Annotated in this window: 52 protein-coding genes (2 of these 52 running past the window's edge); 31 read left to right on the plus strand and 21 right to left on the minus strand. The window is 74.7% G+C overall.

The window, feature by feature from the left end; genetic code table 11:
• Window positions 1–444, plus strand: the 3' portion of a protein-coding gene (locus tag AC4MBH_RS11900; RefSeq protein WP_491795081.1) for an imine reductase family protein. The gene continues 483 nt to the left of window position 1, outside the view; the window shows 444 of its 927 coding nt (coding positions 484–927); the start codon falls outside the window, past its left edge; it ends in the stop codon at window positions 442–444.
• Window positions 445–472: 28 nt separating this feature from the next.
• Here AC4MBH_RS11900 and msrA read toward each other — a convergent pair whose 3' ends face one another.
• A complete protein-coding gene (msrA, locus tag AC4MBH_RS11905) occupies window positions 473–1,123 on the minus strand; it encodes a peptide-methionine (S)-S-oxide reductase MsrA (RefSeq protein WP_491795082.1) in 651 nt (216 codons plus the stop codon).
• A gap of 141 nt (window positions 1,124–1,264) precedes the next feature.
• Between msrA and AC4MBH_RS11910 the strand changes: the two genes are divergently transcribed.
• The 12 genes from AC4MBH_RS11910 to AC4MBH_RS11965 all read left to right on the plus strand — a co-directional run bounded on the left by AC4MBH_RS11910 (window position 1,265) and on the right by AC4MBH_RS11965 (window position 22,153).
• Complete coding sequence (locus tag AC4MBH_RS11910; RefSeq protein ID WP_491795083.1) at window positions 1,265–2,428, plus strand: cystathionine gamma-synthase; 1,164 nt, start codon at window positions 1,265–1,267, stop codon at window positions 2,426–2,428.
• Window positions 2,421–3,740, plus strand: a complete 1,320-nt coding sequence (locus AC4MBH_RS11915) for a glutamate mutase L (RefSeq protein ID WP_491795084.1) — start codon at window positions 2,421–2,423, stop codon at window positions 3,738–3,740. Before AC4MBH_RS11910 ends, AC4MBH_RS11915 begins: the two co-directional genes overlap by 8 nt.
• Complete coding sequence (locus AC4MBH_RS11920; RefSeq protein ID WP_491795085.1) at window positions 3,737–5,131, plus strand: AI-2E family transporter; 1,395 nt, start codon at window positions 3,737–3,739, stop codon at window positions 5,129–5,131. Before AC4MBH_RS11915 ends, AC4MBH_RS11920 begins: the two co-directional genes overlap by 4 nt.
• Entirely contained in the window at window positions 5,118–6,332 is a 1,215-nt protein-coding gene (gene ilvA, locus AC4MBH_RS11925; protein WP_491795086.1) for a threonine ammonia-lyase, read from the plus strand. The genes AC4MBH_RS11920 and ilvA overlap by 14 nt, the downstream gene beginning before the upstream one ends.
• Entirely contained in the window at window positions 6,329–8,284 is a 1,956-nt protein-coding gene (locus AC4MBH_RS11930) for a DUF4132 domain-containing protein (protein WP_491795087.1), read from the plus strand. The genes ilvA and AC4MBH_RS11930 overlap by 4 nt, the downstream gene beginning before the upstream one ends.
• Before the next feature lie 83 nt (window positions 8,285–8,367).
• A complete protein-coding gene (locus AC4MBH_RS11935) occupies window positions 8,368–12,018 on the plus strand; it encodes a DUF4132 domain-containing protein (RefSeq protein ID WP_491795088.1) in 3,651 nt (1,216 codons plus the stop codon).
• On the plus strand, window positions 12,018–14,312 hold the full coding sequence (locus AC4MBH_RS11940; protein ID WP_491795089.1) for a hypothetical protein: 2,295 nt from the start codon (window positions 12,018–12,020) through the stop codon (window positions 14,310–14,312). The genes AC4MBH_RS11935 and AC4MBH_RS11940 overlap by 1 nt, the downstream gene beginning before the upstream one ends.
• Window positions 14,261–15,385 carry a DUF4132 domain-containing protein gene (locus AC4MBH_RS11945; protein WP_491795090.1) on the plus strand — a complete coding sequence of 375 codons (1,125 nt, stop codon included), beginning with the start codon at window positions 14,261–14,263 and terminating at the stop codon, window positions 15,383–15,385. Before AC4MBH_RS11940 ends, AC4MBH_RS11945 begins: the two co-directional genes overlap by 52 nt.
• A 9-nt stretch (window positions 15,386–15,394) precedes the next feature.
• Entirely contained in the window at window positions 15,395–16,513 is a 1,119-nt protein-coding gene (locus tag AC4MBH_RS11950) for an ATP-binding protein (protein WP_491795091.1), read from the plus strand.
• Window positions 16,513–19,008, plus strand: a complete 2,496-nt coding sequence (locus AC4MBH_RS11955; protein WP_491795092.1) for a DUF5682 family protein — start codon at window positions 16,513–16,515, stop codon at window positions 19,006–19,008. The genes AC4MBH_RS11950 and AC4MBH_RS11955 overlap by 1 nt, the downstream gene beginning before the upstream one ends.
• Window positions 19,005–20,144, plus strand: a complete 1,140-nt coding sequence (locus AC4MBH_RS11960) for a VWA domain-containing protein (RefSeq protein WP_491795093.1) — start codon at window positions 19,005–19,007, stop codon at window positions 20,142–20,144. Before AC4MBH_RS11955 ends, AC4MBH_RS11960 begins: the two co-directional genes overlap by 4 nt.
• Entirely contained in the window at window positions 20,141–22,153 is a 2,013-nt protein-coding gene (locus AC4MBH_RS11965) for a YehQ C-terminal OB-fold domain-containing protein (protein ID WP_491795094.1), read from the plus strand. The genes AC4MBH_RS11960 and AC4MBH_RS11965 overlap by 4 nt, the downstream gene beginning before the upstream one ends.
• 114 nt (window positions 22,154–22,267) lie before the next feature.
• Here AC4MBH_RS11965 and greA read toward each other — a convergent pair whose 3' ends face one another.
• Both greA and AC4MBH_RS11975 read right to left on the minus strand, forming a co-directional pair.
• Window positions 22,268–22,771 (minus strand): transcription elongation factor GreA, encoded by a 504-nt coding sequence (greA, locus tag AC4MBH_RS11970; RefSeq protein WP_491795095.1) that lies wholly within the window; start codon window positions 22,769–22,771, stop codon window positions 22,268–22,270.
• A gap of 107 nt (window positions 22,772–22,878) precedes the next feature.
• Complete coding sequence (locus tag AC4MBH_RS11975) at window positions 22,879–23,280, minus strand: DUF4307 domain-containing protein (protein WP_491795096.1); 402 nt, start codon at window positions 23,278–23,280, stop codon at window positions 22,879–22,881.
• A gap of 23 nt (window positions 23,281–23,303) precedes the next feature.
• On the opposite strand from AC4MBH_RS11975, the gene mca reads away from it, so the two are divergent.
• From mca to AC4MBH_RS11995, 4 genes are all read left to right on the plus strand, one after another.
• Window positions 23,304–24,218: a mycothiol conjugate amidase Mca gene (gene mca, locus AC4MBH_RS11980; RefSeq protein ID WP_491795097.1), complete on the plus strand. Its 915-nt coding sequence runs from the start codon at window positions 23,304–23,306 to the stop codon at window positions 24,216–24,218.
• Window positions 24,215–24,502, plus strand: a complete 288-nt coding sequence (locus AC4MBH_RS11985; protein ID WP_491795098.1) for a hypothetical protein — start codon at window positions 24,215–24,217, stop codon at window positions 24,500–24,502. The genes mca and AC4MBH_RS11985 overlap by 4 nt, the downstream gene beginning before the upstream one ends.
• Before the next feature lie 63 nt (window positions 24,503–24,565).
• Window positions 24,566–26,164: a GMC family oxidoreductase gene (locus tag AC4MBH_RS11990; protein ID WP_491795099.1), complete on the plus strand. Its 1,599-nt coding sequence runs from the start codon at window positions 24,566–24,568 to the stop codon at window positions 26,162–26,164.
• The gene (locus AC4MBH_RS11995) at window positions 26,161–27,690 is read left to right on the plus strand and encodes an aldehyde dehydrogenase family protein (protein ID WP_491795100.1); all 1,530 of its coding nucleotides are present in this window, start codon (window positions 26,161–26,163) and stop codon (window positions 27,688–27,690) included. The genes AC4MBH_RS11990 and AC4MBH_RS11995 overlap by 4 nt, the downstream gene beginning before the upstream one ends.
• A 15-nt stretch (window positions 27,691–27,705) precedes the next feature.
• Here the strand turns inward: AC4MBH_RS11995 and AC4MBH_RS12000 are convergent, their stop codons facing one another.
• From AC4MBH_RS12000 to AC4MBH_RS12020, 5 genes are all read right to left on the minus strand, one after another.
• Window positions 27,706–28,083, minus strand: a complete 378-nt coding sequence (locus tag AC4MBH_RS12000; RefSeq protein ID WP_491795101.1) for a thioredoxin family protein — start codon at window positions 28,081–28,083, stop codon at window positions 27,706–27,708.
• Window positions 28,084–28,122: 39 nt separating this feature from the next.
• Window positions 28,123–28,638: a hypothetical protein gene (locus AC4MBH_RS12005; RefSeq protein WP_491795102.1), complete on the minus strand. Its 516-nt coding sequence runs from the start codon at window positions 28,636–28,638 to the stop codon at window positions 28,123–28,125.
• On the minus strand, window positions 28,635–29,123 hold the full coding sequence (locus AC4MBH_RS12010; RefSeq protein ID WP_491795103.1) for a sigma-70 family RNA polymerase sigma factor: 489 nt from the start codon (window positions 29,121–29,123) through the stop codon (window positions 28,635–28,637). The genes AC4MBH_RS12005 and AC4MBH_RS12010 overlap by 4 nt, the downstream gene beginning before the upstream one ends.
• A 63-nt stretch (window positions 29,124–29,186) precedes the next feature.
• Window positions 29,187–29,930 (minus strand): PAQR family membrane homeostasis protein TrhA, encoded by a 744-nt coding sequence (gene trhA, locus AC4MBH_RS12015; RefSeq protein WP_491795104.1) that lies wholly within the window; start codon window positions 29,928–29,930, stop codon window positions 29,187–29,189.
• Window positions 29,931–30,010: 80 nt separating this feature from the next.
• Window positions 30,011–30,928 (minus strand): AIM24 family protein, encoded by a 918-nt coding sequence (locus AC4MBH_RS12020; protein ID WP_491795105.1) that lies wholly within the window; start codon window positions 30,926–30,928, stop codon window positions 30,011–30,013.
• 55 nt (window positions 30,929–30,983) lie between these two features.
• Between AC4MBH_RS12020 and AC4MBH_RS12025 the strand changes: the two genes are divergently transcribed.
• The 3 genes from AC4MBH_RS12025 (at window position 30,984) to AC4MBH_RS12035 (ending at window position 34,309) form a co-directional block, all read left to right on the plus strand.
• Window positions 30,984–31,769: an isoprenyl transferase gene (locus AC4MBH_RS12025; RefSeq protein ID WP_491795107.1), complete on the plus strand. Its 786-nt coding sequence runs from the start codon at window positions 30,984–30,986 to the stop codon at window positions 31,767–31,769.
• Window positions 31,770–32,067: 298 nt separating this feature from the next.
• The gene (gene phoH2, locus AC4MBH_RS12030; RefSeq protein WP_491795108.1) at window positions 32,068–33,369 is read left to right on the plus strand and encodes an RNA 5'-3' helicase PhoH2; all 1,302 of its coding nucleotides are present in this window, start codon (window positions 32,068–32,070) and stop codon (window positions 33,367–33,369) included.
• A gap of 226 nt (window positions 33,370–33,595) precedes the next feature.
• On the plus strand, window positions 33,596–34,309 hold the full coding sequence (locus AC4MBH_RS12035; protein WP_491795109.1) for an aggregation-promoting factor C-terminal-like domain-containing protein: 714 nt from the start codon (window positions 33,596–33,598) through the stop codon (window positions 34,307–34,309).
• Window positions 34,310–34,933: 624 nt separating this feature from the next.
• On the opposite strand, the gene AC4MBH_RS12040 is transcribed toward AC4MBH_RS12035, so the two are convergent.
• On the minus strand, window positions 34,934–35,380 hold the full coding sequence (locus AC4MBH_RS12040) for a hypothetical protein (RefSeq protein WP_491795111.1): 447 nt from the start codon (window positions 35,378–35,380) through the stop codon (window positions 34,934–34,936).
• Between the two features lie 149 nt (window positions 35,381–35,529).
• Between AC4MBH_RS12040 and AC4MBH_RS12045 the strand changes: the two genes are divergently transcribed.
• The 4 genes from AC4MBH_RS12045 to AC4MBH_RS12060 all read left to right on the plus strand — a co-directional run bounded on the left by AC4MBH_RS12045 (window position 35,530) and on the right by AC4MBH_RS12060 (window position 38,794).
• Window positions 35,530–36,078, plus strand: coding sequence for a YciI family protein (locus AC4MBH_RS12045; RefSeq protein WP_491795112.1), 549 nt, complete (start codon window positions 35,530–35,532; stop codon window positions 36,076–36,078).
• 211 nt (window positions 36,079–36,289) lie between these two features.
• Window positions 36,290–36,844, plus strand: a complete 555-nt coding sequence (locus tag AC4MBH_RS12050) for a putative glycolipid-binding domain-containing protein (RefSeq protein WP_491795113.1) — start codon at window positions 36,290–36,292, stop codon at window positions 36,842–36,844.
• A gap of 401 nt (window positions 36,845–37,245) precedes the next feature.
• Entirely contained in the window at window positions 37,246–37,932 is a 687-nt protein-coding gene (locus AC4MBH_RS12055) for a GAF domain-containing protein (RefSeq protein WP_491795114.1), read from the plus strand.
• Window positions 37,933–38,101: 169 nt separating this feature from the next.
• Window positions 38,102–38,794 carry a LuxR C-terminal-related transcriptional regulator gene (locus AC4MBH_RS12060; protein WP_491795115.1) on the plus strand — a complete coding sequence of 231 codons (693 nt, stop codon included), beginning with the start codon at window positions 38,102–38,104 and terminating at the stop codon, window positions 38,792–38,794.
• Between the two features lie 35 nt (window positions 38,795–38,829).
• Here AC4MBH_RS12060 and AC4MBH_RS12065 read toward each other — a convergent pair whose 3' ends face one another.
• The gene (locus AC4MBH_RS12065; RefSeq protein ID WP_491795116.1) at window positions 38,830–39,549 is read right to left on the minus strand and encodes a helix-turn-helix domain-containing protein; all 720 of its coding nucleotides are present in this window, start codon (window positions 39,547–39,549) and stop codon (window positions 38,830–38,832) included.
• 183 nt (window positions 39,550–39,732) lie between these two features.
• Here AC4MBH_RS12065 and AC4MBH_RS12070 point away from each other — a divergent pair, with 183 nt between their 5' ends.
• Window positions 39,733–41,817, plus strand: coding sequence for a hypothetical protein (locus tag AC4MBH_RS12070; protein ID WP_491795117.1), 2,085 nt, complete (start codon window positions 39,733–39,735; stop codon window positions 41,815–41,817).
• Here AC4MBH_RS12070 and AC4MBH_RS12075 read toward each other — a convergent pair.
• Together AC4MBH_RS12075 and AC4MBH_RS12080 are read right to left on the minus strand one after the other, a co-directional pair.
• The gene (locus AC4MBH_RS12075) at window positions 41,766–43,256 is read right to left on the minus strand and encodes a hypothetical protein (protein ID WP_491795118.1); all 1,491 of its coding nucleotides are present in this window, start codon (window positions 43,254–43,256) and stop codon (window positions 41,766–41,768) included. The genes AC4MBH_RS12070 and AC4MBH_RS12075 overlap by 52 nt on opposite strands.
• A 167-nt stretch (window positions 43,257–43,423) precedes the next feature.
• Window positions 43,424–44,140, minus strand: a complete 717-nt coding sequence (locus AC4MBH_RS12080) for a GAF and ANTAR domain-containing protein (RefSeq protein WP_491795119.1) — start codon at window positions 44,138–44,140, stop codon at window positions 43,424–43,426.
• A gap of 284 nt (window positions 44,141–44,424) precedes the next feature.
• Between AC4MBH_RS12080 and AC4MBH_RS12085 the strand changes: the two genes are divergently transcribed.
• Complete coding sequence (locus AC4MBH_RS12085) at window positions 44,425–45,186, plus strand: AfsR/SARP family transcriptional regulator (RefSeq protein WP_491795120.1); 762 nt, start codon at window positions 44,425–44,427, stop codon at window positions 45,184–45,186.
• 61 nt (window positions 45,187–45,247) lie between these two features.
• On the opposite strand, the gene AC4MBH_RS12090 is transcribed toward AC4MBH_RS12085, so the two are convergent.
• The 3 genes from AC4MBH_RS12090 to AC4MBH_RS12100 are packed head-to-tail and all read right to left on the minus strand — an operon-like array spanning window position 45,248 to window position 47,918.
• On the minus strand, window positions 45,248–45,838 hold the full coding sequence (locus tag AC4MBH_RS12090; protein WP_491795121.1) for a class I SAM-dependent methyltransferase: 591 nt from the start codon (window positions 45,836–45,838) through the stop codon (window positions 45,248–45,250).
• Window positions 45,835–46,539 carry a class I SAM-dependent methyltransferase gene (locus AC4MBH_RS12095; protein ID WP_491795122.1) on the minus strand — a complete coding sequence of 235 codons (705 nt, stop codon included), beginning with the start codon at window positions 46,537–46,539 and terminating at the stop codon, window positions 45,835–45,837. Before AC4MBH_RS12095 ends, AC4MBH_RS12090 begins: the two co-directional genes overlap by 4 nt.
• Entirely contained in the window at window positions 46,536–47,918 is a 1,383-nt protein-coding gene (locus AC4MBH_RS12100) for a class II fumarate hydratase (protein ID WP_491795123.1), read from the minus strand. Before AC4MBH_RS12100 ends, AC4MBH_RS12095 begins: the two co-directional genes overlap by 4 nt.
• A gap of 60 nt (window positions 47,919–47,978) precedes the next feature.
• On the opposite strand from AC4MBH_RS12100, the gene AC4MBH_RS12105 reads away from it, so the two are divergent.
• Both AC4MBH_RS12105 and AC4MBH_RS12110 read left to right on the plus strand, forming a co-directional pair.
• A complete protein-coding gene (locus AC4MBH_RS12105; RefSeq protein WP_491795124.1) occupies window positions 47,979–48,335 on the plus strand; it encodes an ArsR/SmtB family transcription factor in 357 nt (118 codons plus the stop codon).
• Window positions 48,332–48,904, plus strand: coding sequence for an SRPBCC domain-containing protein (locus tag AC4MBH_RS12110; protein ID WP_491795125.1), 573 nt, complete (start codon window positions 48,332–48,334; stop codon window positions 48,902–48,904). Before AC4MBH_RS12105 ends, AC4MBH_RS12110 begins: the two co-directional genes overlap by 4 nt.
• Before the next feature lie 20 nt (window positions 48,905–48,924).
• On the opposite strand, the gene AC4MBH_RS12115 is transcribed toward AC4MBH_RS12110, so the two are convergent.
• Window positions 48,925–49,689, minus strand: coding sequence for an SGNH/GDSL hydrolase family protein (locus tag AC4MBH_RS12115; protein ID WP_491795126.1), 765 nt, complete (start codon window positions 49,687–49,689; stop codon window positions 48,925–48,927).
• Window positions 49,690–49,732: 43 nt separating this feature from the next.
• Between AC4MBH_RS12115 and AC4MBH_RS12120 the strand changes: the two genes are divergently transcribed.
• Window positions 49,733–50,320 carry a hypothetical protein gene (locus AC4MBH_RS12120; protein WP_491795127.1) on the plus strand — a complete coding sequence of 196 codons (588 nt, stop codon included), beginning with the start codon at window positions 49,733–49,735 and terminating at the stop codon, window positions 50,318–50,320.
• Here the strand turns inward: AC4MBH_RS12120 and AC4MBH_RS12125 are convergent.
• Window positions 50,287–50,985, minus strand: coding sequence for a spermidine synthase (locus tag AC4MBH_RS12125; RefSeq protein WP_491795128.1), 699 nt, complete (start codon window positions 50,983–50,985; stop codon window positions 50,287–50,289). The two genes, AC4MBH_RS12120 and AC4MBH_RS12125, sit on opposite strands and share 34 nt — an antisense overlap.
• 102 nt (window positions 50,986–51,087) lie before the next feature.
• Entirely contained in the window at window positions 51,088–53,334 is a 2,247-nt protein-coding gene (locus tag AC4MBH_RS12130; protein WP_491795129.1) for an LLM class flavin-dependent oxidoreductase, read from the minus strand.
• Between the two features lie 63 nt (window positions 53,335–53,397).
• Between AC4MBH_RS12130 and AC4MBH_RS12135 the strand changes: the two genes are divergently transcribed.
• Window positions 53,398–53,742, plus strand: coding sequence for a winged helix-turn-helix transcriptional regulator (locus AC4MBH_RS12135; RefSeq protein WP_491795130.1), 345 nt, complete (start codon window positions 53,398–53,400; stop codon window positions 53,740–53,742).
• A gap of 48 nt (window positions 53,743–53,790) precedes the next feature.
• On the opposite strand, the gene AC4MBH_RS12140 is transcribed toward AC4MBH_RS12135, so the two are convergent.
• On the minus strand, window positions 53,791–54,159 hold the full coding sequence (locus AC4MBH_RS12140) for a TFIIB-type zinc ribbon-containing protein (protein WP_491795131.1): 369 nt from the start codon (window positions 54,157–54,159) through the stop codon (window positions 53,791–53,793).
• A 922-nt stretch (window positions 54,160–55,081) separates the two neighbouring features.
• Here AC4MBH_RS12140 and AC4MBH_RS12145 point away from each other — a divergent pair.
• Window positions 55,082–55,258 carry a hypothetical protein gene (locus AC4MBH_RS12145; protein WP_491795132.1) on the plus strand — a complete coding sequence of 59 codons (177 nt, stop codon included), beginning with the start codon at window positions 55,082–55,084 and terminating at the stop codon, window positions 55,256–55,258.
• Between the two features lie 13 nt (window positions 55,259–55,271).
• Here AC4MBH_RS12145 and AC4MBH_RS12150 read toward each other — a convergent pair whose 3' ends face one another.
• On the minus strand, window positions 55,272–55,673 hold the full coding sequence (locus AC4MBH_RS12150; protein ID WP_491795133.1) for a hypothetical protein: 402 nt from the start codon (window positions 55,671–55,673) through the stop codon (window positions 55,272–55,274).
• A gap of 20 nt (window positions 55,674–55,693) precedes the next feature.
• Window positions 55,694–56,427: the final stretch of a fumarate hydratase gene (locus AC4MBH_RS12155; RefSeq protein ID WP_491795297.1), read on the minus strand. The gene runs 973 nt beyond the window's last position; only the last 734 of its 1,707 coding nucleotides appear in the window; its start codon lies off the right edge, out of view; the stop codon is at window positions 55,694–55,696.

The raw sequence follows: 56,427 nt of genomic DNA on the forward strand, positions 1-56,427 counted from the left end.
GGCGGGGCGACCGACCCGACCGGGACCGACCACGCCGTCCCGCCCGCCCTCGACCTGGCGATGCTCGACGTCTACTTCGCCGGCATGTACGCCTTCCTGCACGCCGGCGCGCTCGCCTCGGCCCACGGGATCTCCCCGAGCCGCTTCCTGCCCTACGCCGAGGGCATCGTCGCGACCCTGGGCGGCTCGCTCGCCGGCCTCACCACGGCGGTCGAGCGGCGCACGTGGGACGGCGGCGAGGCGCGCCTCGACATGTGCCTGGCCTTCCTCGACCACATCGTCGCCACCAGCAGCCAGGCCGGGATCGCCCCGGGGCTGGCCCAACAGGTGCGCGACGCCTCGGCGCGCGCGCTGTCACGGGTGCCCGGCAGCACCGACTGGGACGTCGTCGCCGAGGACTTCGGACCCCGGGGAGCGGTCGGGCCGGGGCACCACCAGGCGTGAGAAGGTGCCGAGCCCCGACCGCCCAGGCTCAGTCCGTCTCGGGGAACGCGACGCCCGTGTTGGCGTGGCAGCGGTAGCCGTTCGGGTTCTTCGCCAGGTACTGCTGGTGCAGGTCCTCGGCGTAGTAGTACGGCGTCTCGGCGGCGGGGCGGACCTCGGTGGTGATCTCGTCGAGACCGCGGCGGGCGAGCTCGTCGCCGTAGACCTTGGTCAGGTCGCGAGCGGTCTGCTCCTGCTCGGGCGTGGTCCAGTAGATCGCCGAGCGGTACTGCGTGCCGACGTCGTTGCCCTGCCGCATGCCCTGGGTGGGGTCGTGGACCTCGAAGAACGTCTTGACCAGGTCGGCGTAGGAGACGACCGCGGGGTCGAAGACGATGCGCACGGCCTCGGTGTGGCCGGTGCGGCCGCTGCACACCTCCTCGTACGACGGGTGGGTGGTGAAACCGCCGGCGTAGCCGACCGACGTCGACCAGACGCCCGGCTTCTGCCAGTAGATCTCCTCGGCACCCCAGAAGCAGCCCAGGCCGAAGACGGCGACCTCGTGACCCTCGGGCACCTCGTCGGTGACGACGGGGGTGCCGAGCACGAGGTGGGTGTCGCGGCGCTGGAACGGGTCGGACGCGCGGCCCGGGAGGGCGGCGTCGGGGGAGATCATCTCGGACTTGCGGGTGAAGAACACAGTCGCCTCCTGGCGGGCTGGGGAGTGGCACCCCGTACAACCACGACGGTAGACGCTTCGTTCCAGCCACCCCGCACGAAGAGGTGACGGGGAGGTGACAGCGGGGGCGGAGGGTCCGCGGGGCGCGGCTACCCTCGAACGGTGAGCGAGCAGGTGAGCCCCCAGAAGTCCGGTTTCGAGACGCGTGCGATCCACGCCGGCTACGAGCCCGACCCGACCACCGGTGCCGTGATCCCCCCGATCTACGCCACCTCCACCTACAAGCAGGACGGCGTGGGCGGCCTGCGCGGCGGCTACGAGTACAGCCGCTCGGCCAACCCCACCCGCACCGCGCTCGAGGGGGCGCTCGCGGCGGTGGAGGAGGGCGAGCGGGCCTTCACGTTCGCCTCCGGCCTGGCCGCCGAGGACACGCTGGTGCGGGCCACCTGCCGCCCGGGCGACCACGTCGTGCTGCCCGACGACGCCTACGGCGGGACGTTCCGGCTCTTCGACAAGGTCGAGCAGGCGTGGGGCATCGAGCACACCCCGGCCGCGGTGACCGACGTCGACGCGGTCCGGGCCGCGATCCAGCCCGGCCGCACCAGGCTGGTCTGGCTCGAGACGCCGACCAACCCGCTGCTCAACATCGGCGACATCGAGGCGCTCGCCGCCGTCGCCCACGACGCCGGCACGCGCCTGGTCGTCGACAACACCTTCGCCTCGCCCTACCTGCAGCAGCCGCTCACCCTCGGCGCCGACGTCGTCGTGCACTCGACCACCAAGTACGTCGGCGGGCACTCCGACGTCGTCGGCGGTGCCCTCGTCGTGCGCGACCTCGACCTGGCCGAGCAGCTCACCTTCCACCAGAACGCCATCGGCGCCGTGCCCGGTCCGTTCGACTCCTTCCTCACCCACCGCGGGCTCAAGACGCTGGCGGTGCGGATGGAGCGGCACTGCGACAACGCTGAGGCCGTCGTGGAGTTCCTGGCCGGGCACCCCGCGGTCACGCAGGTGATCTACCCCGGTCTGCCCGAGCACCCGGGCCACGCCGTGGCCTCCCGCCAGATGAAGCGGTACGGCGGCATGGTCGCGTTCCGGGTGGCCGGCGGCGAGGCGCAGGCGCTCGCCGTGTGCGAGCGGACGTCGATCTTCACCCTCGCGGAGTCGCTCGGCGGCATCGAGTCGCTGATCGAGCACCCCGGACGGATGACCCACGCCAGCGTCGCCGGCACCGAGCTCGAGGTGCCCGCCGACCTGGTGCGGCTCTCGGTGGGCATCGAGACCGCCTCGGACCTGATCGCCGACCTGGACCGCGCACTTGGGTGAGCGGCGGGTCTGCGTCGACGTCGGCTCGACGTACACCAAGGCGACCCTCGTCGACCTCGACGCCGCGCAGGTCGTCGGACACGCGGAGCACCGCACGACCGTCGACACCGACGTCCTCGACGGTGTCGACGCGTGCGTCGCCGCGCTGGGGGCCGAGGGTGTCCCGGTGCTGGCCTGCTCGAGCGCCGGCGGGGGCCTGCGCATCGCCGTGGTCGGCAACGAGGAGCTGGTCACCGCCGAGGCCGGACGCCGGGTGGCGCTCTCCAGCGGCGGCAAGGTGGTCGCCGTCGTGGCAGCCGCGGGTGAGACCGGCCTCGGCCTCGACGACCTGGCCGAGCCCGACGTCGTGCTGCTCACCGGCGGCACCGACGGCGGCAACGACGAGGTGATCCTGGCCGCGGCCCGCGGGCTGGTCGCCTGCGGCTGGCGGGGGCCGGTCGTCGTCGCCGGCAACGCCGACGCCGCCGAGGAGGTGACGGCCGTGCTGGCCGGCCTGCCCGTGGTGGTGGCCGGCAACGTCGTCCCGCAGATCGGCGTGCTGCACCCCGACAGCGCCCGGTCGGCGATCCGCGAGGTCTTCCTCGCCCACGTGATCGGCGGCAAGGGCCTGAGCCGGCGCGGCGGGTTCGTCGAGATGGTGCGCGGCGCGACCCCCGACGTCGTCCTCACCGGCGTGGAGGTGCTGGCCCGCGAGCACGGCCAGGACGTCGTGGTCGTCGACGTCGGCGGCGCCACCACCGACGTGCACTCGGTCGTCGAGCTCGACCCCGAGGACGCCGGCCTGGCGCGCGACGTCGTGGCCCCCACCGCCGTCACCCGGACCGTCGAGGGTGACCTCGGCATGCGCTGGTCGGCGCTCACGACCGTCGAGTCCGCCGAGCGACCCGAGCTCGAGGCGGCCGCGCGAGCCCGCGCCGAGCAGCCGTCGTACCTGCCGACGACCGACGGCGACCGCGACGACGACGAGGCGATCGCCCGGGCGGCCACCGGACTGGCGCTGCGGCGCCACGCCGGGCGGTCCCGGGTCGTGGTGGGACCCGAGGGCCGCGTCGTCGAGCGCTCCGGCACCGACCTGCGCGAGGTGGGCCTGGTGGTGGCCTCGGGCGGCGTGCTGCGACACGGCCGGCCCGGGGTCGCCGAGCGGGTGCTCGCCGACAGCCTCGGGGTGGTGCCGGGGGGCTGGCAGCTGCCCGAGCGGGCGCGGGTGGTGGTCGACCGCGACTACGTGCTGGCCGCCGTCGGGCTGCTGGCCGCGGCACACCCCGACGTGGCGTGCCGCCTGGCGAGGTCGCTGCTTAGGCTGACCGCGTGACCCCACCAGAGCGCGAGGCGGCCGAGACCGGCCCGGAGCAGGTCGCCGAGCGCGCAGCCGAGCACGAGCGCCGTCGGCTCGGCCGGCGCCACCGGTCGCCCCGCGACGAGGAGGACCGCACGACCGAGCGCGAGCACGAGGAGCGGGTGCTCGCCCGGATCGCGGCGCAGTGGGCCCAGATGCGCGAGGAGCGCCGGCACGAGACGGTCCCGCTGCCGCCCTCGCGCTACGCCTCCGACGCGACGCCCGCGGGCTCGCACTCCTCGGTCCCGGCAGGCGTCGAGCTCGCCGCCGCCTGGGGCTGGCGGCTGCTGGTCATCTGCGCCGCCGGCTACGTGCTGCTCTACCTGGTCTCCTTCTTCGCCCTGATCACCCTGCCGATCGCGATCTCGCTGCTCATCGCCGCGCTGACCAGTCCCGGGGTGCAGGGGATGCGCAGCGTCGGGTTCCCCCGCAGCGTCGCGGCGATCGTCGTGGTGGTGGGGCTGCTCGGCTTCGTCGGGCTGCTGCTGACCTTTGCCGGGCAGCAGGTCGCCAGCGGCGCGCAGGACCTGGCCGACTCGACGGTCCAGGGTCTCGACGAGGTCCGCGAGTGGCTCAAGACCGGTCCCCTCCACGCCAGTGACGGACAGATCAACGACTACATCGAGCAGGCGCAGGAGGCCATCACCTCGCGGACCTCCTCGACCGACTGGTTCAGCCAGGCCACCTCGGTCGGCAGCGCGCTGGGCCACGTCCTGGCGTCGTTCTTCATCGTGCTGTTCGCGACGTACTTCTTCCTCGCCGACGGCGACCGGATCTGGTCGTGGATCGTGCGCCTGGCCCCGCGCTCCGCGCGCGCCCGGGTCGACAGCTCGGGCCGGGTGGCCTGGATCTCGCTGGTGCAGTTCGTGCGGGCCACGGTGATCGTGGCCGCCGTCGACGCGATCGGCATCATGATCGGCGCCGCGATCCTGCAGGTGCCGTTCGTGCTGGCCATCGGCGTGCTGGTCTTCCTCGGCGCCTTCATCCCGATGATCGGCGCCACCATCGCCGGCAGCGTCGCCGTGCTGGTCGCGCTCGTCGACCAGGGCCCGATCACCGCCCTGATCATGCTGGCCGTGGTGGTCGGCGTGCAGCAGGTCGAGGGCCAGGTGCTGCAGCCGTTCCTGATGGGTCGCTGGGTCTCGGTGCACCCGCTCGGCGTGATCCTCGCGATCGCGGGCGGCGTCCTCGTCGCCGGCATCGCGGGCGCGCTGGTCGCCGTCCCGCTGGTCGCCGCGGTCAACGCGGTCGCCCAGCACCTCGCCGCCCACACCGAGCCCGGGGCCGACCCGGAGGAGGAGCTGGCCGAGGACTACGCGGAACGCGAGGAGACCGCGCCCGTCGGGGACGTCGATGACCCCGCCTGAGCAGGTCGGCCTGCGCGAGATCCAGGCGGCCCGCGCCCTGCTGGACGGGGTCACCATCACGACCCCGATGGAGGAGTCGCGCTGGCTGTCGGCGCTCATCGGCGGCCCGGTGTGGCTGAAGTGCGAGAACCTCCAGCGCACCGGCTCGTTCAAGGCCCGCGGCGCCTACGTGCGGATCGCGCGGCTCTCCGACGCCGAGCGCGCCCGCGGCGTCGTGGCCGCCTCGGCCGGCAACCACGCCCAGGGTGTCGCCCTCGCCGCCCAGCGGCTCGGCATCAAGGCCACGGTCTTCATGCCCGAGGGTGCGCCGATCCCCAAGGAGAACGCGACCCGGGGCTACGGCGCCGACGTGGTCTTCGAGGGCGGCTACCTCGAGGACTGCCTGGGCGCGGCGCGCCGCTTCTCCGAGGAGACCGGCGCCGTGCTGATCCACCCCTTCGACCACGTCGACGTGATGGCCGGGCAGGGCACGGTCGGCCTGGAGATCCTCGAGCAGGTGCCCGACGTCGAGACCGTGGTCGTGCCGACCGGGGGAGGCGGCCTGCTCGCCGGGGTCGCGGTGGCGATCAAGGCGCTGCGGCCCGAGGTGAGCGTGATCGGGGTGCAGGCCAAGGGCGCCGCCGCCTACCCGGGCTCGCTGCAGAGCGGCGCCCCCGTGCCGCTGACCTCGATGAAGACCATGGCCGACGGCATCGCGGTCGGGATGCCCGGCGAGCTCACCTTCGCCGCGGTCCGCGACCACGTCGACGAGGTCGTCACGGTCTCCGAGGACGCGATGTCGCGGGCGCTGCTGGCCCTGGTCGAGCGGGCCAAGATGGTCGTCGAGCCCGCCGGCGCGGCGGCCGTCGCCGCGCTGCTCGCCGACCCCGCGGCGTACCGCACGCCGGCGGTGGCGGTGCTCTCCGGCGGCAACATCGACCCGATCCTGCTCGGCAAGGTGATCCAGCACGGCATGGCCGCGGCGGGGCGCTACCTCAACCTGCAGGTCGTCATCCCCGACGCGCCCGGCGGGCTGGCCCGGCTGCTCGGCGAGGTCGGCGGCACCGGCGCCAACGTGCTCGAGGTCTCCCACGAGCGCATCTCGCCGTCGCTGTCGCTCGACGAGGTCGACGTGCACCTGCAGCTCGAGACGCGGGGCGCGCCGCACGCCGAGCTGGTGCTGGCCCGGCTGCGTGAGCGGGGCTACCGGGTGCTGGAGTGACGCCGTTCGGCCTGCGCGCCAAGGACCCCGCGGTCCGGGCGACCCAGCTGTTGCACGATCCCCGCCGGCCCGGGTCGGGCGACGTCTCCTGGCTCGCCCAGCACGCCGAGGTCGTGCTCGCGGTCTACGACACCCAGCCGTCGGGGTACGGGCACCCGCGGCGCCGGCTGTTCGCCCTCCTGAGCCTGCTCGACCCGCTGCCCGACCCGGTCGTGGCGTGGTCGTGGGAGCGCGCCCTCGGCGTCCGCACCGGCGACCGGGCCGAGGCCCAGACGCTGCTCGCCGCCCACCCCGACCGTCCGGCCCGGTGCCGTACGGCGCTCGGTCACCGCTCGGCGTCGGTGCGCGCCGCCGCGGCCGGGTGGCTCGCCACGACCCCGGTCCCCGACGACGAGGACGTCGTGGCCGCCCTCGCGGACGCCGCGCGCACCGAGGCCGACGAGTCGGCCCTCGGCGCGGTGCTCGACGCGCTCGTCGCCCACGGGCACCGGGCGGTCGACCACGTCGACCTCGACGCCCTCGACCGGGCCGCCGAGAAGTCCGCGGCCAAGCCGCTGCCGGCCTCGCTCGCCTGGCTCGACCCGACCATGCTGCCGCGGCCGCGGTGGACCGGCACCGGGGTCGAGGTGCCGGCCGCGACCGTGCGGTCGTGGGTCCAGCAGGCCGTCAAGGCCAAGGCCGTCGAGCCCGGCGCACTGCTGCGGGCCGTCGTCGGCGAGGTCGAGACCGACGACCGCCGCGCGCTGGCCGACGCGCTGCTGCACCAGTGGCTGGCCGCCGGGGCACCCACCGCCGCCCGCGGCGTCCTGGGCGTGGTGTCTCTCGGCGCGGGCGAGGCGGCCGCCGTGCTGGCCGCCGACTTCGTGCGCACGCGGGCCAAGCAGGCCGGCACTCAGGCGCAGGCGCTGGTCGGGCTGCTCGCCCGGATCGACAGCCCGGTCGCTGTCCAGGCGCTGGTCGAGGCCGCCGACGGGTCGGGCTCCGCGAGCGTGCGCAGGGTCGCCGCGGCCGAGGTGGACGCGCTGGCCCAGCGCCGCGGCTGGACCGTCGAGCAGGTCGGCGACCGCGGCGCGCCCACCGCCGGCTTCGACGCCGCCGGACGCCTGCTCCTCGACTACGGACCGCGCCGGTTCACCGCCGTCCTGCAACCCGACCTCAAGGTCCTCGTGGTCGCCGACGACGGCGGCAAGCCGCGCACGTCGCTGCCACCGGCCCGCGCCACCGACGACGCCGAGCTGGTCGCCGCGGCTCGCGCCACGCTCGCCGCGGCCAAGAAGACCGTCGCCGCCACCGCCAGGACGCAGGCCGGGCGGCTGCGCCAGGCGATGGCGGTGCAGCGGGCGTGGACGGTCGCGGGCTGGCGTTCCGACGTCGCCGGCCACCCGGTGCTGGGCCGGCTGGCGACCGGCCTGGTGTGGCGGTGCGACCACGTCACCTTCCGGCCGCTCGACGACGGCACGCTGACCGACGCCGACGACGAGCCGGTCGACCTCGCCGCCCTCGGTGACGACGCGAGCGTGACCCTGGCCCACGACGCGCTCCTCGACCCCGCGACGGCCGAGGCCTGGCGCACGCACCTGGCCGACTACGAGGTCTCGGTGCCGTTCGCCCAGCTCGAGGGGGCGCTGCCGCCGGTCGACCCGCAGACCACCGGGCTGACCGACGTCGCCGGCACCACCACCAGCGCCGGCGCGCTGCACCGGCTGGCCGAGCGGGCCGGTTTCCGGCGGATCGTCGACGGGGGAGTGGTCGCCGCGTACGCCCGCGACCTGCCCGACGACGTCGGTGCCGTGCTCGAGGTCCGCGGCGGCGCCTGGGTCGGCGACTGGGCCGCCGAGGTCGAGCTCGGACCCCTGCTGCTCGCCGGTCCCGAGGGCCCGGTCACCCTGGGGTCCCTGCCGCCGGTGCTGCTCGCCGAGCTCCGGCGCGACCTCCGCTCGCTCGGGGGCTGAGCGCCACCGACGTGTCGCCGTCCGCCGTTACGCTTCGCCGCGGCGGCTCGGTCGGGCCGTCGCGGACCACGACGGGCGGTGCCATGGCGTTCTTCCACCGGACTCGGGATGGCAGCGTCCCGCGCGACCTCGCCGAGGCCGTCGTCGCCGTCCTCGCGGGCCTCGACGACGCCCGCGGCACGCTGGCGGCCTACGTGCTCCGCGGTGCCGCACCCGCGGCCCTGGCCCGGGTCAACGGGGACTTCTGGGCCCAGCAACTCGGCGGGCACCCCGGCGAGCAGCCCGGCGGCGACGCAGCCGGGCGGCGGCTGCTCCAGGGGTTCGCCGACGCCGACCCCGCCGTGATGCACCGGTGGGCGCGGGTGCTTGAGGCCGCCCAGACCGGCGCCCACCAGACCCGCTGGGGCGCCGGCATGCCCCCCGTCGGGGGCCTGGAGTGGCCCGAGCTGGTGCTGCGCCACGCCAAGGCGGTCGTGCCGGCCCCGGAGCCGCTGCCGTTCTCGCTCGCCGACCTCGCCCGCGTGCTCGAGCTCGACGGCGCCGGGCCGCGCGACCTCCTCGTCGCCGCTCTCGAGGTCATCCCGACCTACTCCTGGCAGGACGACGGTGGCCGTCCCGCCTTGACCCGGCTGCCCGGCTTCGGCGACCTGCTGCTCGAGCACCGCGACCGGGTCACCGACCCGGCGACCGGCGGACCCGCCGACCGGCGCGAGCAGGTCCTCGGGCTGCTCGACGCGCTCGACCCGACCGGGCTCGCCACTTTCGCCGAGGTCGTCGTCCTCGGCGCCACCGCCAACGCCCACGACGTACGCCGCCGAGCCGGCGTCCTGCTCGACCGGCTCGCGGCGGCCGACCCCGGGCTGGTGCGAGCGACCCTGCGCACGGTCGCCACCACCGCCAAGCCGGAGCAGCGCGGCCGGGCGCTGCAGCTGCTGCGCGACCGCGCCGCCGACGCCGCCGACGACGCCGCGCTCCGCTGGGTCGAGGACACCGCAGCCGCCGACCGGGCCGGCAGCGTGCGCGCCCTGGTCGACACCTGGTGGGCCGCCGCGACGGCGCCGCCGACCGCCGATGCGCTCGACCTGCCGCCGCTGCTCGAGGTCGACTGGGCCGTGACGCGCGCCGACGCCGACGCGGCCGCCGCGGCGGTGGTCGCCGACATCGTCGAGGCCACGACCATGTTCAATCAGCAGGCGGCGCAGTGGTCCGCCCACGCCGCCGCGCACGGCGTTCCCCACCACAGCGCAGACCGTCGGCGACCGCTCCCCGACCGGCGGCTGGCGGAGCAGCTGAGCGACCTCCTGCGCGGCCCCGCACCCGTCACCGCGGCGGCCGAGAGCATCGACACACGCCACGAGAACGTCCTCGTCGGACCCATCAGAGGGATGGCCGCGCGGCTCGGACCCGCCGGCACCGTCCAGCTGCTGCGCGCGTGCGGCCTCCTCCGCCACTATCGGTGGGTCGAGGTCATCGAGACCCTGCACCGAGCCAGCGGCACCCCCGACCTGTCCACCCTGCAGCAGCTGCTCGACGGCGTCGGGGTCGACGGCTTCACACTGGTGTGGACCGCCTACGCCAACACCTGGGCACCGCTCGGCCGCGACTGGCCCACCGACGACGTCTGGCCGTTCGTCGCGCGCAACCTCGACGCGGTGCTGCGCGAGAGCCGGCCCCGCCCGCTGGACTGGAGCCACGACGGCGCCGCCTTCTTCGAGGCCGTGGCCACCTTCCCCACGCCGCCGGCGCGGGTGGTCGACGAGCTCTACACGATCGCGCTCGGCACCCACAGCAGCCGGCGCGGCCTGGCGCAGGACGCCCTTGCGCGTGACCCGGCCCGCGTCGACCGGGCCGCGGTCGCCCTCGGCGACGGTCGCGGCGAGGTGCGCGGGGCCGCGGCCCGGTGGCTGGCGCGGATCGCCGACCGGTCGGCGCTGCCCGCCCTGCGGGCCGCCTGGGAGAAGGAGAAGCTCGACGTCGTCCGCGGTCACCTGCTCGACGCCCTCGAGGCGCTGGGCGAGAGGGTGGCCGACTACCTCGACCTCGAGGCGTCCGTCGCCCGGGCCGAGACGTTCGTCGCCAAAGGTCTGCCGGCCCCCCTCGCGTGGCTCGCCTGGGACGCCGTTCCCGAGGTGACCTGGGCCGGCTCGCGGGCGCCGGCGCCCGCCGTCCTCGTGCAGTGGCTCGTCGGGTCCGCGGTCAAGGCGCGGTCACCCGAGCCCAACGCCGTCCTGCGCCGCTACGCCGAGCTGATCGACCCCGACGACCGGCGCCGCCTCGGCGCGCACCTGCTCGCCGCCTGGATCGCCGAGGACACCCGACCCGTGCCCCTCGCGGAGGCTGAGCAGCGCGCCCGTGCCGAGGCAGCCTCCCTCGTCCAGTGGTCGGCGTCCGACCCGCAGTCGCCCTTCCACGGCAAGTCCCACGCCGAGGTCGCCGCGATGCTCCTGCCGGGGTTCGCCCGGCAGCCCGCGGGCTCCGCCACGGCGAGCAAGGGGCTGCTCGCCGTCGTCGCCGCCACGGCGGGCCGCGACGTGGTCGCGCCCGCAGAGCGCTACCTCAAGGAGTGGTACGGCCAGCGCCCGGCGCAGGGCAAGGCGCTGATCGCGATGCTGGCGTGGGTCGACGACCCGGCGGCCACCCAGCTCGTGCTCTCGGTGGGCTCGCGCTTCCGCACCAGGTCGTTCCAGGTCGAGGCCACCCGGCAGGCCGAGGCGCTCGCCGAGCGCCGCGGGTGGAGCGTCGCCGAGCTGGCTGACCGCACCATCCCCACCGCGGGGTTCGACGCCTCCGGCGCGCTCGAGCTGTCCTACGGCCCACGCCACTTCACCGGGCGGCTGCTGCCCGACCTGTCCGTCGTCCTCCTCGACGCCGACGGCAAGCAGCTCAAGGCGCTCCCCGCGCCGCGCCAGGGCGACGACGCCGAGCGTGCAGCAGAGGCAAAGAAGGCCTTCGCCGCGGCCAGGCGCGACGTCAAGGCCATCGCCAAGCAGCAGGCCGAGCGGCTCTACGAGGCGTTGTGCACCGAGCGCAGCTGGCCGGCCGACGACTGGCGCCGCTACCTGGCCGAGCACCCGGTCGTCGGACCCGCCGTGCGCCGGCTCGTGTGGGTCGCGGTCGACCCCGAGGGCCCAGGCACGGCGCTGCTGACCTTCCGTCCCCTCGACGACGGCAGCCTCACCGGCGTCGACGACGCCGAGGTGACGTTGGCCCCGCACCACCGGGTCTGCCTCGCCCATGACAGCCTGCTGCCGGCCGACGACGTACGCCGGTGGACCGAGCACCTGGCCGACTACGAGGTCGACCCGCTGTTCCAGCAGCTCGGCAAGGGCACCTACGACCTGCCGCCCGAGCGCCGCGGCGAGCGCGAGGTCGCCGACCTCGAGGGCCACCTCCTGTCGGCATTCGCGCTGCGCGGCCGCGCCCTCAGGCTCGGCTACACGCGTGGACCCGCCGAGGACGGCGGCTGGTTCTCCTCCTACCGCAAGCGGTTCCCCACGCTCGGGCTGGTCGCCGAGGTCGGCTTCACCGGCAACGTCCTGCCCGAGGAGGACCGCACGGTCGCGCTGACCCGGCTCGGCTTTGGTCGCGAGCTGCCCGGCGACCGCGGTGAGGTCCCCGTCGCCCTCGGCGAGGTCCCGGCCGTGCTGCTCTCCGAGATGGTCGGCGACCTGCGGCTCCTCGCCGCCGACGGCACCGGGCACGACCCCGACTGGCGCGACAAGGTGGAGTACTGATGCCCGGGACCGGCGCGATCGAGGTCCCCGCCGAGTGGCAGCCCGCCCTCGGCGCCGTCCGGTCGCGGTACGACGCCGCGTCCCCGGGTCTCGGCGGCGCCTACGTCTCGTTCCTGCTCACCGGCACCCCGGTCGACACCCCGGGGCGGGTGCCGGGCTTCGGGGGTGGGTTCTCCACGCACGACTTCGCCGAGGGCAACGGGGCCACCGGCCGCGTGCGGTGGGCCGCCCCGGTGCGCGACCCCGGCGCCGTCCACCCGCTCTTCTGGTACCGGTGGGGCCTGCTGCGGGCGACGTACTGGAGGGGGTGGGGCTGGACCCGCAACCTCCCGCCGCTGCCCTTCTGGGTGCCGTGCCTCGTCGCCGACCTCGCCCGGCCCGGTCCCGACCACCAGCACCTCGAGTGGGACGTCGTCGCGGCGGCGGTGGCCGCGGGCGGCGTCGCCGAGGCCGACCTCGTCGGCGCGCTGGTCGACCCGCGGCTGGACGACCACCACGACGCTGCCCGTCCCGTGCGCCGCCTGCCCGGGTGGGGCACCGCGCTCACGCGTCACGTCGCCGTCGTGGTCGGGAGGCTCACCTCGGGCTCGGCGCGGCAGCAAGCCGCAGGCCTCCGGGTGCTCGAGTCGCTGACCCCCACCGAGCTCGCCGCCTTCAGCGACTTCCTCGCCGAGGCCGCCACCGGGAGCAGCGTGGTCGTCCGCAAGACCGCCCGACCCCTGGCGACCTCGCTGGGGAGCGCGCTCCGCAGGCAGCTCCGGGTCCTCGCCCTCGACCCCGCCGCCGCCCGGCGGCGCGAAGCGCTGGCCCTGCTGGTGCAGGGCGACGACGACGACCGCGCCTGGGCGCGCAGCACCGCAGCGGCCGACCGCGCCGCCGGCATCCGCGCGCTCGCCGAGGAGTGGGCTCCGGCTGCGACCGCCGCCGACGACGACGACGCTGTGACTCTGCCCGAGCCCGCGTGGTCCGTGCCGGTCGACGCTGCCCTCGAGGCCACCCTGGTCGACCTCGACGCCCTGGTCGTCCGCATCGCCCGGTACGCCGACGGGCGCCAGGTCCGGGTCGCCTCCGGCGACGGGCTCGCCGCCCTGCCCGCCGCCCTCAGGTCGCTGCTGGCCGACCCCGCGCCGCCCTCGGCGCCGCTGCTGCTCCTCGAGCCGGCGGTGCGCCACTCCAGCCTCGACCACGACGTCGTCACGGTGCTCGGCCGCACACCCCCCACCGCCGCCCTCCAGCTCCTCGCGGCGCTCGGCCTGCTCCAGGCGTCTCGCGTCGAGCACGCCGAGCTCGACCGGGAGCACCGCGTCGGGCAGCTGCTCGAGCTGCTGCACACGCGGAGCGGACGGCCGACGCTGCTCGAGGCGGAGGCGCTTCTCGCCGGACTGGCCGAGGGGGGTGTCGAGGCCGCCGGCGCGATCCTGCGGCACGAGGTCACCCACGCCTGGGTCGGCCCCCGGCTGGCCGCCGACTGGCCCGACGGCGACGTCCTGCCCTGGGCCCGACGTCACTGCGCCGCTCTCCTCGATGAGCACGACCGAGGCGGCTACGGCCACGAGCCCGCGCGCCTGCTCGAGCTGCTCGGCGCACTCGACCCGCTCCCACCGGTCGCGGTCGCCTGGCTCTACGACCGGGCCCTGGGGGCCGCCGTCGGCGACCGTGCCGCCGCCCAGCGCGTCCTCGACCAGCACCCCAAGCGCACCGCCCGCTGCCGTGCGGGGCTCGTCGCGCGCACCGCCGCAGCCCGCGCCGTGGCCGCCGGCTGGCTCGCCCGGCGGCCCGACCCCGAGGCCCTGCCCGACCTCGATCGGGCCGTGCGCGACGAGGCCGACGACGTCGCCCGCGGCGCGATGCTCGACGCCCTCGAGGCCCTGGGGCGCCCGGTCGGCGCCTCGACCGTCGCGCGATCGACGAGCGCGCCGCCGCCGGGTCGGGCGCCGCCCCACCCGCGGCGCTGCGCTGGCTCGACCGCTCGGCGCTCCCACCCGTCCGTCGAGCCTCCGGCGACACCCTGCCCGAGCCGACCACCTGGTGGCTGCTCGTCCAGGCCGTCCGCGGCGGGTCGCCCGAGCCCGGCGCCCTGCTGCGCTCCGTCGTTACCGACCTCGACCCCGACGACCGTCGCCGCCTCGGGGAGGCGTTGCTGGCCGCCTACCTCGACGCCGACAAGGCCGCCGCCAAGGGCCTGCTCGCGGTGGTGGCCGTCTGCGGGGGTCCGACGGTGGTGGCCGCAGCGGCCGCCTTCGTGCGGCGTCACCATGGCCAGAAGGCCGTCCAGAGCAAGGCCCTGCTCCTGATGCTGGCTCACGTCGACCACCCCACGGCCCTCGAGGCCCTGGCCGCGACCGCCTCGCGGTTCCCGGCGCCGAGCATCGAGCGGGCCGCGCGCGGGCACCTCGAGGAGGTCGCCCGGCGCCGGGGCTGGACCCTCGACCAGCTCGGCGACCGAACGACGCCTCGCCACGGGTTCGACCCTGACGGCCGGATGACGCTGTCCTACCGCGACCGTGCCTTCATCGCCGTGCTGATGCCCGACCTCGGCATCGCCCTGACCGGCCCCGACGGTGCGGCGGTGGCCGGCCTCCCGGCCGGCCGGGTCGGTGAGGACGCCGAGGTGGTCGCGGCCGCCAAGGCCCGGCTCGCCGCCACGCGCAAGGGCCTGCGGTCGACGGTGGCGCTGCAGGAGCGACGGCTGGCCCACGCGCTCGCCGTCCAGCGGTCGTGGTCCGGCGGCGACTGGTGGCGTGACGTCGCGGGCCACCCGGTGCTGGCCCGGCTGGCGAGCCGGCTCGTGTGGTCGGCACAGGGCGGTGCGGGACGTCGTACCTTCCGCCTGCTCGACGACCGCACCGCAACCGACGCCGCCGACGACCCCGTCCCGGTCGCCGACGACGACGTCGTCACCCTCGCCCACGCTGTGCTCCTCGACGCCGACGAGGTCGTCGCCTGGCAGCACCACCTGGCCGACCACGAGGTGCCGGTCCTGCTCGACCAGCTGAGCCCGCCGCCCCCGCTCGACGCCGCGCGGTGGGACGGCGACGTCCTCGACGACGCCGCGGGGGTGCGGCTACCGGTCCGCACGCTCGACGGTGCGGCCACCGCGCGGGGCTTCCGCCGCGGGCCGGTCGGCGACGGCGCCATCGTCGACGACTACGTCAAGCGCTACCCCGAGGTCGGGGTCGAGGTCTCGCTCGAGCTGGTCGACGGCTTCCAGGTCGACGTCGGCGGTGGCGAGGTCGAGCTCGGACAGGCCCGTCTGGTCCGCGACGGCCGCCCCGCCCGGCTGGCGGACCTGTCCCCGGTGCTGCTGGCCGTGCTGCGAGGCGAGCTCCTGCTCGTCGCGGCTGCCGGTGTCGGACCGTCGGCCTAGGGTTCCGGCATGAGCCTGACCGAACCGATCGCCCCCGACGCGCGCGACGCCCTGCGCGCGCCGGCCGAGACGACGTACGCCGCGGAGCTGGCGGCGCTGGTGGCGGCCGACGACGGGCCGCGCCCCGAGGGCTGGCGGCTGACCCCGCGGGCGGTCCGCGCCTTCGTGCTCGGTGACGCCGCGCTCGGCGTGACCCGCAAGTTCTACGGCGACGACGCCCTCGTCGACCGGTGCGTGGTCACCTTGATGAGCAACCGCGGGCTGCTGCTCGTGGGCGAGCCCGGCACCGCCAAGTCGATGCTGTCCGAGCTGCTCGCGGCGGCGGTCTCGGGCGACTCCACCTGCACCGTGCAGGGCTCCTCGGGCACCACCCAGGACCAGATCACCTACTCCTGGAACTACGCGCTGCTGCTCGCCGAGGGCCCCTCGCCGCGCGCCCTGGTGCGCGGGCCGATGTACCACGCGCTGACCGAGGGCAAGGTCTGTCGCTTCGAGGAGGTCACCCGGGTGCAGCCCGAGATCCAGGACGTCCTGATCGGCCTGCTCTCCGACAAGGTGCTGCACGTCCCCGAGCTCGTCGGGTCCGACGCGGTGGTGTTCGCCGCCCGCGGCTTCAACGTGCTGGCCACCGCCAACCTGCGCGACCGCGGCGTCCACGAGATGTCGAGCGCGCTCAAGCGGCGGTTCAACTTCGAGACCGTGCGGCCCATCCGTGACCGGGCGCTCGAGGCGCGGCTGATCGCCGAGCAGACCGGCGCCCTCCTCGACCGCGCCGACGTCGACACCCGCCTCGACGCCGACGTCGTCGACCTGCTCGTCACGGCGTTCCACGACCTGCGCGAGGGCGTCACCGCCGACGGCGTGGTGGTCGAGAAGCCCACCGCGATCATGAGCTCGGCCGAGGCGGTCGCCGTCGGCTACGCCGCCGCCCTCGACGCCCACTACTTCGGCGACGGCGCCGTCGGCGGCGAGCACGTCGCTCGCCAGCTGATCGGCACCGTGCTCAAGGACAACCCCGACGACGGCACCAAGCTCCAGCACTACTTCGACGTCGTGGTCAAGCCGCGCGCCCGGCGCGACCGGCGCTGGAAGGGCGTGCTGTCCACGCGGGGTGAGCTCGACCGCTGATGACCGCCGACCTCCCGGGCGCCGACGCGCTCCCGACCGGCGACGACGTACGCCGCCTGGCCGAGCGGCTGGTCGGCGACGACGTCGTCGTGGTGCCGGTGCGCCACCACAGCCCGGCGTGCGCCCGGGCCGTGGCGGCGGCGTTCGAGCGGTTCCGGCCCTCGGTCGTGCTGGTGGAGGGCCCCCGCAGCCTCGACCCGCTGGTGCCGCTGCTGTGCCACGAGGAGGCGGCCTACCCGCTCGCGGTCTACACCTGGCTGCGCCCCACCGGCACGCCCACCCAGCGGGCGAAGGTCCCGCCGGCACAGGGTGCCTACTACCCGATGTGCGACTACTCGCCCGAGCTGGTGGCCGTCCGCCTCGGGCACGCCGCCGGGGTGCCGGTGCGGTTCTGCGACCTCGAGCTGGCCGAGCAGGAGGTCGCGTCGGCGGTCCACCACGACGGCGCGGGCGAGCACGCCGACCACGCCGACCACGAGCGCTCGCTGCTCGACGAGAGCGTCTTCCGGCTCAGCGACACCCTCCAGCTGCTCGCCCAGCGGCTCGGCTGCGCCGACACCGAGGACCTCTGGGAGCTGCTGTTCGAGGCCGACGACCCGGACCTCGAGGTACACGTCGCCCGGATGACCGCCTACTGCCTGCTCGCCCGGGGCGACCGCACCACCGCCGAGCTCGACCGCGACGCGACCACCGCCCGCGAGGCCGAGATGACCCACCACGTGCGCGAGGCCGTCGCGGCCCGCGCCCCGGGTGACGGGCCGGTGCTGGTCGTGGTGGGCGGCTTCCACGCGGTGGCGCTGCCCGACCTCCTGGCCGCGCCGCCGCCGCGACCGGTGCTGCCCGTGCCGCACGCCGAGACGGGCGCGGCGCTGATCCGCTACGACGACCCGCGGCTCGAGCGGGTCAACGGCTACGCCTCCGGCATGACCGCCCCGGCGTGGCACCGCCGCGTCTGGGAACGCCGCCGCGACGGCCGGCCGGCCGCCGACGCGCACGCCGAGGCCGTCCTCGACGTGCTGCTCGACGTCGCCGCCACGCTCCGCACCCGGCACCGCACCCCGGTGCCGACGCCGTCCCTGGCCGCCGCGCACCAGCAGGCGCTCCTGCTCGCGCAGCTGCGCCGCCGTCCCGCGCCCCTGCGCAGCGACCTGGTCGACGCGGTCACCAGCTGCCTGGTCAAGGGCGACGCCGACGCCGAGGGCGCGCTGGTGCGCCGGGTCACGGCCCAGGTGCTCACCGGCGACCGGATCGGCCGGGTGCCGCCGGGCGCCGGCACGCCGCCGCTCGTGCACGACACCCTCCAGCGGCTGCGCGAGCTGCGGATCTCCGTCGACGGCCACGAGCCGTCCACCACCCACCTCGATCTCTACCGCAGCCCGGCGCACCGTCGTACCAGCCGGGTGCTGCACGGGCTGCGGCTGCTCGCCGTGCCGTTCGCCACCCACGTCGCCGGGCCCGACTTCGTCCGCGGCACCGGCCTGGCCCGGATGCGGGAGCAGTGGGAGTGCCTGTGGAGCCCGGCTTCGGAGGGCGCGCTGGTCGAGGCCTCCCACCTCGGCTCCACCCTGCCCGAGGCGGTCGCCTCGGCGTTCGCGCGGCGCCTCGGCGGGGCCACCGACGACGGCCGGGTGCCCAGCAGCGTGGAGGCCGCCTCGCTGCTCGCGCACGCCGCCGTCCTGGGCCTGCACCCCCAGGCCCGGCGCGTCGTCGGCGTGGTCCGCGACGCGCTGGCCGCCGAGCCGGCGTTCCCCGACGCCGTCGCCGCCACCGGCGGCCTCGCGCTGCTGGTCGAGGGCCGCGAGCCGCTCGAGGCCGGCCGGCTCACCGCGCTGCCCGACCTGGTGGCGGCCGGCTACGCCCGCTCGCTCTACCTCGCCCGCGACCTGCAGGGCGAGGAGTGCCCGCCGCCCGACGCGGCGACCGCGCTGTCGCGGCTGCGCGAGCTGCTGGCCTCACCGGCCGGTGCCGACCTCGACCCCGAGCCGTTCTGGTCGGTGGTCGAGCGGCTGCGCCGCGAGCACGACGCGGCGTTCGTGCGGGGCGCGGCCGCCGGGCTCGCGTCGTCAGCGGGCCGGCTCGCCGACGCCGACCTGGCGCGCGACGTCGCCGGCCACCTCGCGGGCAGCATGCCGGCCGACCAGGCCGTCGGGTTCCTGGCCGGGCTGCTGGCCACCGCGCGCGAGGCGGTGTGGCAGGAGGCCGGCGTCGTCCCCGCCCTCGACGACCGGCTCGCGGAGTGGGAGGAGTCGACCTTCCTCGCCCACCTGCCCGAGCTGCGGCTGGCGTTCAGCTCCCTCACCCCGCGCGAGACCGACCGGGTCGCCGCCCTGGTCGCGCAGCACCGCGGGCTCGCCGGCGGCGCCCAGGGGCTCGGTCCGCTGCTCCAGCGGGGGGTCGACGAGGCCGCGGTCGCCACCCACCTGCAGGCCTCCGCGGCCGTCGCCGAGCTGCTGCGCGCCGAGGGACTGGGCGACTGGCTGGGGGAGCGGGTGTGACCACCGACCGCTGGCGGCTCGTCCTGGGCCGCTACTCCGACCAGCAGCTCCCGCCGCCGACCTCGGACGAGCAGGAGCGCCGCGAGCAGGCGCTCGACTACCTCTACGGCCGCGAGTACGCCGGCCGCGGAGCGCGCGACGGCGCCGCCGACGCCGACACCGGCCCCGAGCTGGTGCCGGGCGGCCTCGGCGCCTCGGCCCCCTCGGTCGTCGACTGGCTCGGCGAGGTGCGCGAGCTGTTCCCGGTCGAGACCGTCGAGGTGGTCGAGAAGCACGCGCTCGACCGCTACGGGCTCACCGACCTGGTCCGCGACCCGGAGGTGCTGGCCCGGCTGGAGCCGAGCCAGGAGCTGCTCGCCACCCTGCTCTCGCTCAAGGGCCAGCTCGACCCGCGCGTGCTGGGCGAGGTACGCCGCATCGTGCGCCGGGTCGTCGACGACCTGCGCCGCCGCCTCGAGACCGAGGTCCGCCGCTCCTTCGCCGGTCGGCTCAACCAGCACCGTCACTCGCCGGTGCCGGTCGACGCGGCGTTCGACCCCCGCGGCACCGTGCGCGCCAACCTCGCCAACTGGGACGCCGAGCGGCAGCAGATCGTGGTCTCGGCGCCGAAGTTCTTCGAGCGCAACACCCGCCGCATCCCGTGGGAGATCGTGCTGGTCGTCGACCAGTCCGGCAGCATGGTCGGCTCGGTGATCCACTCCGCGGTGATGGCCGGCATCCTGGCGGGGCTGCCGTCGTTCCGGCTGCGGCTGGTGGTCTTCGACACCAGCGTCGTCGACCTCACCGACCTGGCCGGCGATCCGGTCGAGCTGCTGATGTCGGTCCAGCTCGGCGGCGGCACCGACATCGCCCAGGCCGTCCGCTACGCCGAGCAGGTCATCGAGCACCCGCACCGCGCGGTCGTCGTCCTGGTGACCGACTTCTGCGAGGGCGGGCCGCCCTCGGACCTGGTGGCCGCCGTACGCAGCCTGGTCGAGGCGCGCGTGACCACGATCGGGCTCGCCGCCCTCGACGGCTCCGCGCACCCCTACTACGACAAGCAGGTCGCGGGCGCCCTGGCCGACGTCGGCATGGAGATCGCCGCGCTCACGCCGGGGCAGCTGGCCGAGTGGCTGGCCAGGGTGACCGCGAGGTGAGCGCCGCGCTCGCGTCGGTGGTCGCGCTGCTCGCCCGCTACGACGACGACGCCTGGGTCGCGCTCGCCAACCGGGGCCTGCTGCGCCGCGCGCGCAAGGACCTCGACGCACTGCCCGTGGCGGTGCTGCGCGACGACGGCGACGCCGTCGTGGTCTCGGTGGGCGACCGCGAGGTCCGGGTGCCGGTCTCCGGGCCGGCCGAGGCCACCTGCGACTGCCCGAGCCCGGTGACCTGCCAGCACGTGCTCACCGCCGGGCTGTGGCTGGCCGCCCAGGCGGCCGCGGCCGACGGCGGCGACGCGCTCCACGAGGAGCTGATGGCGCTCGACGTCGACGCCCTCGTCGGTCTCGCCGGCAAGCCGGGGGTGCGGTGGGCCCACCAGCAGGTGGCCGACCTCTTCGCCGGCGACGAGCCGCCGCGGGTCACCCGCGGCGGCTACCTCGCGGTGGCGTTCGGGCGTCCGGAGGTGGTCGCCCGCTACGCCGGGGGCGGGCTCGACGGGCTGGTGCTCGACCAGAAGGTGTCGCAGCCGGCGCGGTGGAAGGCCGCGGCGGTGCTGGCGTGGCAGCGCGCGCACGGCCTGGTGCTCGACCCGCCCGCCGTCCCCGCCCGCGCGGCCGCGCCCACCGAGCGGGGAGTCTCGCGCGACGACTCGCGGGCGCGGCTGCTCACCTCGGTGCGCGCCCTGCTCGAGGACCTGGTCCGGATCGGGGTCTCGCACCTCTCGCCCGCCGTCCTCGAGCGCCTCACCACCGCCGCCACCTGGGCGCAGGGCGCCGAGCTCTACCGCCTCAACCTGCTGCTGCGGCGGCTCGCCGACCAGGTCGACCTCGCCCTGGGCCGCGACGCGCTCGCCGACGACCACCTGCTGCTCGACGAGGCCGCCGTCGCCTACGGCCTGGTGTGCGCGCTCCAGCACGCCGCGACCCGGGGGGAGGCCCCGGCCCACCTGGTCGGCCGGGCCCGCACGTCCTACGACGCCGTCCGCTCGCTCGACCTGGTCGGCCTCGGCGGCCTGCCGTGGCGCACGGCGTCGGGCTACCACGGCCTGACCTGCGTCTTCTGGAGCCCCGAGCGCGGCCGGGTCTTCACCTGGGGCGACACCCGCCCCGAGGACGTGCCCGGCTTCGACCCACGGGCGCGGTGGACCCAGCCGGCGCCGTGGAAGGGCCTGGCCACGCCGGGCACCACCTCGGGCCGGCGGCTGCTGCTCACCGGCGCCCAGGTGAGCGCCGACGGCCGCATCTCCGGCGTCGAGAGCACCTCGGCCCTGGTCACGCCGACCGACAGCGACGACCTGCTCGACGTGCTGCCGGCGGTGTCGTCGTGGGCCGACCTCGACGGCGGCTCCGGCGTCCGGAGCCTGCTCGCGGCCGGCGACCGGTCCACGGCGTGGCGGGTGCTCCGGCCCGCGGCCGTGGCGGCGGCCGTCTTCGACCCGGCGCGGCAGACCCTGACCTGGCCGCTGCTCGACGCCGACGGCGGTGTGCTCGCCCTCGAGCTGCCGTGGTCGCGGCTGCACGCCCACGCGATCGCCCGGGTCGAGCGGCTCGCGTCGCTGCCCGAGGGCGCGCTGGTCGTCGCCCGGCTCCGTCGTACCCGCGGCACCTGGGTCGGCGAGCCGCTCAGCGTCGTCCGGCCCGGGCGCGAGCTCAACCCGGTCGACGCCCTGCACTTCGACGGCGAGGCCACCTCGTCGCTGGTCGGCCGGCTCCTCGACGCCGCCGTGCCCGACCGGGCACCCGACGACGGTGAGGACGCCGCCGCGCGGCCCGGCGGCGTACCCCCGGCGCTGGCGGCGCTCCGCTCACTGCTGGAGCAGCAGGCCGAGCGCGGCTGCGCCGGCACCCCACCCGCCGCGGTGCGGGACCGTGTCGGCGCCGCCCACCGCGCCCTGCGCGACCTCGGCTGGCCGGTCTTCACCGACCCCGACCCGACCCTCGACCCCGCCGCCCTCCTCCTGCGCTCGCATTACCTCGCGCAGCAGGTCGAGCGCACCTTCCGCTGACCCGTCGCATCGTTGCGACGGGTCACCGCCGAAATCACGCTGACCCGTCGCATCAATGCGACGGGTCAGCGGCGAGATCGGGGTGACCCGTCGCACATGTACGACGGGTCGGCGTCAGGCGGAGTAGGGCTTGGCGTCGAGGACGACGACCTGGAGCGTCTTGCCGGTGGGGGCCTCGAAGGCGACGGTGTCGCCCTTGGTGGCGCCGAGGAGGGCCTCGCCGAGGGGGGCCTGGGGGGAGTAGACGTCGACGTCGACGTAGTCCTCGTTCTCGCGGGCGCCGAGGAGGAAGGTCTCGGCCTCGTCGTCGTCGTCGCCCTCGAACTTGTAGGTGACGACCTTGCCGACGGTGACGACGCCGTCGTCGGCCGGCCGGTCGGAGACGGCCTTGAGGAGGACCTCCTCGAGCTGGCGGATCGTGCCCTCGTTCTTGCCCTGCTCCTCGCGGGCGGCGTGGTAGCCGCCGTTCTCCTTGAGGTCGCCCTCGTCGCGGGCCTCGCTGATCCGGGCGACGATCTCCTCGCGCACCGGACCCTTGAGGTTGTCGAGCTGAGCCCGGAGCTTCTCGTGGGCCTCGGCGGTCAGCCAGGTCGTGCCCTGCTCGGTCGACTGGGACATGCGGAACTCCTCGGGTGGTGCTGGGGTGCGTACGACAGCGTGTGGCGGCCCACGGACGGGGGCGGCGGAATGGTCGAGCGTAGCAAGACGGCGCCGGCGGGGCCCCGTCAGCGGGGGCGGTTCTGCCCCGGGGCGGTGCAGCCGACCAGCTCGACCGAGGTCGCGCGGCGCTCGGTGGCGATGGACTGCTCCACCCGGCTGGACGCCGCCAGGTCGGGTGCGAACGACACGGCGCCGACGAGCGTGTGGTCCTCGGCGTAGGCGCGCACCGTGCAGGTCGCCTCGACGTCGTCGTCGGCGTCGACGACGAACCGGGCGACGGCGGTGCGGTCGTCGACGACCTCGAAGGTGAGCTCGCCCGAGGACACCGGCGGGTCGGCGAGGTCGGGGAGGAACGCCACGGCGAAGGCGACCGCGCCGGCCACCAGGGCGCCGACCAGACCCACGACGGCCCACCGGTGCCAGGACGGACGTGTCCCGTAGCGGGCGGCCAGGTCGGTGGTGCTCACGGCCCCATCCTAGGATCGACACCATGTCGCAGGACCCCAGGCCTCGCGCGGGCTTCCGGCTGATGCACGTCCACGCCCACCCCGACGACGAGTCGAGCAAGGGAGCGGCGTCGACCGCCAAGTACGTCGCGGAGGGTGTCGACGTCCACGTCGTCACCTGCACCGGCGGCGAGCGCGGCTCGATCCTCAACCCCAAGATGGACCGGCCCGACGTGCTGGCCAACATCACCGAGATCCGTCGCCAGGAGATGGAGCGGGCGCGCGACATCCTCGGTGTGCGCCAGGACTGGCTCGGGTTCGTCGACTCCGGCTGGCCCGAGGGCGACCCCAAGCCGCCGCTGCCCGAGGGCTGCTTCGCGCTGGTGCCGCTGGAGGAGGCGACCGAGCGGCTGGTCCGCTTCATCCGCGAGTTCCGCCCGCACGTGCTGACGACGTACGACGAGCGCGGCGGCTACCCGCACCCCGACCACATCCGCTGCCACGAGGTGGGTGTCGCGGCGTTCGAGGCGGCCGGCGACCCGGAGCGCTTCCCCGACGCCGGCGAGCCGTGGCAGCCGCTCAAGCTCTACTACCACCACGGCTGGAGCTACACGAAGATCACCTCGCTGCACCAGGCGATGCTCGACCACGGGCTGGAGTCGCCGTACGAGGAGCGCCTCAAGGAGTGGAAGTTCGAGCCGGGCTGGGACGAGCGGGTCACCACCCGCGTGCCCTGCGGTGACTACTTCGGCGTGCGCGACCAGGCGCTGCTGGCGCACGCCACCCAGATCGACCCCGACGGGTTCTGGTTCGCCATCCCGCGGGAGATCCAGACCTCGGTGTGGCCGACCGAGGACTTCGAGCTGGTCACCAGCCACGTCGGCCCGACCGTGCCGGAGGACGACCTGTTCGCGGGGATCGAGCTGGCCGCGCACCCGGGTGGGACACTGGAGGCATGACCTACGTCGAGCTCCTGGTGGCCGCCGCTCCCGAGGACGAGGACGTCGTCGCCGGGTGGACGGCGTTCGGCCTCTTCGGGCTGGGGGTCCTCGCTGTCGCGCTCCTGGGCTGGAGCCTGACCAAGCGGCTCAAGAACGTCGACCGCGCCGCCGCCGCCGGGCTCTACGACCCCAGTGACCCCAAGCGCCCGGGTGGTGCGCCCGCCCGCGGCCTGGCCGCCGTCCGTCAGCAGCGTGCCGAGCAGGACCGGCTCGAGCGCCAGGAGCGCGAGGAGCGCCGCTAGCGGTCCGATAAACCGTGACAGCACCACTGTCATCCTGACCCTCGGGTGCAGTACGTTCACCAGATGAACGAGGACACCTACGACTACGTCGTCGTCGGGGCGGGCAGTGCCGGCGCGGTGCTGGCCGCGCGGCTGACCGAGGACCCCGGCACCACCGTGCTGCTGGTCGAGGCCGGCGGCGCACCCGAGGTCGACGAGGTGGCCATCCCGGCCGCGTTCGTGGGCCTGGTCAAGACCAAGTGGGACTGGAGCTACTCCACCACCGAGCAGAAGCAGCTGCACGGGCGGCGTACCGCCTGGCCGCGGATGAAGGCGTTGGGCGGGTGCTCGGCCCTCAACGCGATGATCTACATCCGCGGCAACGCCGCCGACTACGACGCCTGGCGCGACGAGCACGGCGCCACCGGGTGGGGCTACGACGACGTGCTGCCGTTCTTCGTCAAGGCCGAGGGCAACACCCGCCTCGGTGGCCGCTACCACGGCACCGACGGGCCGCTCGTCGTCGAGGACCGCCGCTGGACCCACGAGCTCTCGACCGCGTGGGTCGAGAGCGCGGTCGCGGCGGGGATCGAGCGCACCGACGACTTCAACGGCGCCGAGCAGGAGGGCGCCGGCCCCTTCCAGGTGACCTGCAACGGCGGCCGCCGCTGGTCGACGTACGACGGCTACCTCAAGCCCGCGATGGGACGTCCCCACCTCACCGTCGCCACCGGCGCCCTGGCCGCGCGCATCGAGCTGTCCGGCGCCGGCGACACGGTCCGGGCGACCGGGCTGACCTTCCGGCAGGGCGGGCGCGAGCACACGGTGCACGCGCGCCGCGAGGTGCTGCTCAGCGGCGGGGCGATCAACAGCCCGCAGCTGCTGATGCTCTCGGGCGTCGGCCCCACGTCGCACCTCGCCGAGCACGGCATCACCGCCAAGGTCGAGCTGTCCGGCGTCGGGCAGGGGATGCAGGACCACCCCTACACGCCGATGGTCTGGCACACCAAGGACACCACCGACCTGGCCGACCTCAACACGCTGCGCAACTTCGCCCGCTGGAAGACGCGCCGGCAGGGGCCGCTGACCTCCAACGTCGCCGAGACCGGCGCCTTCTGGTCGACCCGCGAGGGCCTGGCCGGGCCGGACATGCAGGCCCACGTCCTGCCCACCGGGCTGTACGGCGACGGCATGGTCGAGCCGTCGAGCCGGATGGTCACGGTGCTCTCCACCCTGGTCGGCACCTCCAGCCGCGGTCACGTGCGGCTGCGCTCGGCCGACCCGACCTGGCACCCCGAGATCGAGGCGGCCTACTACGACGACCAGACCGACCTCGACACGATGGTCGCCGGTTGCCGGCGCATCGTCGAGATCACCCAGCAGGGCCCGATCGCAGCGCTGATCGACCGGCCGTTCGAGCTGAGCACCACGCCGTCCGAGGAGGACCTGGTCGAGCACGTCCGCCGCTACACGCAGACGACGTTCCACCCGACGTCGACCTGCGCGATGGGCGGCGCCGACCAGGAGGACGCCGTGGTCGACCCCGAGCTGCGCGTCCGCGGCGTCGATGGCCTGCGGGTCGTCGACGCCTCGGTGATGCCGGCCGTGCCCCGCGGCAACACCAACGCCCCGACCGTCATGGTCGCCGAGAAGGCGGCCGACCTGATCAGGAGTTCCCGATGACCCTCCAGGACCACGAGACCACCGCGACCTTCGACTCGCTCAACCCGATCAACGGCGACGTCGTCGCCACCCACCCGGTGCACTCGGCCGCCGACGTCGCCGCCGCCGTCGTCCGTGCCGAGGAGGAGGCCGCGTGGTGGTCGGCGCTGTCCTACGACGAGCGCGCCGAGCACCTGCTGAAGTGGAAGGGCGTGCTGACCCGGCGCCTCGCGCAGCTGGCCGAGGTGATGCACCAGGAGACCGGCAAGCCGCACGGCGACGCCCTGCTCGAGGCGGCGCTGGCCATCGACCACCTCGACTGGGCGAGCAAGCACGCCGAGAAGACGCTCAAGCGGCGCCGCGTGCCCTCGGGCCTGCTGATGGCCAACCAGGCGGCGACGGTGGAGTACAAGCCGCTCGGCGTGGTCGGGGTGATCGGGCCGTGGAACTACCCGGTCTTCACGCCGATGGGCTCGATCGCCTACGCGCTCGCCGCCGGCAACGCGGTGGTCTTCAAGCCCTCGGAGTACACGCCCGGGGTGGGGGAGTGGCTAGCCCGCACCTTCGTCGAGGCCGTGGGCCGCCCCGTCCTCACCGTGGTGACCGGGCTCGGCGAGACCGGTGCGGCGCTGTGCCGCGCCGGCGTCGACAAGGTCGCGTTCACCGGCTCCACCGCCACCGGCAAGCGGGTGATGGCGGCCTGTGCCGAGACCTTGACCCCGGTGCTGATCGAGGCCGGCGGCAAGGACGCCGTCATCGTCGACCACGACGCCGACGTCGAGGCCGCCGCCGATGCCGTGCTGTGGGGCGCCTGCGCCAACGCCGGGCAGACCTGCACCGGCGTGGAGCGCGTCTACGTGCACGAGAAGGTCTACGACGAGTTCCTGCGGGTGCTGGTCGCCCAGGCCGAGGGCCTGCGCGCCGACGACGGCCCCGACACCGACCTCGGGCCGATCACGATGCCCAAGCAGCTCGACGTCATCCGCTCCCACATCGACGACGCCCTGGCCCGCGGCGGCCGGGCGCTCGTCGGCGGCGCCGGCGCGGTGGGCGACCGCTTCGTGCAGCCGACGATCCTCGTCGACGTGCCCGAGGACTCCCTGGCCGTCTCGGAGGAGACCTTCGGCCCGACCGTGACCGTCGCCCGGGTCGGCACCGTCGAGGAGGCCGTGCGCCGCACCAACGCGACGTCGTACGGGCTGGGCTCGACGGTGTTCTCCAAGGCCCGCGGCATGGAGATCGCCGACCGCATCCGCTCCGGCATGACCGCGGTCAACGGCGTGATCAGCTTTGCCGGGGTGCCGTCGCTCCCGTTCGGCGGGGTCGGCGACTCCGGGTTCGGGCGCATCCACGGCGCCGACGGGCTCAAGGAGTTCACCTACGCCAAGGCGATCGCGCGCCAGCGCTTCAAGCCGGCGCTGCCGCTGACGTCGTTCCGGCGCACCGAGAAGCACGAGCAGCAGCTCACCCAGCTGCTGACCATGCTGCACGGGCGTGGCACGACGCTGCCCAGGCTGGGCAAGCCGGTGCGCGGCAAGCGGGGCTGACCCGGAGGGTCGGTCCTACTGCTGGGGCGCGGCAGCCTCGGCGGCGGCGACCTGGCGGCGTACGTCGTCCATGTCGAGGCCGCGGACGCCGGCGATGACCTGGTCGAGCGCGGCCGGCGGGAGCGCGCCGGGCTGGGAGAACACCAGGACGCCCTCGCGGAAGACCATCAGCGTCGGGATCGAGCGGATGCCCGCCGCCGCCGACAGCTCACGCTGCTCCTCGGTGTTGATGGAGCCGAAGGTGATGTCCGGGTTGGCCTCCGAGGCGGCCTCGTACGTCGGCGCGAACTGCAGGCACGGCCCGCACCACGACGCCCAGAAGTCGACGAACAGGATGTCGTCGCCCTCGACGTGGGTGGCGAAGGTGTCGTTGGTGAGGTCGATCGTGGCCATGGGCACCACGGTAGCCACCCGGCCGAAGCCGGTGCGGGCTCAGTCGCACAGGTAGAGCCGCACGGCCCGGTAGGTGTCGCCGTCGAGGACGACGTGCAGGCGGTAGCGGAGACCCTCGGACTCGTCGAGCAGGCTGATGACGACCTGGTCGCCGTCCACCTCGACCCGCCGCGAGCTGACGTCGGGGTCGGACAGTCGTGCGAGCACCTCCTCGAGCGCCGGGGACAGCGCGCGGTCGGAGGGCGGGAGCGGCGCGGTGCAGTCCTCGGGCTCGGCCCGCTGCGTCGTCGGGGCGGGGACGCTGCTCGTGTCGGCGGCGTACGACGACGGGGTGGGGGTGGTCCCGACCCGGCCGGTGCCGTCGACGGCCGCCAGCACGACGACGCTCGCGGCCACCGCGACGGCGCCGGTGCCGAGCGCCAGTCCCTGCACGGATCGGCGCCGGCGCCGTCGCTGGGCGACCCGGGTGGCGACGCGGTGCTCGGCGTCCGGCGGAGGGGCGAGGGCGGTCGTGAGCCGCTCGTAGGCGGCCTCGATCGTGTGCGTGTCGGTCATGGGTTCAGCTCCTGCTCCCGCCCGTGGGCGTAGTCCTTGAGTCGTTCGGTGCCGCGGGACAGGTGGCTGCGCGCCGTCCCCTCCGAGCACCCCATCCGGGCCGCGACCTGCCGGGTGTCGAGGTCCTCGACGAAGCGCAGCGCCACGGCGGTGCGCTGCTGGGGGGTGAGCGTGGCCAGCGCCGCCACCAGCCAGGCGTCGACCTCCCCGACCACGACCGGAGCAGCCGCCCGGTCGGGCAGCTCCTCCGTCGGCCGCTCGCGACGCAACCGCCGGACCCGGTCGATGTTGAGCCGCACCATGACGGTGCGGGCGTAGGCGCCGGGCCGGTCCTCGATCCGCGCCCACTTCTCCGCGACGCGGGCGAGCGTCTCCTGCGTCAGGTCCCAGGCGTCGTGGGGGTCGGCCGTGAGCGCGTGCGCCAGACCGAGCAGCCGACGCTGCTCGGCGGCGACGAACTCGTCGTACCCCTGCCGTGCCTCCATTGAGCACCTCCGCTGATCAGACGGCGGGGGACCCCGGAATGTTGAGACGGCGGCGGTCGGACGTCAGCGCAGCGCGTACGTCGCGATCGAGACGCCGACGTAGTGGGTGGTGAAGGCCAGGATCGTGAAGGTGTGGAAGACCTCGTGGAAGCCGAACCACTGCGGCCACGGGTCGGGGCGCTTGAAGCCGTAGACGATGCCGCCGACGGTGTAGAGCGCGCCGCCGGCCGCGATCAGCACCAGCACGGTGATCGCCGTGTCGGCGCCGAGCCGCTCGGTCGCGCCGTCGATGAACCCGGGGATGAAGAACACCGCGGCCCACCCCAGGCCGATGTACAGCGGGGTGTAGAGCCAGCGCGGGGCGTCGGTCCAGAACACCCGGAACAGCACGCCGAGGATGGCGCACGACCACACGGTCGTGAGCAGCACGACGCGCTGGGTGCCCTCCAGCAGCATCAGCGTGAGCGGGGTGTAGCTGCCTGCGATCAGGATGAAGATGTTGGCGTGGTCGAACCGGCGCAGGAACGCCCACACCCGGGGCGACCAGGTGCCGGTGTGGTAGATCGCCGAGACGCCGAACAGCAGCAGGGCGCTGCCGGCGAAGACCGCCGAGCCGACCCGGGTGCTCGCCGTGGGGGACAGGCAGATCAGCACGATCCCGCCGGCGACCGCCAGCGGGGTCAGCACGAGGTGCAGCCAGCCGCGCAGCTTGGGCTTGACCACGGCGAGGGCGTGCTCGGCCCGATCACCGACGTTCTCCAGACCCGCGCGGACCGCCTCGTTTGCGTGGTGGAAGGCCTGGTTCATGGTCCGTAGTTTATCGGGGGCCACCTCGATCCGAGGCCTCCCGGGGAATGAAGTCCGTCTCAACGTTGTTGAGCTCCGCCTCAGGTCTGGCCGGGGATGTTGATGCCCTCCGACGGCTGCACGATGACGAAGCCCTGGCCCTGGAACGCGACCTGGATCGCCTCGCCCGAGCCGCGGCCGATCAGGGCGCCGGCGCTCATCGTCGACTTCAGCGAGGAGTCGAGGTTGGCCGACCAGGCGACGATGGCGTCGGTGTCGGCGAACGTCGGCGCCTCGGCGGCGTTCAGCACGACCGGCTCGCCATCGGTGACGATCGCGATCCAGCCGGTGCCGCGCAGCGTGGTGTTGAACAGCCCGCCGGCGAGCATGCTCGCGCCCTTGACCCGCTCGATGTTCCACTGCAGCGAGGCCGAGAAGGCCAGCACGTTCTTGCCGTTGGCCGAGATGCCGCTGTTGGTGAGCTGCAGCAGGTGGACGTTCTTGTTGGTGTCGGCGATGAACACGTCACCCTGGCCCTCGACCCGCATCAGCGGCAGGCCCTCGCCGGTCAGCGCCTTCTTGATCACCCGGCCGGCGCCGCCGCCCTGGAAGGCGAACTGGACGTTGCCCTGGTAGGCGACCATCGACCCCTGCCGCGCCATGAACGGCTCGGTGACCCGCACCCGCAGCATCTTGCTGTTCTGCATCTGCGGACCCGAGCCGCTGACCTCGGAGAACCGGCCGTCGATGAGGTCGCCGGTGATCCCGGCGAACGCGTCGCCGGAGAACCCCTGCTGGCCGCCGTGCTGTTGGTGCTGGGCGGGCTGGTGCTGGGCGGCCTGGTGCTGGGCCGGCTGGTGCTGGGCGGCCTGGTGCTGGGCGGCCTGGCCCTGGGGGGCTGCCTCCATCGGGGACGTCGACGTCACGCCCTTGTCGCTCACGTGCTCGGTCCACGACGAACCGTCCCAGTAGCGCAGCTCGTGACGGCCGGTCGGGTCGGGATGCCAGTCGGCGTTCATGGGGTCAGCTCCTCGATTGCGGGCGTGTGCTCTCCGGGTGTCCTACCATCGCTGGGTGGCGGACTGGAAGCGGGGCCTGCGCAAGGTGCTCTACCCGGCCTACGAGGCACGGGTGCTGCGCCGGATGGCCGGACCGCTCGCCGACAGCCTCCCGCAGCACGTCGGCGTGATGCTCGACGGCAACCGTCGCTGGGCCCGGGCGGTCGGGCGCGACACCGCCCACGGCCACCAGGTCGGCGCCGCCAACATCGAGCCGCTGCTCGGGTGGTGCGACGAGGTCGGCATCGAGGTGGTCACCCTGTGGCTGCTCAGCACCGACAACCTCAACCGGCCCGCCGCCGAGCTCGAGCCGCTCCTGGAGATCATCGCCGACGCCGTCGACTCCCTTGCCGACCAGCAGAAGTGGCGGCTGCACCCCGTGGGTGCCCTCGACCTGCTGCCCGACTACGTCGCCCGCCGGCTCAAGGCCGCGGCCGAGGCCACCGCCGACGTCGACGGGATGCTGGTCAACGTCGCGGTCGGCTACGGCGGACGCCGCGAGATCGCCGACGCCGTCCGCTCGCTGCTGCACGAGCACGCCGAGCGCGGCACCTCGCTGGAGGAGCTCGCCCAGACCCTCGACGTCGAGCACATCGCCGACCACCTCTACACCAAGGGCCAGCCCGACCCCGACCTGGTGATCCGTACGTCGGGGGAGCAGCGCCTCGGCGGCTTCCTCCTCTGGCAGAGCGCCAAGTCGGAGTTCTACTTCTGCGAGGCCTACTGGCCCGACTTCCGACGCGTCGACTTCCTGCGCGCGATCCGGGCCTACGCGCAGCGGGAGCGGCGGCACGGCGTCTGAGGCGGTGTGGCCCCGACACACCCCCGTCACCCAGCCGTCACCACGCGTTCTGGCGTGTCGCCGTGATCGGGCCGCTGTGGCGTCGTACGTTCGGTGGCAGTGGCGAGTGGGGAAGCTCGCCGCACCGGGAGGCCCGAGCGTGAGCGATCACGACCTACGCACCACAGGCGGCAGCAGCGCTGTCGCCGTCGTGGTGGGAGGACGCCGGCACTCCGGCGCTCGGGCACTCTCTCGGTCCATCTGTGCTGACTGAGGACCGAGCGGAGGGTGCCCGCGCGGTCAGGTGAAGGGGACCACCGTGGCCGACTCCCGGACCTACGTGCTGGACACCAGCGTGCTGCTCGCCGACCCGGGCGCGCTGAACCGCTTCGAGGAGCACGAGGTCGTGCTGCCCGTGGTGGTGATCACCGAGCTCGAGGGCAAGCGTCACCACCCCGAGCTCGGCTACTTCGCACGCACCGCGCTGCGGATGCTCGACGACCTGCGGGTCTCCCACGGCCGGCTCGACGAGCCGGTCCCGGTCGGTGACCTGGGCGGCACCATCCGGGTCGAGCTGAACCACACCGACCCGGGCGCCCTGCCGTCCGGCTTCCGGCTGGGTGACAACGACAGCCGGATCCTCGCCGTCGCCCGCAACCTCGCCGACGAGGGACGCGACGTCACCCTGGTCTCCAAGGACCTGCCGCTGCGGATCAAGGCGTCGGTGGTCGGCCTGGACGCCGAGGAGTACCGCTTCGAGACCATCAACGACTCCGACACCGGCTACTCCGGCATGGCCGAGCTCGACGTCGAGGCGTCCGTCCTCGACGAGCTCTACGACGACGGCGCCGTCGACCTCGAGTCGGCCCGCGAGCTTCCCTGCCACCAGGGCCTGGTCCTGCTCAGCGACCGCGGTACGGCGCTCGGCCGGGTCGGCCCCGACAAGCACGTGCACCTGGTGCGCGGGGACCGCGAGGCGTTCGGGATCCACGGCCGCAGCGCCGAGCAGCGGGTCGCGCTCGACCTGCTCCTCGACCCCGAGGTCGGCATCGTCTCCCTGGGCGGGCGCGCCGGCACGGGCAAGTCGGCGTTGGCCCTCTGCGCGGGTCTGGAGGCGGTGATGGAGCGCCGTCAGCACCAGAGGGTCGTCGTCTTCCGGCCCCTGTTCGCCGTCGGCGGGCAGGAGCTCGGCTACCTGCCGGGGTCGGAGTCGGAGAAGATGTCGCCCTGGGGCCAGGCCGTCTTCGACACCCTCGGGGCGATCACCTCCAAGGACGTCATCGACGAGGTGCTCGACCGCGGCATGCTCGAGGTGCTGCCGCTGACCCACATCCGCGGCCGCTCGCTGCACGACGCGTTCGTGATCGTCGACGAGGCGCAGTCGCTGGAGCGCAACGTGCTGCTCACCGTGCTCTCCCGGATCGGCGCCAACTCCAAGGTCGTGCTCACCCACGACGTCGCCCAGCGCGACAACCTGCGGGTCGGCCGGCACGACGGCGTCGTCGCGGTCATCGAGAAGCTCAAGGGCCACCCGCTCTTCGCGCACGTCACCCTCAACCGCTCGGAGCGCTCGCCGATCGCCGCCCTGGTGACCGAGATGCTCGAGAACGTGGTGGTGTGAGCCTGGACCTGGGACGAGTGGGACGCCTGCGCCTCGTGTGACGCACGAGACGCACGCGTCCCACATCGCAGCCGACTCGTCCACCCGTTTTCGGCCGTTCGGTTTGCGTCGCCCCGGGTCAGGCGGCATGGTGGGCCGAGATCATTCGCGGTCCCCAGCGGGCCCAGCCGATCGCCACCGACCGACTGTCGTCCAGCACCCGGGTGTCCTCGTCTTGTCCAAGCACGTGAAGCACGTCCCGAAGCACCGCGGCGCCCCCAAGCGCCCCGCCGTCCCCGAGGTCCTCGAGGCCGCGCCCAAGAAGGTCGTCGGGACCACCGTCCTGCTGTCGTCCCTGGCCGTGACCGCCACCGGCGTGACCATCGCCGGCGGCCTCGCGTCCGGCTCCGCCGCCGACGTCAGCAGCGCGGTCGACCAGTCCTCCGGTGACCTGTCCGGCGCCGCCGGCGACGACATCGCCGCCGCCGGGTCGAACGCCGAGGCCGAGACCGACGCAGAGCTCGCCGCCGCGCCCGTACGTCGCCAGCCCACGCTGTCGCGCTCGGCCGACCGTCGCGACCGCACCGACCGGCTCAAGGAGGTCGCCCTCTCCGCCGACTCCGTCGGAGCCGTCGAGTCCGGCGTCGCCGACCTCTCCGACTCCGACCCCCGCGACATCGCCCGCGCGCTGCTCCCCGAGTTCGGCTTCTCCGCCGACCAGTTCGGCTGCCTCGACTCGCTGTACACCCGCGAGTCCGGCTGGGACGTCTACGCCGACAACCCGACCTCCTCGGCCTACGGCATCCCCCAGTCGCTCCCCGGCTCCAAGATGGCCGCCGCGGGCGCCGACTGGGAGACCAACCCGGTCACCCAGATCCGCTGGGGCCTCGGCTACATCCAGGACCGCTACGGCAGCCCGTGCGGCGCCTGGGCGCACAGCGAGTCCCACAACTGGTACTAGGCGCGAGCGTGTCGGTCTGCTCGCGTGTCGGCCGCCGCTGACGTCGGCTGGGGTTGCTGTTTGCTTGGCGGCCGCCACGCGGACCGACACGCTGCCGCGCGCGCGGTTGTCGTGGTCTTCGGTTGTGGTGGTCTGGCGGCACGCGGTTGAGGGTGGTTGACGGCGCGAGCGTGTCGGTCTGCTCGCGTGTCGGCCGCCGCTGACGTCGGCTGTGGTCGTTGTTTGCTTGGCGGCCGCCACGCGGACCGACACGCTGGGTCTGATGGCGCGAGCGTGTCGGTCTGCTCGCGTGTCGGCCGCCGCTGACGTCGGCTGTGGTCGTTGTTGCTTGGCGGCCGCCACGCGGACCGCCGCGCTGCCGCGCGCGCGGTTCGTGGTCTTCGGTGTGGTGGTCTGGCGGCACGCGGTTGAGGGTGGTCGATGGCGCGAGCGTGTCGGTCTGCTCGCGCCCGGTGTGCGAGCCGCTGGCGGTGGGGTCCGCCTCGCACGGGGGCGAGGTTTCGCCGGTGGACCGGGGAAGTCTGAACTTCCCGGGCAGTGCATTGCCTGGGAACTTCAGGTCTTGCCCGGGAGGTGGTGCGCGGGGGAGCGGTGTGACCGATGGGGCCGGCGGCCGGCGCGACCTCAGGCCCGCTGCGCCGCGACGGCGGGGCGGAGGGCGCCGATGGCCTCACCGATCTCGAGGGCGTCGTGGCTCTTGGCCAGCCCGGTGACCTGCACCAGCGTGGCGTCGCCGTCGTCGAGGAGCCACACGTGCAGGTCCGCGTCGTCCCTGACCGCCATCATCAGGAGAAGGCCCAAGGGGAGGGTGAGCAGTCCCACGCCGATCGCCCAGGCCGGGGTCTGCCTGGTCCTGACGACGACGTGCCGGGGTCCGGCCTGGACGACGACGAGGTGGGGGCGGGCCCACAACGCGCGGAGCAGTGCCTGCTCGGCCTGCGCCGGCGCCAGGTCGACCCGGGCGCTGTCGTCGACCGGCACGACCCTCGACCGGAACACCAGGTAGGCCAGTCCTGCGGCGACCAGACCGACGACGGTCAGGGTGATCGATACCTGCAGCTCGTGTGCCACGTGGCGCTCCGGTGCTCTCAGGCCGCTGACGCGGCGGCGGGCTGACGCCCGCGGGGCCCCACGATAGGGCAGCCTCCCCGCGCCCACCGGCACGACGACCCGCGCACAACCCGGTTGCGGACGGCAGGTGCGTGCTCGACGCTCGTCCCGTGCAGTTCTTCTGCTACCACCGCGACCGCGCCGGGTCGACGCCGCTGCGCGAGGCGATGGTCGAGCGGCACTGGACGTACATGGACGGGTTCGCGGCGACGATGGTCGCCCGGGGACCCACCTTCACCAGTGACGGCACCCTGACCGGCAGCGTGCACGTCCTCGACCTCCCCGGCCCCGACGCCGCCCGCGCCTTCGCCCTCGACGAGCCCGGCTACCAGGCCGGGGCCTACCGGGACGTCCTCGTGCGGCGGTGGCGCGACTGCCTGGGTCGCACGATGGGGGACGTCGCCGACGGGCGACCCGGGCGCGGTCACTACCTGGTCCTGGGGTTCACCTCGGAGCCGGCGGAGGACGCCGCCGACCTCCCCGTCCACGACGACCTGGTCGCCAGCGGCCTGCTGCTGTCCGACGACGGCGGGCTGGTGGTGGGGGCGGCAGTGATCATCGCGGCGCCCGACGCCGACGCCGCCCGGGCGTTCCTCCCGGCCGACCGCTTCGTCGGCGTGGAGGTGCACCGGTGGCGGTTCGGCGGGCGGCCCGGCTGAGGGGCGGTACGACGTCCGTCGCCGCTCGCCCGTGCGGCGTGCGGCACAGACCCTCGAGGGCCGCCATCACGCTCCCGGACCCCGCCACCTCGAACGGGTCACCCTGGTCCCCGATCCCGACCGGGTCGTCCGGGCCGTGCACCCGGTCGCCGCCCGCACGACGTGCCCGCATGCGAGCAGCACGTCGCGCGCCGGTGGTTGACTGGCGCTCATGACGACGGCGCCACTTCCTCCGTTCGCAGCCTGGCGGTTCTGCGACGCGGTCGACGGGTTCGAGGTGCTCTACGCCGAGGCGGGTCGGCTGCGTGGCCACACCTCAGCCGTCGAGGACGGCCGTCCCTACGCCGTCCACTACGACATCACCCTCGACGACCAGTGGCGCACGCGCGAGGTCCGCGTGTCCCACGACGTCCTGGGTGGGCCCCGCTCCCGCGTCCTGCTCTCCGACGGAGAAGGACGGTGGACGGTCGACGGCGAACCTGCTCCTGCGTTGGACGGCCTGGTCGACGTCGACCTCGAGGCGTCGGCCTGCACGAACACGCTGCCGGTGCACCGGCTGTCGATGCCCGTGGGTGAGGTCGTCATCGCCTCGGCGGTCTACGTGCAGGCTCTCGACCTCGAGGTGCGTCGGCTCGACCAGACCTACCGGCGCCGTGACGACCGGTCCTTCGACTACACCTCCGAGGGCGGTTTCGCGGCCGTGCTCACCTACGACGCGAGCGGGCTGGTCACCGACTACCCGGGGATCGCGGCCCGCGTCGCCTGACCCGGCCGTCCGGGGGTCGACACCGCGGTCTCCCCTCCGCCGGCTCCACCGGCACCGTCGGCGTGGCCACCGGGGTGCCGCCGGTCGGCCTCGGGTCCGCCGCGGCGTGCCGACGCGACGACCAGGACGACGATCGGGACGACGTGCCCGATGAGGACGGAGCCCACCTGGTCACCGCACTCGCCAGGAGCGCCGGCAGCACCCGAGGTCTCGAGGTGCCGTGCGCCGCAGCCGACAAGCGCATCGATGGCCGTCGTGCCATGGTGGGTGTCGGGACTCGGTGACCGACGTCGCAGTTCCCACCACCCCCACGGAACCTGCTCGGCACAGGGAGGGCGAATGAGGCGCCACCGGTGCGTCGGTCGACCGGCTGGACGAGAGCGGTCAGCCCGGTGACCCCGATGAGCTCCATCCTGCTCGAGCTCCTCGACGACCTCGACCCGTCGGCCACCCTGCCGGAGTCGCTCTGCCGGCTCGCCGTCCGCCGGCTGCCGGTCGTGGCCGCCTGCATCGTGCTGACCGACGACGACGGCACCGGCCGGGCCCTGCTGGGGTCCGACGAGCGGGCCGTCGCGTGGGGCAACGTCGAGGTCGTCGTCGGCGAGGGGCCCTGCCACGAGGCGGCGCGCACCGGCCTGCTCGTGCAGCAGCACGACCTCGCCCGCACCGGACCGGGGCGCTGGCCGGGCTACACCGAGGCAGCGACGTCCCTCGGGGTGGCGGCGGTCTGCTCGTTCCCGTTGCGGATCGGCGCCATCCGGCTCGGCGTCCTGGACCTGTACGCCGACGTGCCGACGGCTCTCGACGACGCGGAGCTGACGTGTGCCCTCCACCTCGTCGACGCGGCGGCGCAGGTCGTCCTGCACCTCGGCGGAGGAGTCGAGGACGACGCCGGCCTGCGCTGGGCGGCGTCCAGCGCGTCCCTGCTCCACGTCGACGTGCACCAGGCGACCGGGATGGTGGCGGTCCAGGCCGGGGTCGGCCTCGCCGAGGCGCTGCTGCTGCTCCGGGCGCGTGCCTACGCCGACCAGCAGCTGATCGGCGACCTCGCCCGCGACGTCGTCAGCCGGCGGACGACGTTCGCCTAGGCGCCGCTGACGGACCGCGCCGCCGACGGGGTTTCACGATGCCATGACGTCCAGGTGACGGATCCTTGCCTGTGCGGGTCCACGGTGGGGCGATGACGTGGGGACGGCGTGGGGGGCAGGGGCGTGCACGAGGTGCGCGAGGACCGACGGGCGAGCCCGGGGGGCGGGGATGACCCGGAACCTCGGCGCCACCCGGATCGCGATCGTCGAGGTCCACCGGCTGTTCGCCGAGGCCCTCGACATCGCGCTCACCTTCGAGGGCCACGAGGTGCACCGGATCGCGCCGGGCGCCGAGCCGCACGGTTCCACCACCGCCATCCTGAACGCGGTGCTCCGGCTGAAGCCGCGCGTGGTGCTGCTCGACCTCGGTCTCGGCTCGGTCGGCAGCGGCGTGCCCCTGGTCCGGCCGCTCACCAGGTCGGGCGCCGCGGTGGTGGTCATCACCGGGTCCTCCGACCGGGTGCTCTGGGGCGAGGCCCTGCGCGCCGGGGCCAGCACGGTGCTCAGCAAGGCCGAGCCCCTCAACGCCGTCCTGGCCACGATCCGGCACGTCGGCCAGGGTCGCCCGGTGATGTCGCGCGGCGATCGGGAGCGGCTCGTGGCCGAGTTCCTGCGCCAGCGCACCGAGGTCCACGACCTGCGCCGCCAGCTGGAGACCCTCACCGTGCGGGAGCGCGAGGTGCTGGTCCTGCTGATGCAGGGACTGCCGGTGCGGGAGATCGCCAGGGCGAGGGTGGTCTCCGAGGCGACGGTCCGGTCCCAGGTGCGGGCCATCCTGGTCAAGCTCCGGGTGTCGTCGCAGCTGGCCGCCGTGGGCATGGCGCACCGGGTCGGGACCTTCTCGGACGACGTCGTCGCCTGACCCGCTGCGGGCCCACCCGACCATGCGGAGGCGGGTCAGGACGGCGGCATCGGCCGGGGAGCGCGCCGACGCGCCAGCCGGTCGGGCCGCGCGCCCTGCACCAGCGCGACCGCGGCCAGCTGCGAGGTGACCTCGAGCTTGCGCAGGACGGCCTTGACCTGGGCGCGCACGGTGGCCTCGGAGACCCCGCTCCCGGCCGCGATCTCGCGGACGGCGATCCCCCGGGTCAGCAGGTCGAGCACCTCCGCCTCGCGGGTGGTGAGCCGGTCGAGCCGGTCGGCCACCCGGTCCCGCTCGTCGCGCAGCACGCGCCACTCACGCACCATCCGGTCCCGCTCGTGGCTCGGCATCGGGTCGGTCCCGGTCACCAGCCGGCCGACGTCCTGCACCAGGTCGTCGACCGAGGCCGAGGCCGGCAGCAGGGCCGCCCCCGCCGCGACCAGGTCGCCCCAGGAGACGTCGTCCTGGTGGCTCACGACCAGCGCCCACCCCGTCGGCACCGTGGTCACGAGCGTCTCCACGAAGGACCGCCGGCGCGGGTCGTCGAGGTCCCCGAGGACGATCCCGGCCCCCGGGTGCTGCGCGGTCAGCTCGCGGCAGACGGCCTGGACCGGACGCCGTCCGTCCGGCCAGGCGACCGACAGCACGTCGAGCCGCCGGCTGCTCAGGGCGCTCCGCAGGGCGTCGCCCACCAGCCGCTGCTCGGCGAGCACCGCCGTCCGCGGTCGCGGGGGCGCGGCGAGGCGGGCCGTCACGACCGGCTCCCGGCGCCGTAGGCTGCAGCCGTGCTCATCTCGACCACCGTCCGCCCGCTCGGAGTGCAGCCTCTCGGCTGAGTCCTGCGAGCGTAGGTTCGCGGTGCCGGCCCAGACGGCACGAGCGCGGGGATACCTGATTTCGACGACGGCCGCGTGCCGCAGGCCCGATTGGCTGGACTCATGACGACGACGGTGGGCACGAGCGAGGCGTCGACGACGTCCGCCCCGGCCGCGCACCCGTCGCGCGAGCGGGCTCCTGCGCACTGGCCGCTCCTGGTGCTGCTGGCGGGCTACCCGCTGTGGTGGCTGCTCGGCGTCGACTCGTTCCTCCCGATCGCCCTGGTCGTCCCCATGTCGCTCCAGCTGCTGCGGCTCCACCGGCGCGGCCGGCTCCGGCTGCCGGACGGCTCCGGCTGGTGGCTGCTGTTCCTGCTCTGGGTGGTGCTCGGGGTCGTCGTGCTCGGCGTCGACGCGCCCGACGCCGTCCCGGGCGGCGACGCGGGTTCGCGGCTGCTGGTCTTCGCCTTCCGGATCGCGTGGTACGCCGCGTGCGGCGTGGTCCTGGTGTGGGTGGCCAACCTGCCGCCCTCGGTGGGCGACCGGCGGATCCACGCGCTGCTCGGGTGGCTGTTCGTGGTGTGCGTCGCGGGCGGCGTCCTCGGCCTGGTCGCACCCGACTTCGAGGTGCGCTCGCTGGTCGAGCTGCTGCTGCCGCCCGGCGTGCGGAGCAACGAGTTCGTGGCCTCGCTGGTGCACCCGCAGGCCGCCGACGTCCAGACGGTGCTGGGGCGCCCGGAGACCCGGCCGAAGGCGCCGTTCCCCTACACCAACACCTGGGGCAGCACCCTCTCGCTCGCCCTGATCTTCTTCGCGGTGGTGCTGCGCAGCGGCGGCCTCCGCACGCGCGTGCTCGGCCTGGGCGTCCTGCTCGTCGCGGCCATCCCGGTCGTCTACTCCCTCAACCGGGGCCTGTGGGCCTCGATCGCGCTCGGCGCCGTCGGCCTGGTCGTGCTGGCCCTGCGGCGGGGGAGCCGGGCCGCCGTCGCCGGCGCCCTGGTCGCGACCGTGCTCGGCGCCACGGTGCTGCTGCTCGGCCCGCTCGGGGGCCTCGTGGAGGACCGGTTCGACAACCAGCACAGCAACGACCGTCGCGGCGACCTGCTCGCGCTCACCACCACCTCGGTCACGTCCGGCTCGCCGGTCCTGGGATTCGGCACGACCCGCGACGTCCAGGGCAGCTTCGCCTCAATCAACGGCGGGTCGACCCCCGACTGCCCGGCCTGCGGCGTGCCCCCGCTGGGCACGCAGGGCCAGCTCTGGCTGGTGCTGTTCTCCCAGGGGTGGGTCGGGCTGCTGCTGTTCCTCGGCTTCCTCGTCCGCGGCCTGTCCCAGACGTGGCGCTGCCGGACCACCAGCGACGCGGTCGCCACGTTCGCGATCGGCTTCCTCCTCCTGCAGCTCCCGATCTACGACGTGCTCGGCCTGCCGCTGTACGTCGTGATGGTGGCGGTGGGCCTCGCGGCGCGCGGGCGGCTCGCGCGGCAGCCCCCGCTCCGCCCCGTCGCCACCGGCCCCGGGCGCCGGGCGCCGGCCCTGGCGGCCCTCGCGCTCGTCCTGCTCCCGGCGGTGGCGGGCGGCGCCGTGGGGCTGGCGGTGGCGAAGGTCCGCGGTACCGCGGAGTACCGGAGCGGCACCTCGGTCCTGGTCACGCCCGTGGCCCTCCACCTCGGGCCGGTCACCTCGTCGCGTCGCGAGGTCACCCTCGACACCGAGGCCGCCCTGCTGCTCTCCCGCGCGGTCCTCGACCAGGCCGCGGAGGCGGCGGGGACCAGCGAGGAGCGCCTGCGCAGCCGCACCACCGTCACCGCCCCGGCCAACAGCCAGGTCCTCGACGTCAGCGTGCGCGGATCCAGCCCTGCGGCGGCCGACCGGGCCGCGGCGGCCGTCGTCGCCGCCTACCTCGACGTACGCCGCGCCGACCTCGAGGAACGACGGGCCGGGGCCGTCGACGAGCTCCGGGGCCAGCTCAGCCGGTCCGACGACGAGACCGTGTCACGTGAGCTGGCAGACGCCCTGACCGACCTCGTGGCCGCGCCCACGACCGTGGGCCGCGTCGTCCGCGAGCAGGCGGCCGAGCCCGTGGATCGGCAGCCGGTGGTGCCGGTGGCGTCCGGCGCCGCCCTGGGGCTGCTCGCCGGGCTGCTCTGGCGTCGTCAGCGCCCGCTCGGCCGGGCCCCGGGATGGCCGGAGCGGCTGCGCGGCTGATCGGGGACGTCGTCCGGTGCGCCCTCGGGCGCCGCCTCGTCGTCCGGTGCGTCGGCGGACCCCTCGTCCGAGCCCGCGCGGGCCTTGACCCGCGGCACGAGGAGCAGCGCCGTACGCCGGGCCCCGACGGTCGTCAGCTCGGTGACCGTCTCCTCGACCTCGGCCCGCGAGATCCCGTAGGGCGTCTCGACGATGACGACGTCGGCCGCGGCGGCGAGGGCCTGGGTCCGTGCCGAGAGCGGTGATCCGCCGTCGAGCACGACGGCGTCGGCGTCGACGAGGAGCTCGGCGAGGACGCCGCTCATGCCGGACGAGGCCGCCAGGTCGTCGAGGTCGGCGTCGCGCCGTCCGGCGGCGAGCCGGCCGTGGTCGCCGGTCCAGGAGAGGGTCTCGCGCAGCGTGGTGTCGTGGCGCAGCACGTCGGCCAGGCCCGGCTCGGCGACGTCGGCCCCCGAGCGGTGCTCGACGAGCTCGACCAGCACGCTGCGCAGCCCGGAGGCGACGAGCGCCTCGCTGAGCATGGCGGCCGCGCCGGACTGCCCGGGCACGCCGGGCCGGCAGGTCAGCACGACCAGCGGCGGGGGGCCGTGCGAGGCGAGCACCGCCGCCCGGAGCCGGGCGGCCGCGGCCGGACGCTGCTCGGCGGTCGGAGGCAGGGCACCCCAGACCGGGGCACCGACGTCGGCCAGGTCCTCGCGTCGTCGTACGACGGCGCCGGCCCCGCTCAGCAGCAGGGCGGCGAGGCAGCCGAGCCCGAGCCCGACCACCAGCCCCACGAGCGCCAGGGGCAGGGGGCCCGAGGGCAGCGGACCGCCGTCGGCGGCCTCGGCGGGGGTCACGACCCGGCCGGGGTCGAGCGAGACCGAGTCGACGTCGCCCAGCCGGGCGCGCATGTCGCTGATCTGGGTGACCGCGGCCAGGATCTGGGCGGTCAGCAGGGGGCGGGTGGGGGAGTCGGGGGGCAGCTGCCGCAGCCGGTTGGCCATGGCGGCGCGCTCGGCCATGCGCTGGTCGACCTGGTCACGCAGGCCGGCTCGCTGCTCGTCGATGGCCGTGCGGGCGGTGCTGGTGCGGTGCTCGAGGTAGGTCTCGGCGATCCGCTGCGCGGCCTCCTCGGCCTCCTCGGCCGAGGTCGCGGTCACGGTCAGCGAGAGCAGCTGGGTGTTGACCGGCACCGTCACCTCGACGTCGTCGGCGGTGATGGCGGGGGAGCCGGGCTGCTGCGACGACGCGCGGAGCAGCACGGCGTCGGAGGTGACCAGCTGCGCCTCGGTCTCGAGGTCGACCAGCTCGTCACCCTCGGAGTCGGGGGTGAACGGGTTGCCCGGCAGCGGCTGGAGCAGGACGACGGCGGTCGCGTCGTACGACTGCTCCCCGCGGTCGCCCCACCAGGCGCCGGCGAGGGCGCCGAGCAGCCCGAGGACCAGGACCGCCGCCACGGTCGCGGGCGCCGGCCGGGGTCGCCCGGACCCCGTCGACCCGCTGCGCGGTCGAGCTCGCACTGGTCCACCTCCGTCTCGGTACGTCATCCTGCCCGGGTCCCAGCCTGCCTGGTGGGCCTGCGGGTCGGTTCGTCGATATGGGCGATGCGAGCGCCCGGGCCGGCTCAGGAGGGTCCGCGGCGCTGCTGCACCACGTCGATGATCTCCTGGGCCACGTCGGCGACCTTACGGTGCGAGGACCGCGCCGCGCTCCGCAGGCGCTCGAAGGCCTCGGCCGGGGTGATGCCCTCGGCCTGGGCCAGCACCCCCTTGGCCTGCTCGATCACGACGCGACTGTCGAGGGCCCCGCGCAGCTGGACGGCGACGGCCTCGGCCTCCGCGAGGGCCCGCTGCTGCAGCACCGCGATGGTGGCGACGTCGGCGAGCGCCTGGACCAGCCGGACCTCCTCGCCGTCGAAGTGGACGTCGCTGTCGCCGAACAGGTTGAGGGCGCCGATCACCCTGCCCCGCAGCCGCATCGGGAAGGCGTGGACCGACCGGAACCCGGCGCGGGCGGCGCGTGGGGCGAAGGTCGGCCACGACGCCTGGGCATGGGCCAGGTCGGCGTTGACGACCGGCAGCCCGGAGCGCACGCAGTCGAGGCAGGGGCCCTCGGAGCCCTGCAGCTGGATCAGCTCCATGAACCTGCCCGACTCGTTGCTCGCGGCCACGTGGCGCACGAGCCCGTCGCCCTCGGCGAGCAGGAGCCCCACCGCGGCCGCGCCGCTGATCTCGGCGGCGCGCAGCGTGAGGTCGTGCAGGAACTCCACGAGGTCGAAGTCGTCGACGAGGGTGTCGGCCATGGCGACGAACGCCTCGCTGACGAGCCCGGTCGGGATCATCGCGGCGGTCCTGCCCACTCGATGTGCCGCATGACGCTTCACCTTTCCTCGGACGACGTCGTCCTGGCCGCGGCCGGCCAGCGCGACAGGAGGGAGCACCTGAGCGTGCCACGGACGCGCGTCCCGGGTGCGGTTTTCGGGCGAACTGGTGGTGGCGGCGACGGCCCGCCCGGCTTCCGCACATCCGCGCGCCGTGGCGTGTACGGTCGGCGTGCGCCCGGACCCCGCGTCTCGGGCACACTCCTGCGCCCGTGGCCCCGGCACGACGCGTGAAGGAGGCCCTCGTGGCCACGACCGGCCCCACGATCTCGGTGAACCTGCTCGGCGGTCTCGAGGTCACCCGGCCCGACGGCTCGGTCGTCGACCGCCGCGCCTGGGGCACGGGCAAGGCGATGGACCTCCTGCGCATCCTCGCCCTCGACAACGGCCGGGCGGTGCGGGCGGCCGCACTCGTCGACCTGCTGTGGCCCGACGTCGACCCGGAGCGCGGGCGCGCCAGCCTGCGCACCGCTGCCAGCCTCGTCCGACGCGCGGTCGGGCACGACTGCGTCGAGCGTCACCACGGCGGCCTGGTCCTGGTCTCGGCCGTCGTCGACGTCGAGGAGTACCGGCGCCTCGCCACGGCCGTCGGCAGCGCCGCCGCACGGCACGAGCACGACGAGGCCCTGCGCCTGTCGGCCGCCGCCGAGGCCGTCCACACCGGCGACTTCCGCGCCTACGACGACGACGCGGGCTGGGCCGTGCACGCCCGCGACGAGCTCGGCCACCTGCGCCTCGGCGTGCTGACCCAGGCCACGGACTGCGCCCTCGCGCTCGGCCGGTTCCGCGACGCCGTCGACCTCTCCCGCACCGCCGTCGCGGTCGCGCCCTCCTCCGAGACGGCCCACCGCGGCCTGATGCACGCGCTCGCCGAGCTCGGCGAGGTCGGGCAGGCCCTGCAGGTCTTCGAGCACTACCGGACGCGGCTCGCCGAGGAGCTGGGCATCGACCCGTCCCGCACCACCTGCGACCTGCGCCAGCGCATCCTCCAGGAGCGACAGCCCTGACGGGCCCGTCCCCCCGTCGCCGGGCCCACCACCGTGCCTACCGCCGTGCCTACCGCCGTGCCTACCGCCGTGCCACCAGCAGGTAGCGCTCGTCGGAGACCGGTCGCCCCCAGTAGGCCTCGTCGGTCAGGTGGACGACGTCGAGGTCGGCGGCGTGCGGTGCGACCAGGGCGGTGCACGTGGCGGCGTCGAGGCCGGCGTCGGTGTGCCAGCGTCCCTCGACCAGCACCAGGCGACCGCCGGGTCGCAGCAGCGCCGTCCAGCGGGTGAGCGCGGCCGCCGGGTCGGGCAGTGCCCACAGCACGTGCCGGCACAGCACGACGTCGGCCGAGCCGCTCCCGTACGGCGGCACCGCGGCGTCGCCCACGACCACCGGCACGTCGAGCCCGGCGTCGGCGGCCTTGGCGCGGGCTCGCGCGACCATCGCGGGGGACAGGTCGATCCCGCGGACCCGGTGACCGGCCCCGGCCAGCAGCACCGACAGGGTGCCGGTGCCGCAGCCCAGGTCGACGACGTCGCTCGGCGGGTCCGGGAGGTGCGCGGCGAGGAGCCGGGCCCAGGCGTCGCGGATGGCGGGGTCGTGCAGACCGTGGTCGGGCTCGTCGTCGAACGTCGGCGCCTCGGCGTCCCAGACCGCCCGCGGGTCGGTCACCTCGCGACGAAGACCGTCACGTGCCCGGCGTACTCGCGCGGCCACCCGTCGGTGGGCGGCGCCCACGCGATCCCCTCGCGGCTGGAGTCGAGGTAGGCCAGGGCGGTCTCGCGCTCGGCGAAATAGGCGCGGGTGCGCAGGTCGTCGCGCTCGACGGTGTCGAAGTGGCGGAGCAGGGCGGCCTCGCCGTTCTCGCTGGAGAAGTGGGTGGGGACCACGTCACCGCCGGCGTCGCGGCGCAGGTCGGCGACGTGCTCGTCGCCGTTGGTGATCGTCACGAAGGTGCCGCCCGGCCGGAGCACGCGGCGCACCTCGGCGAGCGCCTGGTGCAGGTCGGGGACGTGGTAGAGCATCCACAGCGCCACCACGACGTCCTGGCTGGCGTCGCCGAGCGGCAGCGACTGGGCGTCGGCCACCCGGGCCTCCACCCCGCGGGCGGCGGTGAGCTCGACCATCCGGGGCGAGAGGTCGACGGCGACGACCTCGGCGTCGGGCAGCGCGGCCATCAGGCGCGACGAGAACGCGCCGGTGCCGCAGCCGATCTCGAGCACCTGGCGGGGTGTGGCCGCGACGACGGTGGCGAGCGCCTCGGCGGAGGGCTCACGGCCGTCGGCGGTGGGGTGCCACACCGACTGGCGGATGGCGAGGCGCTCCTCGGTGACGTACTGGGCCGTCACCCGGTCGGGGTCGGTCAGGCTCACGGGCGCGTCATCTCGTCGACGTCGAGGGCCGCGTCGAGGTCGGCCTCGCTGATCTCGCCGCGCTCGACGTAGCCAAGCGCCAGCACGGTCTCGCGGATCGTGCGTCCCTCGGCCAGTGCCTGCTTGGCGATCGTGGCCGCCGCCTCGTAGCCGAGGTGCTTGTTGAGCGGGGTGACGACCGACGGCGACGACTCGGCGTAGCGCCGCATCCGTTCGGCGTCGGCGGTGATCCCGTCGACGCAGCGGCGGGCCAGCAGGGTCGTCGACGTCGACAGCAGCCGCACCGACTCGAGCACGTTGCGCGCGATCACCGGGATCGCGACGTTGAGCTCGAAGCTGCCACTGGCGCCGGCGGCGGTGACGGCGGCGTCGTTGCCGACCACCTGGAAGCACACCATCAAGGTGGCCTCGGGGAGCACCGGGTTGACCTTGCCCGGCATGATGCTCGACCCGGGCTGCAGGTCGGGCAGGTGGATCTCGGCGAGGCCGGTGGTCGGGCCCGACGACATCCAGCGCAGGTCGTTGCAGATCTTGGTCAGCCCGACCGCGATGGTGCGCAGCACGCCGCTGAGCTCGACCAGCGAGTCCCGGGTGCCCTGCGCCTCGAAGTGGTTGCGCGCCTCGGTGAAGTCCTGCTCCGGCACCAGCTCGTTGAGGACGCCGATCGTGTGCTGGGCGAACCCGGGTGGGGTGTTGATGCCGGTGCCGACCGCGGTGCCGCCGACGGGCAGCTCGCGTACCCGGGGGAGCACCGCGTCGAGCCGCTCGACGGCGTAGCGCACCGTGGCGGCGTAGCCGGAGAACTCCTGGCCGAGGGTGACCGGGGTGGCGTCCATCAGGTGCGTGCGGCCGGACTTGACCAGGTCGGCGAACTCGGTGGCCTTGGCCTCCAGGGAGGTCGCGAGGACGTCGAGCGCCGGGCGCAGGTCCTGGGTGACGGCGAGGGCCGCCGCGACCTGGACGGCGGTCGGGAAGATGTCGTTGCTCGACTGGCTGGCGTTGACGTGGTCGTTGGGGTGCACCTCCACGCCGGCGCGCGCCGCCAGGGTGGCGATCACCTCGTTGGCGTTCATGTTGCTGCTCGTGCCCGAGCCCGTCTGGAACACGTCGATCGGGAACTGGTCGTCGTGCTCGCCCGCGGCGACCGCGCGCGCGGCGTCGCGGATGGCGCCGGCCTGCTCCTCGGTCAGCACCCCGAGCTGGTGGTTGGCCCACCCGGCGGCGTGCTTGACCAGCCCGAGGGCGTGCACGAGCCGTGGCTCGATCGGGGTGCCGCTGATCGGGAAGTTCTCGACCGCCCGCTGCGTCTGCGCCCGCCACAGCGCGTCCGCCGGCACCGCCACCTCGCCCATCGAGTCGTGCTCGATCCTCGTCTCCATGCCGTCACCGTAACCGGCCGACCCTTGACAAATCGGTAACTCTTGAGTTACCAATAAGGGGTGGACCCGTTCGCTGCCCTGGCCGACCCCGTACGCCGTGAGCTGCTGCGGGCGCTCGCCCCCGGGCCGGCCCGGGTCGTCGACCTGGCCGCGGCGCACCCGATCAGCCGGCCGGCGGTCAGCAAGCACCTGCGCCTGCTCACCGAGGCCGGGCTGACGACCGTCGAGGACCGTGGCCGCGAGCGCCACTACGCGCTCCACCGCGACGGGCTCGCCCCGGTGCGGTCGTTCCTCGACGAGCTGCGCCACCCGGCGCCGTTCGGCGAGGCGGCGTTCGACGGGCTCGACCTCGAGGTCCGCCGCACGGTCCGCGACCGGACCACCACCACCCCCGACTCCCAGGAGGAGACCGCATGAGCACCGACCAGAGCACCCCGACCACTCCCAGCACCCCCACCACCCCCGCCGGCCCCCTCGGGCGACGCGTCGCCCAGGACCTCGTCTTCACCCGCACCTTCCGCGCGCCGATCGAGGACGTGTGGGCAGCGTGCACCGACTCCGACCGGATGGAGCGCTGGATCGGGCGGTGGGCCGGCGACCCGGCGTCGGGGCAGGTGTCGTTCTGGATGACCGCCGAGGGCGCCGACGTGCCCGAGGAGGTCTACCTCGTCGAGGCGTGCGAGCCGCCGCGGCGCTTCGTCGTCCGCAGTCGTGAGTCGGCGCCGTTCTCCGACGACGGGTCCGGCCCGCAGGTGCACTGGCAGCACACCCTCGAGCTCGCCGAGGCCGACGGCGTCACCACGCTGACCTTCGTCCAGCTCGTGCCCGAGGGTCCGGTCGGCGCCGACATGGTCGCCAGCGTGGGTCCCGGCTGGGACTACTACCTCGACCGCCTGGTCGCGTCGTACGCCGGCGACGACCCGGGCACGATCGTCTTCGAGCCCTACCTGGAGCGGTCCGAGGCCTACCGCGGGCTGTTCGCCTGAGCGGTCGCCCGGGCTGCGGCTCAGGCCGCGAGGTGGTCGCGCAGCAGGTCGGCGACGGCGCGCATCCCCGCGGCGTTGGGGTGGTAGGCCAGCGGGCGACCGGGCACGGGGAGCGCGGCGCCCACGGTCCAGGGGTCCTCGGACCACGCGTGGTGGTCGCGACTGGCCGCGGCCACGCCGACGACCTCGCAGCCGGTGGCGGCGGCGGCCCGGGCGGTGGCCACCTCGAGCCCGGCCGCCGTGCGACGGCCGAGGTCGGCGTACCGCTCGCGCAGCGGGAACGCCCGCTGCCCGGCCGGGGGGAGCAGCGTGAGGTAGTCGACGAACACCACCCGCGCGTGCGGTGAGCGCTCGCGGACGACGCGCCCGACGGCGCGCAGCGCCGACCCGATCTCGGCCAGCGCGACCTGTCGGGCCGTCGGGTCGAGCGTCCGGCGCAGTCGCGGACCGACGACCGGCAGCCACCGCACCGGTGCCGGGACGCTCGCCACGACCAGCCCGGGCACGTAGGCGACGTCGTTGCCGCCGATCGTGATCGTCACCAGCGTCTCGGTGCCGTCGAGCGCGTCGACCTGGGGCGGCTCGCCGTTCTGGTGCTCGTGCAGCAGGTGGGCGGTGGTGGCGCCGGAGTAGGTGACGTCGACGAGGTCGAGACCGGCGTCGTCGGCCAGCAGCCGGGGGTAGTTGCGCGCCGAGCGCATCGCCAGCCGCGGGCTGCCGGGCGCGCGGGGGGCGATGCCGGGGCCCGCTGCCATCGAGCTGCCGAGGGCGACGTAGCGGGTCACCCGTCGGACCCTATGCCAGGCAGGCACGTCCTAGGCTGCGCGCATGTCCCAGTGGTTGGAGGACCTCAGCACCCTGCAGGTGCTCCTGCTCGTCGTGGCGGTCGTCGTCGGCGGGTCGGTCCTCGCCGCCGTGCTCGGGGCGGTGCTGGTGCGGATGGGGAGGCGCCGGCCCTGGGTCGTCGAGCGCAGCGGCCGGCTCACCGTGCGGGGGCTCGACCTGATCAAGCGGCCGCTGACGATGGTGGTGCTCGACGAGGTGATCGCGGTGATGCAGACCGGTCACTACACCCGCAACATCTCCGACGCGCTGCTGGAGAACCACGACGAGCTCAAGGCCCTGTTCGCCGAGAAGATGCGTGCCGACCCCAACGCCCGGATCGTCAGCCGGCTGCCCGGCTACGACACGCTCGTCTCGGAGGTCTCCGAGACCGTGATGCGGGTGCTGGTCGACATGCTCGACGACCCGCGGATGGACGAGCTGGTCGCCGACCTGCTGCGCAACAACCTCGAGCAGATCAAGGCCGCCGTGCGCGACCTCGACCACCAGGACGTCGAGGCGATGAAGCCGGCCGACCCCGTGCCGCACCGCCTGCGGCGTCAGCCGCCGACGTCACCGACGCTGCCGACGTAGAGCCAGTACCGCTCCTCGCGCTGCTGCAGCCGGACGTCGAGCGCCACCGCCCGCACGCCGTCGAAGACCGTTCCGATCGCGGCCTCGAGGTCCGCGGCCTCGGCCGCCGACCACACGGCCAGGGCGCCGCCGGGTCGGAGCACGTCGCGGACGGCCTCCAGGAACGGTCGCTCGTAGAGCGCGGCGTTGGCCTCGTGGACCAGGTGGCCCGGGCCGTTGTCGACGTCGAGCAGCACCAGGTCGTACGACGCCGGGCGCGCCTCGGCGATCGCGACGGCGATGTCGGCCACCACCACCTTGACCCGCTCGTCGGCGAGCAGGGCCGGCCCGTGGGCGATGGTGCCGTCGCGCATCCAGTCGACCAGCACCTGCTCGACCTCGACCACCGCGCAGGTCTCGACGCGGGAGTCGGCGAGCACCTCGTGCATCGTGAAGCCCAGCCCCAGGCCGCCGACCACGACGGCCCGCGGCTCGGCCACCGTCCCGAGCGCCGCGGTGGCCAGCGCCTGCTCGGTCGCGACCTCGACGGTGTCCATCACGAAGACTCCGTTGGCGCGCAGCTCGAGCGCGGTCGGGGCGCCGGCGTCGTCGGGACCGGGTCGCCGCTCGCGCAGCACCAGCTCTCCGCGCTCGGTCTCGGCGCGGGCGATCTCGACGTGCTCCATGGGACCTCTCGTCGGTGGCGCCTCGGGTGTCGTGGTGCTGACTGACCCCAACGTAGGCGCCGTCCGACCACGGGTACCACTCCTGGGCCGGGCCCGGACGTCTCAGGCGGCGGGGCCCTCTGCGGCGTCGGTCGCCGGGTCGATGAAGAAGTTGTCGCGGAACAGGCCCGTGGGGTCGTAGCGTCGTTTGAGGTCACGCAGGCGGGCGAGGTGTGCGGGTGGGAAGGCGCGCTCGAGCCACCGCGGTCCGGTGCCGGTCTCGAAGCTGAGGTAGCTGCCAGACAGGTGGGGGACGAGCCGCTCCCAGGCCACGTCGAAGGCCGGGCCGGCGCCGAAGCCGGAGAGCGAGAACGCCGCGCTGCGGCCGGCGTACGCCGTGGCCCCGCTCGGCACGTCGGCAACCGCTCCGCCGACCGCGCGGATCGAGAAGAAGGACGACGCGCCCGAGTCGAGCAGGTCCGTGACCTCGGCTGCGAGCCCGGGGGAGAGCTCGTCGGCCAGGCCGGAGTGGGTGTGTGGCTCGCCGCGGCCCTGCTGCGGCTCGTCGCTGCTGAACAGGCCCATCACCTGGTCGTAGGTCGTGAGTGCGACGTGCTGCTGCACCAGGGGCGCGATCTCGGCGATCGGTCGCAGGCGCTCGAGCACGGTGTCCGGGTCGTCGGAGTCGACGACCAGCATCGCCTGGGCGATCCGCTGTCCGCCTTGCCGCTTGCCGAGGATCACCTGGCCGGTGACGCTGCGGTCCGCGGACCCGACCTCCTGGCCCCACCGCTCCAGGAAGGTCGCGGTGTCGCTGGCGTCGAAGGCGAGCTGGGCGAAGGCGATCGTGCCGACCCGGGCGGCGGTGAGCTCGAAGGAGGTGGCGACGCCGAAGTTGGCCCCGGCGCCGCGCACGCCCCAGAACAGGTCGGGATCATGGTCGGGGCTGGTGCGCACGACCCGTCCGTCGGCCAGGACCATCTCGACAGCGGTCAGGTGGTCGACGGTGAGGCCGTGGCTGCGCGCGAACCAGCCGATCCCACCGGCGGTCGCGAGCCCGCCGACGCCCACGCCGCCGTAGTCGCCGCTGCTGATCGCGAGCCCGTGCGGCGCGAGCGTCCGGGCGACGTCGGCCCACCGGGCACCGGGTCCGAGCCGGACGCGGCCCGTGTCGGCGTCGAGCACCTCGATGGTGTCGAGTGCGCTGACGTCGATGACGAGCCCGCCGTGGTTGAGGGAGCGGCCCGAGATGCCGTGCCCGGCGCTGAGGACGCCGAGCGGCAGCTCGCGGTACCCACGAGCGACGGCGACCGCGGCCTGCACCTCGGCGACGGTCCGCGGCCGGAGTGCGAGACCGGGGGCGCCGCTCCGGAGGTAGCTCGACGTGTAGCGCGCGTACGCCGGGTCGCCCGGCTCGACCGCGCGCTCGGCGAGCTCGGGCGGGAGGTCGTCGTACCTGATGCCGGGGAGCCGCCTCGCCAGGGCCGCGGACCCACGGACCCGGCCGCGCTCGCGCACCCCGGACCCGTCGCGTGCCTCGGTGACCCGGTCGCGCACCTCGCCGGTCAGGGCGGCGAAGCGACGCAGCCCGCCCTCGTCGTCGCCCATCACGATGAAGGTGCTGACGCCGTCCCCGACGGCGAGGCGCACCAGCTCGTCGGCGCCGGTGTCGGGGGCGACGTTGAGCAGCCGCACGACCTCGGCGGGGTCCCGGCCGGCCTGGCGGGCGGCGTCGTCGATCACGCGCATGCCGCGCTCGAGGTCGCCCGGCTGGAGGTACGGCATCGACGGGAGCCAGCCGTCGGCCGCGCGGCCGATCAGGCGCAGCATCCGCGGCTTGAGCGCCCCGAGCCAGATCGGTACGTCGTGCGCAGGGGCCGGGCCGCGCTTGGCGCCGCGGACGCGGTGGTGGGCGCCGTCGACGGCGAGGACCGACCGGTCGGAGGTGTCCCACACGCCGCGGATGATCGTGATCGCCTCGGCCAGGGCGTCCACCGCCTCGCCGGGGGTCAGGCGGGTCCCGCCGTACGCCTCGATCGCGTCCCAGAAGCCGCCGGCGCCCAGCCCCAGCGCGACCCGGCCGCCGGAGAGCAGGTCGAGACTGGCGACCGACTTGGCCAGCACGGCGGGCGGGCGCAGCGGCAGGTTGAGCACGTTGCCGGCGAGGTGGATCCGCTCGGTGCGGGCGGCGGCGTACGACATCAGCGTCCAGGTGTCGAGGAACGACGGCTGGTAGGGGTGGTCCTGGAACGTCACGAGGTCGTAACCGAGCTCCTCGCTGAGGACCGCGAGCTCGACCGGTCGTCGCGGCGAGGCCGCCGTCGGGGTGACGAAGGATCCGAAGCGGAGTGGGTGGCCGTAGTCGGGCATACCTCCAGCATCCGTCGTCCACGGCGTGGCGCCAACCGTGCGTAAGTGGGTTACGATGAGTAAGTGACCACGAGGAGCTCGGCACGCGACCAGGACCGGATCGACGACGCCACCTGCCGGGAGGCCACGGCGGGCCTGGAGTTCGTCGGGCGTCGCTGGACCGGCGCGATCATGCTCGCGCTCGGCCGCGGCGCGACCAGGTTCGGGGAGATCGAGGCGGCCGTCGACGGGCTCTCCGCGCGCCTGCTCACCGCCCGGCTGCGCGAGCTGGAGGCACACGACCTCGTCGAGCGCGAGGTGATCCCGACGACGCCGGTCTCGGTGCGCTACCGGCTCAGCCCACGCGGTCGCGACCTGCTGGCCGCGATCCAACCGCTGGCGGCCTACCACCTGCGTTGGGGCGACTGACGGTCCCGTGGTGCTCGCCCTCGGGGGACCCGAGCACGAGGGGACGTGCTACACGTCGAAGATCTCGCCGAGCCAGCTGCCGCGGCGCTTCTGGCGGTAGGGCTGCTGCTGGTAGCCGCCCTGGTAGGGCTGCTGCGGCGGTGGCGCGTACGGCGGTGCCTGCTGCCCGTAGGCCGGCGCGGGTGCCGGCGGCGGTGCGGCCGGGGGTGCGGCCGGGGGTGCGGCCGGGGGTGCGGCCGGGGGTGCGGCCGGGGGTGCGGGCGCCTCCTGCGCGCCCTGCTGGTCGAGCGAGCGCTCGATGATCTTGTCGAGCTCGCCCCGGTCGAGCCACACCCCGCGACAGCTCGGGCAGTAGTCGATCTCGATGCCGCTGCGCTCGCTCATCACCAGCGTCGAACCGTCGGTCGGACACAACATGGGTTCCTCCTCGGGGCCGGCTCCTACCTGCCCCGCCACCGTCTCACGCACCCACGAACCACCGCCACCGACGGCCGGGCGCGTCGTACGACGGCGACCCACGCTGGTCGAGCCGCGGGGACGAAGTCTCCGCGAGTCGAGACCCCTGCAACGTCGGCACTCACCGTTCGTGAGCACCTCGCCGGGTCTCGACTCGGGCTCGCTGGCGCTCGCCCGGCTCGACCAGCGTGGGTCACTGACGGTGGTCGAGCCGCGGGGACGAAGTCTCCGCGAGTCGAGACCCCCGCAGGGTGCGCACCTCGCCGGGTCTCGACTCGGGCTCGCTGGCGCTCGCCCGGCTCGACCAGCGTGGGTCACCGACGGTGGTCGAGCCGCGGGGACGAAGTCTCCGCGAGTCGAGACCCCCGCAGGTTCATCGCCTCGCCGGGTCTCGACTCGGGCTCGCTGGCGCTCGCCCGGCTCGACCAGCGTGGGCCACTGACGGTGGTCGAGCCGCGGGGACGAAGTCTCCGCGAGTCGAGACCCCCGCAGGTTCATCGCCTCGCCGGGTCTCGACTCGGGCTCGCTGGCGCTCGCCCGGCTCGACCAGCGTGGGTCACCGACGGTGGTCGAGCCGCGGGGACGAAGTCTCTGCGAGTCGAGACCCCCGCAGGGTGCGCGCCTCGCCGGGTCTCGACTCGGGCTCGCTGGCGCTCGCCCGGCTCGACCAGCGTGGGTCACCGACGGTGGTCGAGCCGCGGGGACGAAGTCTCCGCGAGTCGAGACCCCTGCAACGTCGGCACTCACCGTTCGTGGGCACCTCGCCGGGTCTCGACTCGGGCTCGCTGGCGCTCGCCCGGCTCGACCACCGTGAGGAGCCGTCGTACGGCGGCGACCACCTGAGGGTGGTCCGGGGCGGGAAGGGGGCTGGCACGGTAGAGGCATGACGAACCCAGACGACGCCGAGGGCCAGGTCTCCGAGGTCCAGAAGATGGCCCCGGCCGACGCCGACACCCCGATCGACGACAGCCAGGGCGTGGCCGGCAACCCGGACGCTCCCGAGGACATCAAGGAGGCCGGGCCCAACTCCAACCCGCACCGCGACGAGGACACCCACTGAGGGTGCCCCTTCGCTACCCGCGGCGGCGCCCCGGGACCGCGACGATCGCGGCGACGGCGGCCGTGGGCAGCAGCGTGAACACGTAGAACTGCCACGCCGGCCAGCCGAACGCCTCGCCGGAGTCGGTGACGTAGCCGTCGAACGCGTCACCGACCTGCAGCTCGTCGAGGACGCAGCCGTCGACGGTCACCGGCCCCTGCGTCGTCTCGACCTCGTAGCGCCGGTCGGCCTCCTCGGTGTGGGCGGTGACGGGGCACTCCTCGTCGCCGGCCTCGGCCGAGGTCACCTCGCCGCTGACGCGTTCGGAGCGGAACGTCAGGTGCTCGCGCCAGGAGTCGACGGTGAGCACGACGGCGCCGGTGCCGACCGCGACCACCACGAGGAGCAGCACCCAGGCGGTGAGGAAGGTCCGCACCGGGCTGGAGCGTCGGGCCCTCACTCCGCTGACCGCACGCGGATCCCCGTGCCGCCCAGCGAGCCCAGCGGCACGGTGACCGCCCCCGAGGGGTCGGTGAAGAAGTCGTTGCCCTTGTCGTCGACCACGATGAACGCCGGGAAGTCCTCGACCTCGATCTTCCAGACCGCCTCCATCCCGAGCTCGGGGTACTCCAGCACCTCCTGGCTGCGGATGCAGTCCTGCGCCAGCCGCGCGGCCGGGCCGCCGATCGAGCCGAGGTAGAAGCCACCGTGGGTGCCGCACGCCTCGGTGACGACCTTGGACCGGTTGCCCTTGGCGAGCATCACCATCGAGCCGCCCGCGGCCTGGAACTCGGCGACGTAGGAGTCCATCCGGCCGGCCGTCGTGGGGCCGAACGAGCCGGACGCCATGCCCTCGGGCGTCTTGGCCGGGCCCGCGTAGTAGACGGGGTGGTCCTTGAGGTAGTCGGGCAGTCCCTCCCCGGCGTCGAGGCGCTCCTTGATCTTCGCGTGCGCGATGTCGCGGGCCACGACGAGCGGCCCGGTGAGCGAGAGCCGGGTCTTGACGGGGTGCTGGGACAGCTCGGCCAGGATCTCGGCCATCGGCCGGCGCAGGTCGATGCTGACGACCTCGCCGCCGGCGATGTCCTCGGCCACGCCGGCGTCGGGCATGTACTGCGCCGGGTCGGTCTCGAGCTGCTCGAGGAAGACGCCCTCGCTGGTGATCTTGCCGAGTGCCTGCCGGTCGGCCG

The sequence above is a fragment of the Nocardioides sp. WJ219 genome, assembly GCF_058559815.1.

What these genes read in the sequence shown, in the direction of transcription:
- AC4MBH_RS12100 (WP_491795123.1), bottom strand. Translation starts at nt 47,918, where the DNA reads ATGGAGACGAGGATCGAGCACGACTCGATGGGCGAGGTGGCGGTGCCG.
- AC4MBH_RS12120 (WP_491795127.1), top strand. Translation starts at nt 49,733, where the DNA reads ATGTCCCAGTGGTTGGAGGACCTCAGCACCCTGCAGGTGCTCCTGCTC.
- AC4MBH_RS12055 (WP_491795114.1), top strand. Translation starts at nt 37,246, where the DNA reads ATGAGCTCCATCCTGCTCGAGCTCCTCGACGACCTCGACCCGTCGGCC.
- AC4MBH_RS12050 (WP_491795113.1), top strand. Translation starts at nt 36,290, where the DNA reads ATGACGACGGCGCCACTTCCTCCGTTCGCAGCCTGGCGGTTCTGCGAC.
- mca (WP_491795097.1), top strand. Translation starts at nt 23,304, where the DNA reads ATGTCGCAGGACCCCAGGCCTCGCGCGGGCTTCCGGCTGATGCACGTC.
- AC4MBH_RS12080 (WP_491795119.1), bottom strand. Translation starts at nt 44,140, where the DNA reads ATGATCCCGACCGGGCTCGTCAGCGAGGCGTTCGTCGCCATGGCCGAC.
- AC4MBH_RS11995 (WP_491795100.1), top strand. Translation starts at nt 26,161, where the DNA reads ATGACCCTCCAGGACCACGAGACCACCGCGACCTTCGACTCGCTCAAC.
- greA (WP_491795095.1), bottom strand. Translation starts at nt 22,771, where the DNA reads ATGTCCCAGTCGACCGAGCAGGGCACGACCTGGCTGACCGCCGAGGCC.
- AC4MBH_RS11990 (WP_491795099.1), top strand. Translation starts at nt 24,566, where the DNA reads ATGAACGAGGACACCTACGACTACGTCGTCGTCGGGGCGGGCAGTGCC.
- AC4MBH_RS12000 (WP_491795101.1), bottom strand. Translation starts at nt 28,083, where the DNA reads ATGGCCACGATCGACCTCACCAACGACACCTTCGCCACCCACGTCGAG.
- AC4MBH_RS11940 (WP_491795089.1), top strand. Translation starts at nt 12,018, where the DNA reads ATGCCCGGGACCGGCGCGATCGAGGTCCCCGCCGAGTGGCAGCCCGCC.
- AC4MBH_RS12005 (WP_491795102.1), bottom strand. Translation starts at nt 28,638, where the DNA reads ATGACCGACACGCACACGATCGAGGCCGCCTACGAGCGGCTCACGACC.
- AC4MBH_RS12140 (WP_491795131.1), bottom strand. Translation starts at nt 54,159, where the DNA reads ATGTTGTGTCCGACCGACGGTTCGACGCTGGTGATGAGCGAGCGCAGC.
- trhA (WP_491795104.1), bottom strand. Translation starts at nt 29,930, where the DNA reads ATGAACCAGGCCTTCCACCACGCAAACGAGGCGGTCCGCGCGGGTCTG.
- AC4MBH_RS12125 (WP_491795128.1), bottom strand. Translation starts at nt 50,985, where the DNA reads ATGGAGCACGTCGAGATCGCCCGCGCCGAGACCGAGCGCGGAGAGCTG.
- AC4MBH_RS11950 (WP_491795091.1), top strand. Translation starts at nt 15,395, where the DNA reads ATGAGCCTGACCGAACCGATCGCCCCCGACGCGCGCGACGCCCTGCGC.
- AC4MBH_RS12145 (WP_491795132.1), top strand. Translation starts at nt 55,082, where the DNA reads ATGACGAACCCAGACGACGCCGAGGGCCAGGTCTCCGAGGTCCAGAAG.
- AC4MBH_RS11985 (WP_491795098.1), top strand. Translation starts at nt 24,215, where the DNA reads ATGACCTACGTCGAGCTCCTGGTGGCCGCCGCTCCCGAGGACGAGGAC.
- AC4MBH_RS12060 (WP_491795115.1), top strand. Translation starts at nt 38,102, where the DNA reads ATGACCCGGAACCTCGGCGCCACCCGGATCGCGATCGTCGAGGTCCAC.
- AC4MBH_RS12130 (WP_491795129.1), bottom strand. Translation starts at nt 53,334, where the DNA reads ATGCCCGACTACGGCCACCCACTCCGCTTCGGATCCTTCGTCACCCCG.
- AC4MBH_RS11955 (WP_491795092.1), top strand. Translation starts at nt 16,513, where the DNA reads ATGACCGCCGACCTCCCGGGCGCCGACGCGCTCCCGACCGGCGACGAC.
- AC4MBH_RS12110 (WP_491795125.1), top strand. Translation starts at nt 48,332, where the DNA reads ATGAGCACCGACCAGAGCACCCCGACCACTCCCAGCACCCCCACCACC.
- AC4MBH_RS12070 (WP_491795117.1), top strand. Translation starts at nt 39,733, where the DNA reads ATGACGACGACGGTGGGCACGAGCGAGGCGTCGACGACGTCCGCCCCG.
- AC4MBH_RS11935 (WP_491795088.1), top strand. Translation starts at nt 8,368, where the DNA reads ATGGCGTTCTTCCACCGGACTCGGGATGGCAGCGTCCCGCGCGACCTC.
- ilvA (WP_491795086.1), top strand. Translation starts at nt 5,118, where the DNA reads ATGACCCCGCCTGAGCAGGTCGGCCTGCGCGAGATCCAGGCGGCCCGC.
- AC4MBH_RS12020 (WP_491795105.1), bottom strand. Translation starts at nt 30,928, where the DNA reads ATGAACGCCGACTGGCATCCCGACCCGACCGGCCGTCACGAGCTGCGC.
- AC4MBH_RS12010 (WP_491795103.1), bottom strand. Translation starts at nt 29,123, where the DNA reads ATGGAGGCACGGCAGGGGTACGACGAGTTCGTCGCCGCCGAGCAGCGT.